At 63.8% G+C, this 55,237-nt stretch carries 57 protein-coding genes and 4 pseudogenes (2 of these 61 cut by a window edge); 31 read left to right on the top strand and 30 right to left on the bottom strand.

Annotation, left to right across the window (positions count from 1 at the left end; translation table 11 throughout):
- From AC3IF1_RS04850 to AC3IF1_RS04830, 5 genes and pseudogenes are all read left to right on the top strand, one after another.
- Positions 1 to 63, top strand: partial view of a hypothetical protein gene (locus AC3IF1_RS04850; protein WP_489216196.1) — the end only. Its footprint begins 870 nt before the window's first position; the window shows 63 of its 933 coding nt (coding positions 871–933); the start codon falls outside the window, past its left edge; its stop codon occupies positions 61 to 63.
- Between the two features lie 262 nt (positions 64 to 325).
- Positions 326 to 1,252 carry a hypothetical protein gene (locus AC3IF1_RS04845; protein ID WP_489216195.1) on the top strand — a complete coding sequence of 309 codons (927 nt, stop codon included), beginning with the start codon at positions 326 to 328 and terminating at the stop codon, positions 1,250 to 1,252.
- Between the two features lie 4 nt (positions 1,253 to 1,256).
- Positions 1,257 to 2,792, top strand: a complete 1,536-nt coding sequence (locus AC3IF1_RS04840) for an exodeoxyribonuclease VII large subunit (protein ID WP_243971887.1) — start codon at positions 1,257 to 1,259, stop codon at positions 2,790 to 2,792.
- Positions 2,793 to 2,812: 20 nt separating this feature from the next.
- Positions 2,813 to 3,001, top strand: coding sequence for a hypothetical protein (locus tag AC3IF1_RS04835; RefSeq protein WP_243971889.1), 189 nt, complete (start codon positions 2,813 to 2,815; stop codon positions 2,999 to 3,001).
- Positions 3,002 to 3,319: 318 nt separating this feature from the next.
- A pseudogene (locus AC3IF1_RS04830) lies at positions 3,320 to 3,433 on the top strand (IS481 family transposase); the annotation flags it as partial.
- Between the two features lie 95 nt (positions 3,434 to 3,528).
- On the opposite strand, the gene AC3IF1_RS04825 reads toward AC3IF1_RS04830, so the two are convergent.
- The gene (locus AC3IF1_RS04825) at positions 3,529 to 4,755 is read right to left on the bottom strand and encodes an IS110 family RNA-guided transposase (RefSeq protein WP_489216194.1); all 1,227 of its coding nucleotides are present in this window, start codon (positions 4,753 to 4,755) and stop codon (positions 3,529 to 3,531) included.
- 248 nt (positions 4,756 to 5,003) lie between these two features.
- Here AC3IF1_RS04825 and AC3IF1_RS04820 point away from each other — a divergent pair.
- A pseudogene (locus tag AC3IF1_RS04820) lies at positions 5,004 to 5,243 on the top strand (hypothetical protein); the annotation flags it as partial.
- 7 nt (positions 5,244 to 5,250) lie between these two features.
- Here the strand turns inward: AC3IF1_RS04820 and AC3IF1_RS04815 are convergent.
- Positions 5,251 to 6,783 (bottom strand): ISL3 family transposase, encoded by a 1,533-nt coding sequence (locus tag AC3IF1_RS04815; protein ID WP_243971897.1) that lies wholly within the window; start codon positions 6,781 to 6,783, stop codon positions 5,251 to 5,253.
- Between the two features lie 182 nt (positions 6,784 to 6,965).
- Positions 6,966 to 7,307, bottom strand: a pseudogene (locus AC3IF1_RS04810) (HU family DNA-binding protein).
- A gap of 483 nt (positions 7,308 to 7,790) precedes the next feature.
- On the opposite strand from AC3IF1_RS04810, the gene AC3IF1_RS04805 reads away from it, so the two are divergent.
- Entirely contained in the window at positions 7,791 to 8,309 is a 519-nt protein-coding gene (locus tag AC3IF1_RS04805; RefSeq protein WP_243971891.1) for a PAS domain-containing protein, read from the top strand.
- A gap of 379 nt (positions 8,310 to 8,688) precedes the next feature.
- Positions 8,689 to 8,913, top strand: a complete 225-nt coding sequence (locus AC3IF1_RS04800) for a hypothetical protein (RefSeq protein ID WP_243964582.1) — start codon at positions 8,689 to 8,691, stop codon at positions 8,911 to 8,913.
- A gap of 387 nt (positions 8,914 to 9,300) precedes the next feature.
- Here AC3IF1_RS04800 and AC3IF1_RS04795 read toward each other — a convergent pair whose 3' ends face one another.
- Entirely contained in the window at positions 9,301 to 9,726 is a 426-nt protein-coding gene (locus AC3IF1_RS04795; RefSeq protein ID WP_489216193.1) for a hypothetical protein, read from the bottom strand.
- Positions 9,727 to 10,022: 296 nt separating this feature from the next.
- Between AC3IF1_RS04795 and AC3IF1_RS04790 the strand changes: the two genes are divergently transcribed.
- The 3 genes from AC3IF1_RS04790 (at position 10,023) to AC3IF1_RS04780 (ending at position 12,691) form a co-directional block, all read left to right on the top strand.
- Positions 10,023 to 10,862 (top strand): outer membrane protein, encoded by an 840-nt coding sequence (locus AC3IF1_RS04790; RefSeq protein WP_489216192.1) that lies wholly within the window; start codon positions 10,023 to 10,025, stop codon positions 10,860 to 10,862.
- Positions 10,863 to 11,719: 857 nt separating this feature from the next.
- Positions 11,720 to 11,929 carry a hypothetical protein gene (locus tag AC3IF1_RS04785; RefSeq protein WP_489216191.1) on the top strand — a complete coding sequence of 70 codons (210 nt, stop codon included), beginning with the start codon at positions 11,720 to 11,722 and terminating at the stop codon, positions 11,927 to 11,929.
- A 585-nt stretch (positions 11,930 to 12,514) separates the two neighbouring features.
- Positions 12,515 to 12,691, top strand: coding sequence for a hypothetical protein (locus tag AC3IF1_RS04780; RefSeq protein WP_489216190.1), 177 nt, complete (start codon positions 12,515 to 12,517; stop codon positions 12,689 to 12,691).
- Positions 12,692 to 12,696: 5 nt separating this feature from the next.
- Here the strand turns inward: AC3IF1_RS04780 and AC3IF1_RS04775 are convergent, their stop codons facing one another.
- Both AC3IF1_RS04775 and AC3IF1_RS04770 read right to left on the bottom strand, forming a co-directional pair.
- Positions 12,697 to 12,924 carry a DUF6894 family protein gene (locus AC3IF1_RS04775; RefSeq protein WP_489216189.1) on the bottom strand — a complete coding sequence of 76 codons (228 nt, stop codon included), beginning with the start codon at positions 12,922 to 12,924 and terminating at the stop codon, positions 12,697 to 12,699.
- A 227-nt stretch (positions 12,925 to 13,151) separates the two neighbouring features.
- On the bottom strand, positions 13,152 to 13,550 hold the full coding sequence (locus tag AC3IF1_RS04770; RefSeq protein ID WP_489216188.1) for a hypothetical protein: 399 nt from the start codon (positions 13,548 to 13,550) through the stop codon (positions 13,152 to 13,154).
- A 1,111-nt stretch (positions 13,551 to 14,661) separates the two neighbouring features.
- Here AC3IF1_RS04770 and AC3IF1_RS04765 point away from each other — a divergent pair.
- Positions 14,662 to 15,078, top strand: coding sequence for a GlcG/HbpS family heme-binding protein (locus AC3IF1_RS04765; protein WP_489216187.1), 417 nt, complete (start codon positions 14,662 to 14,664; stop codon positions 15,076 to 15,078).
- Positions 15,079 to 15,178: 100 nt separating this feature from the next.
- A complete protein-coding gene (locus AC3IF1_RS04760) occupies positions 15,179 to 15,604 on the top strand; it encodes a BrnA antitoxin family protein (protein WP_489216186.1) in 426 nt (141 codons plus the stop codon).
- Here the strand turns inward: AC3IF1_RS04760 and AC3IF1_RS04755 are convergent.
- On the bottom strand, positions 15,583 to 15,819 hold the full coding sequence (locus tag AC3IF1_RS04755) for a hypothetical protein (RefSeq protein WP_489216185.1): 237 nt from the start codon (positions 15,817 to 15,819) through the stop codon (positions 15,583 to 15,585). The genes AC3IF1_RS04760 and AC3IF1_RS04755 overlap by 22 nt on opposite strands.
- A gap of 209 nt (positions 15,820 to 16,028) precedes the next feature.
- Here AC3IF1_RS04755 and AC3IF1_RS04750 point away from each other — a divergent pair, with 209 nt between their 5' ends.
- A complete protein-coding gene (locus AC3IF1_RS04750) occupies positions 16,029 to 16,484 on the top strand; it encodes a hypothetical protein (protein ID WP_489216184.1) in 456 nt (151 codons plus the stop codon).
- Positions 16,485 to 17,172: 688 nt separating this feature from the next.
- Here the strand turns inward: AC3IF1_RS04750 and AC3IF1_RS04745 are convergent.
- Positions 17,173 to 18,483, bottom strand: a complete 1,311-nt coding sequence (locus tag AC3IF1_RS04745) for an NHL repeat-containing protein (RefSeq protein ID WP_489216183.1) — start codon at positions 18,481 to 18,483, stop codon at positions 17,173 to 17,175.
- Between the two features lie 434 nt (positions 18,484 to 18,917).
- Between AC3IF1_RS04745 and AC3IF1_RS04740 the strand changes: the two genes are divergently transcribed.
- Both AC3IF1_RS04740 and AC3IF1_RS04735 read left to right on the top strand, forming a co-directional pair.
- Positions 18,918 to 19,271, top strand: coding sequence for a hypothetical protein (locus AC3IF1_RS04740; RefSeq protein ID WP_243966573.1), 354 nt, complete (start codon positions 18,918 to 18,920; stop codon positions 19,269 to 19,271).
- A 124-nt stretch (positions 19,272 to 19,395) separates the two neighbouring features.
- Entirely contained in the window at positions 19,396 to 20,196 is an 801-nt protein-coding gene (locus tag AC3IF1_RS04735; RefSeq protein ID WP_489216182.1) for a tyrosine-type recombinase/integrase, read from the top strand.
- Positions 20,197 to 20,211: 15 nt separating this feature from the next.
- On the opposite strand, the gene AC3IF1_RS04730 is transcribed toward AC3IF1_RS04735, so the two are convergent.
- Positions 20,212 to 20,385 (bottom strand): ribosome modulation factor, encoded by a 174-nt coding sequence (locus AC3IF1_RS04730; protein WP_489220318.1) that lies wholly within the window; start codon positions 20,383 to 20,385, stop codon positions 20,212 to 20,214.
- A gap of 279 nt (positions 20,386 to 20,664) precedes the next feature.
- On the opposite strand from AC3IF1_RS04730, the gene AC3IF1_RS04725 reads away from it, so the two are divergent.
- Genes AC3IF1_RS04725 through AC3IF1_RS04715 form a run of 3 tightly spaced genes read left to right on the top strand, consistent with a single transcriptional unit; the run spans position 20,665 to position 23,616 of the window.
- Positions 20,665 to 21,273 (top strand): TadE/TadG family type IV pilus assembly protein, encoded by a 609-nt coding sequence (locus tag AC3IF1_RS04725; protein WP_489216181.1) that lies wholly within the window; start codon positions 20,665 to 20,667, stop codon positions 21,271 to 21,273.
- Between the two features lie 56 nt (positions 21,274 to 21,329).
- On the top strand, positions 21,330 to 21,914 hold the full coding sequence (locus AC3IF1_RS04720; protein ID WP_489216180.1) for a TadE/TadG family type IV pilus assembly protein: 585 nt from the start codon (positions 21,330 to 21,332) through the stop codon (positions 21,912 to 21,914).
- Complete coding sequence (locus AC3IF1_RS04715; protein WP_243966566.1) at positions 21,898 to 23,616, top strand: TadE/TadG family type IV pilus assembly protein; 1,719 nt, start codon at positions 21,898 to 21,900, stop codon at positions 23,614 to 23,616. Before AC3IF1_RS04720 ends, AC3IF1_RS04715 begins: the two co-directional genes overlap by 17 nt.
- Before the next feature lie 7 nt (positions 23,617 to 23,623).
- Here AC3IF1_RS04715 and AC3IF1_RS04710 read toward each other — a convergent pair whose 3' ends face one another.
- Positions 23,624 to 24,118: a Ros/MucR family transcriptional regulator gene (locus AC3IF1_RS04710; RefSeq protein WP_489216179.1), complete on the bottom strand. Its 495-nt coding sequence runs from the start codon at positions 24,116 to 24,118 to the stop codon at positions 23,624 to 23,626.
- A gap of 101 nt (positions 24,119 to 24,219) precedes the next feature.
- Here AC3IF1_RS04710 and AC3IF1_RS04705 point away from each other — a divergent pair, with 101 nt between their 5' ends.
- From AC3IF1_RS04705 to AC3IF1_RS04690, 4 genes are all read left to right on the top strand, one after another.
- Positions 24,220 to 24,507, top strand: a complete 288-nt coding sequence (locus tag AC3IF1_RS04705) for a hypothetical protein (RefSeq protein ID WP_489216178.1) — start codon at positions 24,220 to 24,222, stop codon at positions 24,505 to 24,507.
- A gap of 269 nt (positions 24,508 to 24,776) precedes the next feature.
- Entirely contained in the window at positions 24,777 to 25,055 is a 279-nt protein-coding gene (locus AC3IF1_RS04700; protein WP_489216177.1) for a PilZ domain-containing protein, read from the top strand.
- A 16-nt stretch (positions 25,056 to 25,071) separates the two neighbouring features.
- A complete protein-coding gene (locus AC3IF1_RS04695) occupies positions 25,072 to 25,329 on the top strand; it encodes a hypothetical protein (protein ID WP_489216176.1) in 258 nt (85 codons plus the stop codon).
- A gap of 76 nt (positions 25,330 to 25,405) precedes the next feature.
- A complete protein-coding gene (locus AC3IF1_RS04690) occupies positions 25,406 to 25,759 on the top strand; it encodes a hypothetical protein (RefSeq protein ID WP_489216175.1) in 354 nt (117 codons plus the stop codon).
- On the opposite strand, the gene AC3IF1_RS04685 is transcribed toward AC3IF1_RS04690, so the two are convergent.
- From AC3IF1_RS04685 to AC3IF1_RS04605, 17 genes are all read right to left on the bottom strand, one after another.
- Positions 25,737 to 26,905, bottom strand: a protein-coding gene (locus AC3IF1_RS04685; RefSeq protein WP_489220288.1) for an IS3 family transposase whose coding sequence is annotated in 2 segments (ribosomal slippage) — positions 25,737 to 26,641 and positions 26,641 to 26,905 — 1,170 coding nt in all. Because the reading frame shifts where the segments join, the coding sequence is not laid out codon by codon here. The genes AC3IF1_RS04690 and AC3IF1_RS04685 overlap by 23 nt on opposite strands.
- 91 nt (positions 26,906 to 26,996) lie before the next feature.
- Positions 26,997 to 27,248 (bottom strand): hypothetical protein, encoded by a 252-nt coding sequence (locus AC3IF1_RS04680; protein ID WP_489216174.1) that lies wholly within the window; start codon positions 27,246 to 27,248, stop codon positions 26,997 to 26,999.
- 376 nt (positions 27,249 to 27,624) lie between these two features.
- The gene (locus tag AC3IF1_RS04675; RefSeq protein WP_489216173.1) at positions 27,625 to 28,797 is read right to left on the bottom strand and encodes a chromosome partitioning protein ParA; all 1,173 of its coding nucleotides are present in this window, start codon (positions 28,795 to 28,797) and stop codon (positions 27,625 to 27,627) included.
- A gap of 29 nt (positions 28,798 to 28,826) precedes the next feature.
- Positions 28,827 to 29,129, bottom strand: a complete 303-nt coding sequence (locus AC3IF1_RS04670) for a hypothetical protein (RefSeq protein WP_243967514.1) — start codon at positions 29,127 to 29,129, stop codon at positions 28,827 to 28,829.
- 81 nt (positions 29,130 to 29,210) lie between these two features.
- Complete coding sequence (locus AC3IF1_RS04665) at positions 29,211 to 29,573, bottom strand: CsbD family protein (protein ID WP_489216172.1); 363 nt, start codon at positions 29,571 to 29,573, stop codon at positions 29,211 to 29,213.
- Between the two features lie 74 nt (positions 29,574 to 29,647).
- Positions 29,648 to 29,845 (bottom strand): hypothetical protein, encoded by a 198-nt coding sequence (locus AC3IF1_RS04660; RefSeq protein WP_243967517.1) that lies wholly within the window; start codon positions 29,843 to 29,845, stop codon positions 29,648 to 29,650.
- 96 nt (positions 29,846 to 29,941) lie between these two features.
- Positions 29,942 to 30,442 carry a YidB family protein gene (locus AC3IF1_RS04655; RefSeq protein ID WP_489216171.1) on the bottom strand — a complete coding sequence of 167 codons (501 nt, stop codon included), beginning with the start codon at positions 30,440 to 30,442 and terminating at the stop codon, positions 29,942 to 29,944.
- A gap of 39 nt (positions 30,443 to 30,481) precedes the next feature.
- A complete protein-coding gene (locus AC3IF1_RS04650) occupies positions 30,482 to 30,781 on the bottom strand; it encodes a hypothetical protein (RefSeq protein WP_243967519.1) in 300 nt (99 codons plus the stop codon).
- 46 nt (positions 30,782 to 30,827) lie between these two features.
- Positions 30,828 to 31,100, bottom strand: coding sequence for a hypothetical protein (locus tag AC3IF1_RS04645; protein WP_243967520.1), 273 nt, complete (start codon positions 31,098 to 31,100; stop codon positions 30,828 to 30,830).
- An 81-nt stretch (positions 31,101 to 31,181) separates the two neighbouring features.
- Complete coding sequence (locus AC3IF1_RS04640) at positions 31,182 to 32,114, bottom strand: YsnF/AvaK domain-containing protein (protein WP_489216170.1); 933 nt, start codon at positions 32,112 to 32,114, stop codon at positions 31,182 to 31,184.
- Entirely contained in the window at positions 32,111 to 32,617 is a 507-nt protein-coding gene (locus AC3IF1_RS04635; protein WP_243967522.1) for a YsnF/AvaK domain-containing protein, read from the bottom strand. Before AC3IF1_RS04635 ends, AC3IF1_RS04640 begins: the two co-directional genes overlap by 4 nt.
- Complete coding sequence (locus AC3IF1_RS04630) at positions 32,614 to 33,600, bottom strand: PhnA-like protein (protein ID WP_489216169.1); 987 nt, start codon at positions 33,598 to 33,600, stop codon at positions 32,614 to 32,616. Before AC3IF1_RS04630 ends, AC3IF1_RS04635 begins: the two co-directional genes overlap by 4 nt.
- Before the next feature lie 49 nt (positions 33,601 to 33,649).
- Positions 33,650 to 33,910 carry a GlsB/YeaQ/YmgE family stress response membrane protein gene (locus tag AC3IF1_RS04625; RefSeq protein WP_243971503.1) on the bottom strand — a complete coding sequence of 87 codons (261 nt, stop codon included), beginning with the start codon at positions 33,908 to 33,910 and terminating at the stop codon, positions 33,650 to 33,652.
- A 90-nt stretch (positions 33,911 to 34,000) separates the two neighbouring features.
- Entirely contained in the window at positions 34,001 to 34,252 is a 252-nt protein-coding gene (locus AC3IF1_RS04620; RefSeq protein WP_243971501.1) for a hypothetical protein, read from the bottom strand.
- Between the two features lie 62 nt (positions 34,253 to 34,314).
- Positions 34,315 to 35,805: a PAS domain S-box protein gene (locus tag AC3IF1_RS04615; protein ID WP_489216168.1), complete on the bottom strand. Its 1,491-nt coding sequence runs from the start codon at positions 35,803 to 35,805 to the stop codon at positions 34,315 to 34,317.
- A 391-nt stretch (positions 35,806 to 36,196) separates the two neighbouring features.
- Positions 36,197 to 37,450 (bottom strand): flavin monoamine oxidase family protein, encoded by a 1,254-nt coding sequence (locus AC3IF1_RS04610; RefSeq protein ID WP_489216167.1) that lies wholly within the window; start codon positions 37,448 to 37,450, stop codon positions 36,197 to 36,199.
- A 93-nt stretch (positions 37,451 to 37,543) separates the two neighbouring features.
- A complete protein-coding gene (locus AC3IF1_RS04605; RefSeq protein WP_489216166.1) occupies positions 37,544 to 39,373 on the bottom strand; it encodes a cation:proton antiporter in 1,830 nt (609 codons plus the stop codon).
- A gap of 418 nt (positions 39,374 to 39,791) precedes the next feature.
- Between AC3IF1_RS04605 and AC3IF1_RS04600 the strand changes: the two genes are divergently transcribed.
- The 3 genes and pseudogenes from AC3IF1_RS04600 to AC3IF1_RS04590 all read left to right on the top strand — a co-directional run bounded on the left by AC3IF1_RS04600 (position 39,792) and on the right by AC3IF1_RS04590 (position 42,550).
- On the top strand, positions 39,792 to 40,220 hold the full coding sequence (locus AC3IF1_RS04600) for a LexA family protein (protein ID WP_243971495.1): 429 nt from the start codon (positions 39,792 to 39,794) through the stop codon (positions 40,218 to 40,220).
- 4 nt (positions 40,221 to 40,224) lie between these two features.
- Positions 40,225 to 41,547: pseudogene (locus AC3IF1_RS04595) on the top strand (Y-family DNA polymerase); the annotation flags it as partial.
- A gap of 592 nt (positions 41,548 to 42,139) precedes the next feature.
- Positions 42,140 to 42,550 (top strand): helix-turn-helix domain-containing protein, encoded by a 411-nt coding sequence (locus AC3IF1_RS04590; protein WP_243971491.1) that lies wholly within the window; start codon positions 42,140 to 42,142, stop codon positions 42,548 to 42,550.
- A 748-nt stretch (positions 42,551 to 43,298) separates the two neighbouring features.
- On the opposite strand, the gene AC3IF1_RS04585 is transcribed toward AC3IF1_RS04590, so the two are convergent.
- Positions 43,299 to 45,356: a putative bifunctional diguanylate cyclase/phosphodiesterase gene (locus AC3IF1_RS04585; RefSeq protein WP_489216165.1), complete on the bottom strand. Its 2,058-nt coding sequence runs from the start codon at positions 45,354 to 45,356 to the stop codon at positions 43,299 to 43,301.
- 1,038 nt (positions 45,357 to 46,394) lie between these two features.
- On the opposite strand from AC3IF1_RS04585, the gene AC3IF1_RS04580 reads away from it, so the two are divergent.
- From AC3IF1_RS04580 to AC3IF1_RS04560, 5 genes are all read left to right on the top strand, one after another.
- The gene (locus tag AC3IF1_RS04580) at positions 46,395 to 47,333 is read left to right on the top strand and encodes a hypothetical protein (RefSeq protein WP_489216164.1); all 939 of its coding nucleotides are present in this window, start codon (positions 46,395 to 46,397) and stop codon (positions 47,331 to 47,333) included.
- Positions 47,330 to 49,612: a glycosyltransferase gene (locus AC3IF1_RS04575; RefSeq protein WP_489216163.1), complete on the top strand. Its 2,283-nt coding sequence runs from the start codon at positions 47,330 to 47,332 to the stop codon at positions 49,610 to 49,612. The genes AC3IF1_RS04580 and AC3IF1_RS04575 overlap by 4 nt, the downstream gene beginning before the upstream one ends.
- A gap of 41 nt (positions 49,613 to 49,653) precedes the next feature.
- Positions 49,654 to 50,727 (top strand): WcbI family polysaccharide biosynthesis putative acetyltransferase, encoded by a 1,074-nt coding sequence (locus tag AC3IF1_RS04570; RefSeq protein ID WP_489216162.1) that lies wholly within the window; start codon positions 49,654 to 49,656, stop codon positions 50,725 to 50,727.
- Between the two features lie 473 nt (positions 50,728 to 51,200).
- The gene (locus AC3IF1_RS04565; RefSeq protein WP_489216161.1) at positions 51,201 to 52,082 is read left to right on the top strand and encodes a class I SAM-dependent methyltransferase; all 882 of its coding nucleotides are present in this window, start codon (positions 51,201 to 51,203) and stop codon (positions 52,080 to 52,082) included.
- Between the two features lie 482 nt (positions 52,083 to 52,564).
- A complete protein-coding gene (locus AC3IF1_RS04560) occupies positions 52,565 to 53,113 on the top strand; it encodes a PAS domain-containing protein (RefSeq protein ID WP_489216160.1) in 549 nt (182 codons plus the stop codon).
- A 182-nt stretch (positions 53,114 to 53,295) separates the two neighbouring features.
- Here the strand turns inward: AC3IF1_RS04560 and AC3IF1_RS04555 are convergent, their stop codons facing one another.
- Together AC3IF1_RS04555 and AC3IF1_RS04550 are read right to left on the bottom strand one after the other, a co-directional pair.
- Entirely contained in the window at positions 53,296 to 53,742 is a 447-nt protein-coding gene (locus tag AC3IF1_RS04555; protein WP_243969426.1) for a MarR family winged helix-turn-helix transcriptional regulator, read from the bottom strand.
- Positions 53,743 to 54,067: 325 nt separating this feature from the next.
- A protein-coding gene (locus AC3IF1_RS04550; RefSeq protein ID WP_489216159.1) for a mechanosensitive ion channel family protein crosses the window boundary here: on the bottom strand, positions 54,068 to 55,237 show its 3' portion. The gene runs 687 nt beyond the window's last position; only the last 1,170 of its 1,857 coding nucleotides appear in the window; the start codon falls outside the window, past its right edge; it ends in the stop codon at positions 54,068 to 54,070.

Below are 55,237 nucleotides of genomic sequence, written 5' to 3'. Positions count from 1 at the left end.
CGGCCAACAACCGTTCGCCGTCCCGTCGGACGACGTTCCGAACGCGGGATAGGAGATGACTGACCGAACCACGTGGGTTGCATCGGCGCGATGCGCGCGGGGTACGACGACCCGAACGACGGGATTGGCACAGACAGACGATGATCCTTCGCCGCGCGGCCGGATCATCAGCGAGACAGACGAGAGACCGGGACCAAAGACGCGAAGGCGTTCCACGAAAAATCCCACGAGGACGGGACGAGAGGCGACGCGAGGCGGGCGACCGCAGCCTGCGCATGGCCGGTGAGGCGTCTTCACACCTCCCTCACATCCCAAGGATATCGACATGACACACGAGACCGACCTCCCCGCCAGCGGGGGGCCGAGCGCCTCCGCGCGCCAGTGCACGCCGCTGCGCATCTCCGCGATGGTCGAGGAGCCACGCCCCCATGACGCCGGCTGGCGATGCGAACTCCGCGCCACGCACCCGGCACGGCGGGGCCGGCTCACGGCCGTGCTCCCGCCGAAACTCGTCGCGCGCATCGAGGCCCAGACCGGCCATCCTCTCCGTCCCGACGACCTCATCGGCGAGCACGTCGTGGAACTCAACGTCACGGTCGCCCCGGACGGTGACCTGCTCGGATGGATCGAAGATCTCCATCTCGACCTCGAGCACGACGAGGTGGTGGGGGCCCGGACTGAGAGGGATGACGCCATCAGGGCGAGGCTGTCCGCCGACGGCCTCATGGCCACGCAGGGCACGCGGCCGCAGATCGACCGTCTGCGCCGGGTCGCGATGATCGAGCCGCAGGATGGTCGCCCACGCGAGGCGAGCGTGCGGCTGGCAGACTGGGAGGCGCGGGGCCTGCTGACGCTGCTGCGCTTCCCGGTCGCGTTCGACGGGCCGCAAGCCGTTGTCGATCTGCACCATACCCTCGACGGTGCCTATGACCAGTACGAGTGGGGCACCCTCGACGCGCTGATCGTCGTCCTCAACGGGGTTCGCGACCTCGATGCCCTCGCCGACGAGGAGCTGCTGCGACGGCTCTGCGTCTTCCCGGTGCCGATCCTGGTGGTGCGGCCGCACCGTCCGACCGTGCTGTGCGATCTCGCCCACCTCACCGTCGATGGCGCGGTGGAACTGATCGCGCACCTCGAGGCCATCCTGCAGCGCGAACTGCGGCTCGCCGGCTACCCCCGCCTCGCGGCGATCGCCCAGGCGCTCCCCCCGGTCGCTCCCATCCTACGCCGGGTGCCGCTGTCCGAGGGCTGAGCCGATGTCAGGCGCCCGCTGCCCCAATCCCGGGCGGCCGGCGCACCCGATCAAGCCGACAAGCCGTGTCCTGTCGGAACACATTACGCCATCGCACGAGATCCGCCTCCCCATGCGTCACCATCTGTTCCCCGGCACGATCGCTTATGCGTCGCCCGGACATCGCCGGCTGTCTGCCCCCATAACCGCCGACCCGCCTCCCGGGCCCCCTCAGCCGGATAAGCCGGTCGATCGCCTGCCGATCCTCGAGCTACGCGACCTCGTGGGCTGGTTGCGGCAGCGTCTCGCGGGCGAGCACACCGTCCGTGCCTGTGTCATCGCCGTCGAGCCCGCCGGCAACGGCAGCTGTCTCCTGATGCTCGGCGAGGCCGATGCAGTCCTCACTGCGGAGCCTCCGCGCCTCACGGCTCGGCTGAACCCCTCCGAACTCGCCGTCATCCGGGAGCAACGCGGGGCGGCGTTCGATCCGGCATCCCTCGCCGACAGCATCGTGGTCCTGACGCTGCGGACCGGCATCCGCCATCGCTTCGGCAAGGGCTTGGGCGTCCAGGCCAAGGTCGTCGCTCTCGAGGGGGTCGAGGAGACCGCGCGTTCGGCAGCGCTCTCCCGCGACCGGGCGCTTGCGTTCCTGCGATCGAGCGGATTGCGATTTGGACCGCAGACCTGGGACGCTTCCGAGGATCCATGCGAGATCGCGGTGATCGCCTCGGAGCACGGCGAGGCCCGCAGGGACGTCGCCCACCAGCTTCAAGCCCTCGAACAGATGGGATTATTGCGCGTCCACTGGCTCTGGGCGACGTTCGAAGGGACCGGCGCGCAAGCCTCGCTGGTCGCCGCGCTCGAGCGAGCCGCGCAGCTGCACGCTGCGCGGGGCCTGTCGGCGACGGTGCTGGTCCGGGGCGGGGGCTGCTCGTTCGCCTTCCACATCCTGAACACCCTCGACGTGGCCAGGGCGGCCACGGCCGAGCGGATCCCCAACCTGATCGTCGGGCTCGGGCATGCCGGGACGGTGCGCACCGCTCTCGACGAGGTCGCCGCCCGCTCCGAGCCGACCCCGACAGCGGCGGCGAGGCTGGTCCGGGATCTGGTCGAGCAGACTGGCGCGCGTGCCGAGCGGGCGCTCGCTTCTCTCGACGATGCGATCGCGCACGATCTGCTGGAGGCGGGCCGCATCGCTCTGGCTCGAGCCACGAAAGCGTTCGAGGCGGCGTTACAGGATCTCGCCGCCGAGGCGCATGCGCGGCTGCGGCACCTCGATCGGGAGGTCGAGCACGCCCTGCTTGGCGCACTCGCGGCAGCGACGACGATCACCGCCGCTCACGGCATCGCGCCGCTCCAGGCGGTGGCCGAGCCGACCATCCTGGCTGCCGACCAGGACCCCGATCTTGAAGCGTCCCTCGCGCTGGTGATCGACGCCGAGACCGGAACGGTCATCACCGGGGCCGGCAGGGCGCCTGCTGGCTCACGCCTGCTGCTGCAATTCACGGACGGCCTCATGCCAGTCCGGGTCGAACCCCACTCCCATCCTACCGCTCATTGAGCCAGTTTTTGGAGACCCCCATGATACCGACACACGATCAGGCCCCGACATTCCTCGCTGCCGTCAGGCGCATCGAGCAGTTGACCGAGGAGATCCGTCGCGACGGGCTCGCGGGCTTCGAGCGGGCGCAGTCCGCCTACACCGAGATCCGGGAGTTGCGCCTCGTTCTCGATGCCCGGATCAGGGAGCTGAACGGGCAGCGCCAATAGTCGAGGTCACTAAGTACGTCGGCGGTGAAATCTTACCGCCGACGGGAAGAATGGATCCATCGGCCCGGGCTCGATTTGCTTCGAGTTCGGCCGTTTACGTCTGATTGGGCGCCCAAATACCGACGAGGCCTATCATACTAAACTACGACGCAGAGTCAAAATTTTGAGGATACCATCCAGAATAGTTTGAGATTGAAGATAAATATTGGCCGTTTGTCGTAAATGATCGGCTCCCACCGGATGGTCCGGACTCAAAGTTAGTGCAGGGTCGGCTTTTGCTCCACGGGTAGCTTGGCCGGCGGGGCCGGTCGGGTGAGCGCAGCCGGCCAGACGTTCCGAGCCCACAGCGTCGAGTCTGCCTGCGCTCGCAACGACATCGACCATCGGCTAACAAGGCCGCGTCACCCCTGGACCACGGATGAGGTTGAACAGCCCCTTTCCTCGCGGATCGTGCTATTTTTCTGCCGCCCACGGGTGACCACGTGACGAAGAGTCGGGTTTGAGGTGCAAGGCCGGCCGCGCCGTCTTCATAGTCGCTCCTCCTTTGCGGGACCCGTGGGCACCCGCCGCCCACGTCGGCTACAACCCTCGATCAGCCGCCGATAGGCAATCTCCGCCTGCTCGACGCGTCGCCGTTCGTCCTGGCGCATGCGGGTTAGGTTGTAGGCGTAGGCTGACCCACGCTGGCCGCGACGAGCCGGCTCACCCGAACGCAGTTCCAACTCGCGCAGCTTCTTGGCGTGCAGCTCTGGACGCACCCACGCGTAATCCTCACCCCGCTTGAGCAGATGCCAGATGATCGCCGCGAGCTTGCGCGCGACCGCCACCGCCGCAACGTGTGGCCCGCGGCGAGCCGAGACGCGCTGGAAGAAGGCGCGCAACGGTCCAGGTCCCCGAACCGCCTGCCACGCCGCCTCGACCAGCATGGTGCGTGCATGGCTTCGGCCCTGTTTGGTGATGCGCCCGTGCCGTGGCTTGCCAGAGCCGGACTGATGCACGCTCGGGTTCAGCCCGAGATAGGCGACCAGACGATCCGGGGCGGCAAACCGTGCGATGGGTCCGATCGCGGCAATCAGCCCGACCGCCACTACCATGTCGATGCCCGGGATCGTCATCAGCCGGGTGACGTTGGTATCGGCCTGGGCCTCGCGCGCTAGCTCGCGCTGGACGACCTTCAGATCCTCACTCAGCCGGTCGTACTTGCGCAGGTGCCGGGTGACCGCATCACTCTCGTCGGAAGGGAGCGTTTGGGCCAGTAACCAAGCCCGCCCCCGTGGCCCGAACAGATCAGCATGCGGACAAGGCGGGACGAGATGGGCATGCAGGATCGACTGTACGATCGTCTTCAGTCGCGTCCGCTGCCGCACGATTTGGGTCCGGCGTGTAACTTGGCGTCGGAGCCCAAGGGTGGCCTCGTTCGGCATCCAGACCTCCGGAAGGAAGCCGCTGGCGTAGAGGCGTGCCAGCACTGTCGCATCGATCACGTCGGTCTTGATCCGCGCCTCCGCGATGAGGCGCACCTGGCGGGGATTTGCGATCACGACCCGACCGACATGGGGCCGGATCACTTCGGCGACCGCGCTCGCATTGCCGGTCGCCTCGACTACGACATGGCCGTCGTGCGTCGGTCTTTTGGCAAACGCCGTCAGGTGATCACGCCTCATCCCGACCCGCCCCAAACGCCGGATCGTCCCGTTCTCCAGCAGCACCGCCTCAGCAAAGACGCGGTGGATGTCCAATCCCACAACTCGCATGAGCCTGCCTCCTCGTGTCTTGATCACGGGAGCTGGCGGGCAACACGGCAACTACGGATCCGCGCTCGCAGCGCATCCGGGCGAACCGCAGGGGCGGCCAGATAACGGCTCGGACTCTAAGCCCATAGCTTAAGGGTCGGCCTGCCCGCACTCACGTGCTCCCGGTGCCCCACATCCCGGATGGGCTCACCATAGCGCCGATCACATGGTCAGCGGAATGTAGGGGCACCGAGGCCATCATGCCGGATAACGGTCAGGTCGAGCGAATGAACCGGACGATCAAGGACGCAACAGTCAAGCGCGACCACTACGATAGCCATGAGCAACTCCGCGCTCACCTTGCTGACTTCGTGAGCTCCCACAACTTTGGACGTCGCGTAAAGACTTTGCTTGGACTCACGTCTTATGAAGCCTGTGTTTCAGCGTGCGACTTTGGTTCTTCCGCACTTTCGGTGCTGAAGGTTTGGCATCCGATCAAGCTTTGCTGATCCCGGCTCATGCAGCATGCAGGACGCGTTGGCGCAGGAGATCGAAACCGGCGCGACCGTACATGCTCCGCTTGATCAGCTTGAGGCGGTTGACCTGCCCCTCGACGTGGCAGTTGCTCCAGGGCTCGACGATAGCGGCGCGCACGGCTGGCTCGTCCTGCTGGAGCCCGGTGACGAAGCCGCCGAGATCGGTCGCGGCTGCAGCTTCCAGCCAGGGCGTCAGTCCGGTGGGATCGTTCTGGCGCAGGAGGTCGGCGAAGGCGCGTATATCCTTGGCGGCTTGCTTCAGCTTCGGCGCGGCGCTGCAGAGCGCTTCGGTGAAGGCGCGATCCTCCCGCGACAGTGCGGCCGGGTCGGCGGTGAGCCAACGGGTGATGCGGCGCGTCGAGGGGACCCGGGCGGACGGTGATCGCGCGGGCGCATCCTGCCTCCGTCGTGAGGCCCAGCGCCGGACGATGTCGTAGCTGCCGATGAAGCCCTGCGCGTGCAACTCGCGGTGGAGGACGGTGGCGCTGTGCTGGCCCTCCCGCCAGCGTGCCTCGACGAAGGGGAGATGGCGATCGAGCAGGCTCGAACCCGGTGCGCGGCGGTAGGGCATCAACCGGCCCGCCCGCACCCAGCGGCGCACGGCGTTGCGGGATGCGCCGAGACGGCGAGCGATCTCCTTGGTCGGCAGACCTTCGCCGTGGAGGCACAGGGCCGCCTCGCAGCGGTCGCGTCGCCGGCTGCTCACGTTCGTTGGCACTGTCTTCGCCAGATCAGGGGAGCCCGCGGAATCGTGCACGGCGCGGTGCGCCACGTCTCGGATCTCGGACTGGTGCCGCTCGACGATGCCGCGCAGGACCTCGGAAGCGTTGACGAGCAGGTGCCAGCGATCCGCGACCTGCGTCGCCGTCGGTGCTCCCGTGCGCGTGGCCTCGGCGTAGGGTCCCGAACGGTCACGGCTGACGACGGTCACGCTCGGATGGGCGGTGAGCCACTCCCGCACCGGTGCCGACGAGCGGCCGGGCAACAGATCGATGACGCGCCGCCGCTCCAAGTCGCACACGATGGTGCCGTAGGACCGGCCGCGCCGCCACGCCCAATCGTCGATGCCGATCACCCGCGGCGGCGGAGACGGTACGGTCCCGCGACGACGGATCAGGCGCAGGACGGTGTCGCCGCTGACCGGCATGGCCAGCCGCCGCGACAGCCTTGCGCCGGCTTCACCACCCAGCACCATGCCGATGTCGGTCTGCGCCTCGGCCAACCGGTCGCTGCGGCGCGCCTTGCGCGCACTCAGCCCCGGCACGCGTTCGGCGAAGATCCGCCCCGGGCAATGGCCGCAGCGGAAGCGGCGCACCTGCACCCGCCACGTCACCGGCCGGTCCTGCCAGGGCAGGTCGTCGAACGTCCGCCAATACCTGCTGTGCACCCGCACTGACGCACGCCAGCAGACCCGACAGCAGGCTTGGGCTGCCATGGTTCGGGCGGTGATCAGCAACCCGGCCGTGTCCAGCGTCAGATCATCGACGTGCAGGCCGTCCGGGACCGACGGCAACGACGGGTTCGAGATCGGCATCGCACTGCCCTCGGGCCAACATGCGAATCAACGTCCAAACCACCGCTCAGCACCGAAAGTACGGAAGAACCAATGTTTAAAGCTGTTTGACAGCCATCGCCGACCTGCTGCCGGACGTGCCCGAGCCCGGGCCTATTAGGAAGGTGAGGGCGATCCTCCAATCACTGTACGTGATCAGGTGGCGCGTAGCAGCCGTTCCGGCCTCCCCCTTCCTGCTCAACCTTCACGTGGTTAAGCCGATCCAGCATAAGTTTGCTCGGGCTGAAGTGGATGTTCGCCTTGACCGCCACCTTCACACGAGCGCCGAATCGTGGGTTGCGGACGATGCGATCTTTGACCGTCCGCGTCGTGAACGCCCCGAAGCCGCGCAGCTCGACGCGGGTACCGTCCGCTAGTGCGTCGGCGATCCGGTCAAGGATGGCATCGACCGCCCGCTCGACGTCCCGGGCCTAGAGGTGCTGGTTCTGCTCCGCGACGCGGAGGACGAGCTCTGATCGGATCATGTCGGAAAGGTGTCGGGATCTCAGCGAAGGTGCAAGCGGGGTCCGGCAGCAACCTTTATCTTCGCTCCCCTTCGTTCACTCTGCTTCCGGCGGCATCGCAGTCAGGGCCTGGCTTGAAGAAATCCTCGACGGGCCTGCCAAGGACGTCGGCGAGGCGCTTTAATGTCCGCAGCTTGCCCTCGCGCTCTCGTGTCGCAGCGGCCTGCTCCCCCGAAGGGAGAGGCATGTCGCGGCCGTCACCTTTGTCGCGCTCGCCCATCCTGGACCTGTCATCATCGTGATCCCCAGGTTGAGTACGCCGATTGCGGTACTACGAAAAGTTGCGATGATGCGGTCTCCTCGAATTGTGAAGGGCATAGGTTACTCATGCCGCGTCGGTCCCCAGGGTACGCTCTTGCAGCAGCTGCGCTGCCGCTGACAGATCTCAGCATCGGGGTATGGGAAGAGGACGTAGGCGCTGACCGGATCCGCGGCGATGCGGTCATGGGTCGAATGTACGGGCTATCGGATGCGGAGACCGCCGAGGGCATCTCGCGATCGGATCTCTTCTCGATCTTCCACCCGGACGAAGTCGCCCAAGATCCAGAGCTTCGTCGCAGCGTGCGCGAGGAGGGCGGACTGTTCGTATGGGAGCACCGCATCATGCCCGCGCCCGGCATCGTGCGCTGGATCTTAGTGCGCGGGCATTACAAGCGGGGCGCGGACGGACAGATGCGTGGGCGCGGGATCGTCATCGACGTGACCGACAGTCGGATCGATGGACAGATTGATGGACCGGCACGCTTCCTCACAGCCTACGAGGCGCCAGGTGCTATTCTGGAGCGCATTGCTGATCGAGCGATCGAAGCCTGTGAGCTGATCCGCACCCTGGAGGCGGACAAGTCGGTTCACCTCCGTCTGCTGATCGATGCCCTCCTGCATGAGCTCGGTTGCCAGCTCGCGACTTCGCTGCAGGACGATCCGCCAGCTCCGAAACGGCCGCGGAGCGCCAGGATCCACTGAGCGTGTTCCGTAATATCGACGCTCCCCCGCCCCGTGAGCAGATCGGGGTGGGGCCGAGCGGCCGATACGAAGGTGAGTGCCCATACCGGGCCAGGCCCTGCATCGCAGCCACGTTCGGGAAGGCCCGCAAGTGGTGAGCGGCTATGCACACATAAGTTGCAAGTGGGGGTGGCCCTCAGACATTGAGGAAGCATAGCCATTCAGCCCCCAAATCCTCCCATGTTGCTCATCTCATCCCTCGTCGTAGGCACGTTCGTACTCGCTACATCGTTCTCGCTCGTCGCCGTGCTGTCGGACTAAGGCTCCCGCCGAAAAGTCCTCCCGGGAACTTCGATCAGACCCCGCGCCTTGGCCTCCCACAATTTCAACGGAGGCCAACATGGGCTCGGATGTAGACGCGGCACGCGAAGCCTTCGGGACCGTGCCCCCAGGCCGGCCGATCGGTGAACTGAAGAAGCTCGATCCGGCGGTAGGCAGCAGTGGCCCGAATTCGCCAGGCAGCCCCGAGCCTGATGCCGGTGAGGGTCCCGAGAGCGGCGGCTACGACAACCGGCCGGTTACGCCCCAACCCGACAACGCCAAGGGCGGTCATGGCGCTGGCTGACGTGTGAGGGCCGGTGCGGCGGCGGGACTGGAGACCGCAGGCGCCGGCTCACGGCCCTCGACAATCGCCGGCGCGCAGGTTTGGTCCCAAGCGCCCGCCGGACGCATCGTGGGCGTGCAAGGGTTCGCTAACCGACGACCGTCACCGTCGTCGATATGTCCAAGCGAACGACCCGAACCCTGAGAGGCGTTCTCTGGATTGCCGCCCTGGCGCTCTGCTGCTTCTCGGCCGTGATGCTGATGGAGGCCAACAGGCCTACTGAACGAGCGATAGCGCACCGGCCGTCCGCTGATCCCACGACAACAGGCGCCATCGATAAGGGTCCCATCCGGTGGTGTGGTGCCGCCTCGTGGTGCCGATGATGCACACGATCACGTCGCTGTCGTCTCAAGCATAGGGGCCCCCGAACAGGTCACCGAGCGCTTTCCGCCGGAACAGCGTGCGCCAGCGTCGCCTCTGATGTTCCGGCCGATCGTGGATCATGTGGCATCGCTGGCAGAAGGCCGCGAGGTTGGCGTCCGCATTGTTCGAGGTATCGTGATCCCTGTGCGCGGCAGCTAGAACGACCCAAGTCCGGCGAGCGCGGCCGAGGATGTCGGCACCCAGCCCGAGACGGATCCGCCTGCCCCAGCCGTCACGCCACCGCCTGACGTCCGTGTCCCACCAGCGCCCATCGCCGAGGTGGTAGACCATCCGCCCATGCGGCCGTCCGCAGCCCTCACAGCAGCCCTTTGCCCGACCAAAGCGGATCGCCAGCGACAGCTCGCGCCAGTCGATCGGATAGAAAAAGCGGTGCTCGGGCCGGATCGGCATGAGGGGGCTGAATACCCGATGGCGGGCCAATCCTGTGGCAGGGCGGCGGATCGCTTCTGTAGCATCTCGGCAACAGCCCCGGGCCAAAGTCACGGGGTGCTGCAACCAAACCACCGCCGAGATGTTAAGCCGCCTGGTCGTGTACATCGCAATGTATTTCGACCGTGCAACGCATGTTCATGGATGGTTTACTATACCGTCCCACGTCATCAGCCGGCAGTGTGTCCGTAAAACTACAGCCATTTCATCGACGGACCGGTAGCCTTCTCGTCAGATCGAAATTTGGACCTTACGTTATGACCAAGCTCCTGACCTCGCTGGCCGCGTTCACCGCCCTGACGGCCGCCGCCTCGGCCGCCGACCTTCCGCGCCGCGCCGCCCCGCCGCCGGTGTTCACCCCCGTGCCGGTGTTCACCTGGACGGGCGCCTACTTCGGTATCAACGCCGGCTACGCGTTCGACGCCTCCAGCCGCAGCAACAACAACTCCACCTTCGGCGTCCCGGCCCCCTACGCCGCCGCCGGCACCACCGCCACCTTCGGCAACCGCAGCCAGGACGGCTTCTCCGGCGGCGCCCAGATCGGCTACAACTACCAGTTCACCCCGGGCTCGGGCGTGGTCGTCGGCATCGAGGCCGACGCCCAGTACCTCGACTTCGGCCGCAGCCGGAACAACGCCTTCATCAACGGCGCCCTCGCCCCCGGCTACTACGTCACCGACCCGCGCGGCCTGTCGAGCCTCGACTACTTCGGCACCGTGCGCGGCCGCCTCGGCTACGCCTTCGACCGCACCCTCGTGTACGGCACCGGCGGCTTCGCCTACGGCTCGGGCAGCGCTGACCGCTCCTTCGGCGGCTATGCCGGCAACGACAGCTTCCGCACCGGCTACGCGGTCGGCGGCGGTGTCGAGTACGCGCTCCCCACCGACTCGTTCCTGAACTTCTTCCGCTCCTCGGCCGTGACGCTCAAGGTCGAAGGCCTGTACGTCAACCTCGACCGCAACACCCGCAACCAGGGCGCGTTCGTCATCAACGCCGCCAGCAACTTCCCCGCCGTCTACAGCAGCGGCATCGGCCGCCGCTCCGACGAGTTCGCCGTCGTCCGCGCCGGCCTGAACTACAAGTTCGGCTCGTACTGAGATCCGGTCGCGCTGCTCCCGGCATCCGTGCCGGAAGATGCGATGGCGGGCGAGGGGTAGTTGGTCCTCCTCACCGCCCCTCATCGCCGAAGAGCAGCCGTCCGGCTGACCTCCGCACCCCCAGCTCGATCACCCTGGCCGCGAGGTCGGCGACACCCTGGGAGCACCCGCTCCTGGGGTGTTTCTTCGTTCTGAGATTAGGCGCTGAGACGTTCAGCCGATCGCCCAGAACAGCGGCAGGGCGCCAGCCAAGAACAGGGCCGAGGACAAGAGCACGGCCAAGCGCTCGCGATGATAGTGGATGAAGGCGTGGGAGCTGGCGAACATGGCGATGCCGGATCGGAGAAGGCATCTCACGCTCGCCTCTGAACCTTGACCAATCAGAGGCATCCGACATCGTCCACAGATGGTCGTCGATGCGTGTCACCACCGAGCCACATGCGACTGGATGTGCTCAGGCGCACCCCGCGAAGGCGGGGCTGGGCGTATCCGTTTCGTCGTGGCCGTCATTGCCCCCTCAGGCGGCCCGACCAGCGGCGCAGTGACCTCAAGGTTGCTGCGCCGTTGTCGTATAAATGCTTAGCTTACGGCTCAGGCTATGCCGCTACCGCCTCGGCGCCTCTGGCCGCTGGTTTGGCGTGTGCGCATGCCGAGCTTGATAGAGGATCCGTTAACCATACCGCCCCACCATGCTCTCAGCGATCGGCTCCGGCCGCGCGCCGGAAGAGCAGCACCGGGATCGTCTTGAGACGGCGGGCCTTGGTGCGGCCTCGCCGGCCCAGTCGCGCTGATCGGCATGATTGCGGCCAAGCTTGAGCCCAGCTATGCGCGCCACCTCGGGGTGTGCGGGAGCAGGAATGAGCGATGTCGTGGCCGCCCTGCTTCTAGCGCTGGCGGCCGAGAACGCCGAGATGCGCGAGCAACTGGCCTCCGCTCAAGACATGCTCGTCGAGACCGCGATCGACGCCGGCAACATGCACGCCCTCGTCGAAGCCATGAGAACAGAGCGGGACACGTGGCGGGAGGAGGCCAAGCTGGTCCGTGCAGCCTTGCAGTTGGCTGAATAGGGGCAAGGCGCCCCCCCCGTCGAAGCTCTGCACCCGCAAGCAGGCCACAATCGTATCCAGACGCTCCAGCGGGTCGCTGAGGCTGGGACCGAGCAACACAGCCGTCCCAAAGGAAAGGCGATTATATCGTTGACACATGGCGTAGCGCTGACGCGGAGGTTGCCCGAAGGCGGGCGTGATGCGGTCAACGGGTGACGTAATAAGTCTATTGGTAGACTCTGGCCGTCGGGGTGATATCTCCGGCGGCTTTTTGCTGCCGACGCTGTGAAGGCTTACATTGAGGCTGATCCAAGGGCCGCACCGATGCCGACAGACACGCCCCTCAAATCAAAGCCCCCCAGCTCGGCGCCGAGAGGCTGACGCCCGGGAGACTCGAGGACAGGCAGTAACAGACATGCACGCTAGAACCGACCTCGTGTGGCCAGATGTACGGCGCTTGTCACTGATCTTTGACTCGGCACTACTTTCGGCCGCAAAAAGAATTGCACGAACGCTCGAACTTTTAGCCGAAGATGTCGCCTTGGTGAAGACAACCGCGGCGGCCGTAGCCGCTTCATAGCCGTTCTTGAACCCACAGAATGGCGGATGGCCGTTACATCTGAGAAGTCCAAGCCACCCGGCAAGCTCGGGGCTCAGAAGCTGACGCCCGCGGAACAGCGTCGCCGGTTCATCGAAGCCGCTCGCGAGGCTGGTGCCAGTGAGGACGAAGCCGATTTCGATGCAGCGCTGAAGCGGGTCACAAAGCCGAAGGCCGCGAAGTAGCGGACCTACTGGTCTGTGATGGAGAAACTGGCCCGTGCGCTCATCACCAGCCGGCCAACATCGTCGTAGGCCTGAGCGGTGAACTCGTCCACGCCGGTTTGGCACTCTTCGTCCCGCATGATCTCGGTCAAGGCTCTGCGGGGTAAGTCACGAAGGGCGCTTGGGCTCGGTAACTCGACGCCCTCCTCATCTATCGCCGTAACGTGGTTCGCCGTGTTGATGAAGTAGCGCACATTCACGCATCCATGACCTGGTAGGCCCTACGGTGCTAACTCGCGATATCTTGCATCGTTCGTTGAAAGCGAAGGCTTACGGCATCGTTTGTGCGAACGGTATAATCGTCAAAGGAAATGCCGGATTAGGTGGTGCTATCAGAGGACACCCTAGCCCCCAGCTCTGACCCGAGCGGGTCCCTCGCTGGTCAGCCGCCGGATCGCCCACCCATTAGGTCATTCCTGGCTCAACCCTCGCGGTGACGACCCAGGTTCCCACCCTCGTATAGGATGCGCGGCTGCCGGCCTGCGTAGCTGACGCCCAGATCGAACCGCGCAGAGCCCGCTCTGCGCGTACCCCGAGTTGGGTTGGCCACCACAAAATCGATGACCGAGCGCGCGGCGCATTTGGACTGGGGCATGTTGCAGGTCACGCGAAGGGTCCCAGGCCGGATGGCGTAGCGGCGTAACGGCCACTGCCTGATGGCGGCCCGCTTCTCGTTGATGAGCTGCCCCTGCGTATAGGGACGCCCGTAGAACTGCACTGTCGGCCCGTACATGTACGGCACGCCCGCGACCGCGTCGCCGTCATTCGATGACCAGATCGCGAGGTAGCGCTCTGCGATGGTGGCCGTGCGCCGCTGCATCTCCGCCGCCGACTGCGCCAGGGCCTGAGTTGAGCCTAGGGCGAGGCAAGCACAGAGCAGCAGAAGGAATGGCCTTGGCATGGATGGGACTCCTCTGCGGGTGCGAGGAACGCTCAGAACTGGCCGCCGGGTCCGGAGAGCCAGCGCATCAGACCGTCCGAAGCGACGACACTTCGGCGTGGCGAGGGGGCGTCCACATTGAGGTCGTCGCGACCTGCCAGCCGCACCGTCTTGTAGGGGCTCGGGACAGGCAAGCGCGCGCGGCGGGGCTCAGGCCGCCGAGCAGCCAACCGGGCCTCGTCGACGGCATGGAGCGATGGCAGATTTCGGGATGGGGCGGGCTGAGGCTTCGGCTTAGGACCGGCTGCCTCGGCGACACGAAACCGAGCATGTCTACCATCCTCGTCGAGGGCGCGCCGAGGCGCCTCCAAGGACGCGAGCCGAGGTCCGTCCACATCCAGCACTGGGCGGGCGTGCTGGCCCCTGTCAGCAAGCCTAATCCGGTGACGTTCCATGCCCTCGTCGGTCGGACGGGCAGGCACGGGCATGGCTTGCAGGACGGGACTCCTCTTCCCATCCGCGACGGACTTGGCGCCCTCTCCGGGCACCTCGGCGGGACCAGGGGTAAACTGAAGCTTCGGGGGTGCGGGCGCCACGGCGGTAAGCTTGACTGGATCCGACCAGGGCAGCGGCTGCCCGTGGGCTTCAGCCCGCAGGCGCTCGGAGAGGGTGGGCACGGCCACGTGTGGTGCCTCCGCGACATCCCTGTGAGCGTCGCCGCGGGACATGTACGCGCTCGTGCTGGCCACCCCGGTTACGAAGGCGACGGCGACGGCGAACAGGAACCTCGTTGACGCTGTCATGGACTACCTCGCAGAGGCCGCAGGTGGTATCACGGGATACGCATGGCAACCGCGTAGATAGGACGGAGACCGCCACCGGATCGATGCGAACGAACCCCCATCTACGCAGCCGCTGCCGTAACGCCCCGCCGCTCGCCATTCGGCGCCTATGCCCGCGCAGCAGGGCCAGACCTACGATCCGCAGGAGGAGCCGGCGCCCCGGGGGGCTTGGTTCGACGCTTCACACGACCATAATCCGACGGTGGCTAATGCATCAGCGTACCTGCCTCGACGCATCCGACGTGCGCATCCTCATGGCTGCGGGACGCGCTGAGGCCGAACGGCGCGGCCTTCCGGTAGCGTTTGCGATCGTCGACGAGGCAGGCGTGCTGCTCGCTCTCGAACGCCTCGACGGCGCGCGACTGCACACGCCGGAGGCGGCTTGGTTGAAGGCTCGGACCGCCGCAATCACGCGCACATCGACCGAGGACCTTCAGGCGGCGATCCAGACGAACGCAGCGCTTCTCGCCTTCCCAAGACGCCTGCCTCTGACGGGTGGGTTGCCGTTGCTGGTCGGCGAGGAGATCGTGGGCGGCGTCGGCTCGTCGGGTGGCGAACCTAAGGACGATCTAGCCGTGTGTCACGCCGTGTGCGCAGCGCTCCGACGGCTGCCCGTCGCTGGCTGAGCGATGGTGTGTTCGGCCGGTCAAGTGACGTGTCGTCGATGACCCGGCCGCGTCCGGCTACGCGCCGAACCCCGACTACAGCCAGGAGGATTGGGACGAGGTGTCCGACAATCCCGAGCTGACGGATGCGGAGATCGCCGATCTACGTCCGAACGGCGAGGGCCTGCCCGCCGAGATGGCCGCGGCGTTCAAGAGTCTCGGCGGTCGCCCGAAGTCCAAGGTCAAGGCCGTCCCGGTCTCGCTGCGGGTGCCGCCGGATGTGCTGGCAGCCTTCTTAGGCACAGCGATAGCCCTTTCCATCATCACGAGGATGCTCATGAGGCGGGACTTCCTGATCGCCCTCAGGTGCGCCCATGTCGCCCGGTTCGGTGCCTCCCGACGAGCGTGGACCCTCTACCGTCCCTCTCACCGGAAGGTCCTGATAGGCGCGCTCTCCCGGTGGTGTCTCGGCGGGATCGGTCTCGGGGTGCTTCGGATCGATCATGCTTGTGCTCCTTCCGACGCTCAGGGACGAGTGGGCTTGTAGGGCTGCACCACCTTCGGCTGTAGCTGGCTCCGGATGGCATCGACTTGATCCGGCGGCAGCTCCTCGACGCTCATCTGCAGGCTTGGCCCGACGACCTTCCCGAAGGCCTCACGAGCATCGGTCTCATCGTCCGCCAGCACGATCATGAGGTGCGTATCAGATACCGTGTCGTCCGGCGGGGGCAACGTCTTCTGCTGGGCTATAAAGACGGGCATGGTGCGATCCGTGCTGCCTCGACTAACCCAAGTGTTGATTGAGAGCTTCTTCTCCAGCCGCGCGTGCCTCGTCCTCACTCGCGTAGGTGCCATCCGACATGATGACCGGGTTCAGCGGCATGTCGTCGGTGTCGAAGAGATGCCATTTGAAGCGTCCGGGCTTCGAAGGATCGGGCAGGACCCGGACGACGGCAGGAGGTGCTCTATCCATGACCTATCATGCCACGCTCACTAGCCCAGACCAAGGTGCGGTTCAGGAAGAGGCGTCGAACATTATCGTAGCGGGACCGCCCTCGACAGCCACGCTCACCAAGATCGTCTCGCCGGGACGCGCTACGTCATTGCCGCCCTCGCCTTCGTCGTCGCTGCCGGTGGGGCGTAGGGTTGAACTGCTTCAGAAGTTCAAGCCCAATACCCTCTACGTCGATGCTCGCGCGACGCTTTTGGAGATCGGTTGGCGGCCGGTTCCCGAAGCGGCATCAAGCAGGGTGTGTGACGGCCGCGAGAATACCTGCGAGGCCTACTCAGAGGCTGAGACCTGCGCGCCGTTCGGATCCGCGGCCTGCTCGATGCTCTGCAAGCGCGGCGAGCAGATCATCAGCGTGACGACGATTGGCGACAGAGACATCCTGGTCCGATCCGCGTCCTGTCGGTCCGGCTGCTAGTGGTACCGACCAAGAAAAGCCCGCGCCGGTGAACCGGGCGGGCTGAAAAAACGATCTGCGAGACTAAGACTACTTCCCGCTGGGCGCGGCGTAGCTGCCAGTCGTCCCGTTGCCGCCGCCGCTGCCGGCGGGCGCACCGCGAGTGGTGTTCCGGACGAAGCTGGCACCGGGGTACTTCCGCTGTGTCCGCATCATCGAGCGTCGGCGCATGCGGTGACGTCTCATCCGAACATTGGTGAGCATATCGGAAGGCGAAGAGACGCCGGCTACGGGGCCAGCCGGCACGGCTGAGGCGGGAAGGGCCAGACCGCCGAGGCCAAAACCAGCAAGCGCGGCGAGAACAAACATTCGCATGGAGTTTCTCCTTGCCTCAGCGCAGGAGTATCGCGTCGGCCTGTTGGAAAGTCCTGAAACGAGGCGGCAGTTCACTGCTTCCAGGGGCCCGCGACTCAGCACCGCGTGTTTTGACGGATCACCAGCGACCAGCCCCCTTCCGTCTTCACCGCCTCCCGCCCATGGTTCTGCACCACGATGCGGAAGGGGGCGCCAGTGGCAGAAGGATCTATTGGAGTGGATCCGCGGCTGGAACGCTCCTCACGCGTAAAGGATGCTCCAAACGCTGGTGAGATCGACGACCTCCCCTGCCAGCCTGTGATCAGATCGGGCGGCGGGGCCGAGCCGATTGCGTCTATCTCACTACGCGCGCGCTATGGACCAATGCCGCCTCAAGGCGCGCGGGATCAATGCGGGTGACGACAACCCCGTGCTCAGGACTTCCGTCGAAGCTTGTGAAGTAGAATCGGCCGGCCGCGTCCCAAGCATTGAAACCGGTGTGGACGTGCAAATGCTCTAAAGCCGGGTCGAGCTCGGCCATCGTACATAGGCGCCGCGTCCGACCGCTCGCGAACTCGAATTGGTACAGCGTCGTATCTTCACTCGGCCGTGGGGATGTGCTGGTGCCGACATAGGCACTCTTTCCGTCAGAGCTCGGCGCAAAAAGCCAGAACTCGACACCGCCCCAGCCCGCCGTCTTACCTGTTTCTACTTGGCCCAGGTATGCCCACGTATGCGCGTCCTGATCGAACCGGTAGACGTGACCGCGGTCGTCTCCGAACACGCACCGCTTACCGCCGTCCATGCACTGCCCTGTCTCCAGGGCTAGGCCGTCCTTCAGCAGCCAGTCCTTCTCCTCACCGAAGCCGGTCTCTGGGTCGTAGTAGTGCACGTGGTCGTGCGCTGTTGGTTCATCCCAGTTGCTGGCGGTGAAATAGAGGCGGCCGTGGGTGTCGACCCACATCACCCGCCCTGTGTAGACGTAGGGCTGCTTGTATGAGGCCGGGCGACCGAGGTCCTGGGTGCGTCCGCTGGCGACGTCGTAACGATAGATCGCACCGGTCGGCACGCCCGCGCCGTAGATGACGTTGCGGGCTAAGTCAGAGGCGAGGGTGATGAGATTGCCATGGGGCACGGCACTCCCGCTAGGCTCGGACGCGCTTAGGTCCATGAAGCTGTCGTGGGCGGGATCGTAGGCGTACCAGTGAAAGCCGCGTCGATCGAGGTAGCCCGCGTCGAGGTCCGAGCGATCCATGGTCGCGACGTAGATCTTGCCGTTATGCCAGAGTGGCCGGGTGTGGAATTTCTGGGCCGTCTCCCCGGGCAGCCAGTTTTGCGCGATCTCTGACGCGGAGCGCGCATCACCGACGTACCGCAGCGTGCCCGCCTGTGCGTCGATGCGATACAGGGCTGCGTTCGTCTTGTGATCCATGCCGCCGACGTAGATGCTACCGTCAGGCGCGGAGCCGGTTGCGTGCCAGCTCTGGGTAGGGCGCAGACCGTTTGGCGTGTCCGGCAGCCGCCAGTGCCACGTGCCGTCGAGGGTTCCTGCCCAGCCCACCTCGATCTTTTTAGGCTGTGAGGTCTGTCGCTCGGAGGCTTGGCCCGTGGTGGGCAGCGCGAAGCAGGCGAGCATCGCGCCGAGGCAAGTGATCTGCCGCAGCATGGTATCTGTTCCCGGGGGGCGAAGCAGCCTGCGCCGGCCGCGCTTCCGTTCTGTGTCAGCAGGCCAACACCCGCTTGCATGTACCGTTCCTATCGGATCGTTCGACGTCGGAATGCCCCGGTCCGTCAGCAAGCTGACCCACGACGCATGTGGCCACGGACGTAGCCCCCATCCACGGGACATCGCCCCCGCCTAAAGGCGTCCGCCGCACCGGCCGGGCGGCCATAGCATCACGGCTTGCCCGGCCTCGCCCACCCTCCGATCGCACCGCGGCTGGTAGTGCAATAGACGGCGAGGCTGCGTCTGGCGGCCAGCCGATCTGAGGTCATGACCAACCACGGACCGACGTAGCTACAAGCTTTCGAAATTCCCTACGATCCGGCATCCCCACGAACGCTAGGTAAGTATCTTTATCTTGCGTTGAGGCGAACCTTGTGCCGAACTTGCTCAACCCGGTCCTGTTCACGGTGCTCGGCGACCCGATCACGCTGGCCAAGGCGCTGTCGGTTGCGGGACTTTCACTCGACGTGCTCGGCGTCGTGGTCCTGCTCGTCCAGGGTCTGCGCGGGAGGCTGGAGGATGTCGCCGATACAAGCGGCGATGCTCAGATCTGGCGCGATATGCACCGCCGAATGTACGACATGTCGATCGTCTCGAATTCGACGCACATGCTGGAGGAGACACGACTCGAACGGAAGGCGCTGGCCCTCCTACGCGGTACACGAGCCGGTTTTGGACTGATCCTGATTGGCTTCGTCCTGCAGCTCCTCGGAACACTTGCCTCATGAGCACCGCCCTCGTCCCGCTTGTCGAGCCCGTCGAGGCCCGGCCACCCAGCAGGCGGACGACGACGCGCAGATGATCCGGCTGTGGCTCGTCCGGTCCGCCAGTCCACACACCCGCCGGAATTATGTGCGGGAGGCGGCCCGGTTCCTGGCGCACGTCGGCAAGCCGCTCGGCTCGGTGCGGATGGGCGACCTACAGGAATACATCGCGGGCCGGCCGGGCTCATTGGCGAAGGTGGCGCTGACGGCCGCGGCCCTGAAGTCGCTGTTCACGTTCGCGCAGGAGGTCGGGTTCCTGCGCTTCAACATCGGCGCGCCCGTGAAGGTGCCGCCGATCAAGAACACCCTGGCCGAGCGCATCATGGCCGAGGCTGACGCCCTGCTGATGATCCGGCAGGAGGCTGCCCTACAAAACCGCGTCCTGCTGACCGTGCTCTACGGCGGCGGGCTGCGCATCTCCGAGGTTTGCGGCCTGCGCTGGCGCGATCTCACGGCCCGCGATGAGGCCGGACAAGCGACGGTGTTCGGCAAGGGCGGCAAGACCCGGGTCGTGCTGTTGTCGGCAGCGACGTGGAAAATGCGTACGGCGCTACGGGAGAAGGCAAGTCGCAGAGTTGGCGACTTGCAGGTTGCAGATGACGAGTTGGCATCTGTATCGGCCGACGCGCCGGTGTTCCTGTCGCGGAAGGGTGGGGCGCTCGATCCGAGCGCGGTCCACCGGGTGATGAAGGCCGCGGCTGCTAGGGCAGGGCTCCCTGGCGAGGTCTCGGCTCACTGGCTGCGGCACGCCCATGCCTCGCACAGCCTGGATCGTGGGGCACCGATCCACCTTGTGCAAGCCACGCTCGGCCACGCCTCGGTGGCAACGACGGGCCGGTATCTGCACGCGCGGCCATCTGAGAGCTCGGCGCGGTTCCTGGGGGTTTAGGGACCGTCGTTGACCTCAGCCCTTAAGGTTCGCTTCCCCAGCCTCAGCGTCGGGCATCTTGTAGCCGCGCTCCCAAATCCGGTGCTCCTCAGAGCCATCAGGGTAGGGATTGGCGGTGATCGGCTCGCCGCGGTCGCGCGCGTGACGCCCCTCGTCGCTGATCGTAGCGGGTGAACGGGACGAGAGCATCACGGTGCAAACCTCCTGGATTTTGGCTCGGCCACAAGCACGCTACATCCGGCGGACGAACGCATTCAAGGGGCGCTCAGGGAGCGGGATCCTGTAAGATCCTCATATGAATGGAACACAATTACCCGCTCTCCCAGCAACCGTTTAGAAACTTGAACGTTAAATTTCGTCAGGATGTGGTGTTAGATAGGTTTTTTAACCAAATGTAAACTATTGCTGCCGTTATGATTTGCGTGACAGCGCAGAATATTACTTCGCTGGTACACAGCTGGTTTCTCGATGCCACTCAAGCATCTCCGTCGTCTTGAGCGCCTGCCTTTTCTCCGTGACAAGCGCGGAGCAGCGGCGGTTGAGTTCGCTTTCGTGGCGATGCCGTTTCTGGCGCTGTGCGGTTCAGTTTTCCAGGTCGCGTTTCAAATCTGGGCGACACAGAATTTTGATCGTGCACTGCAAAATGCGGTCCGCACAATCTTCACCGGACAATTCCAGATCGCCAATGCTGGCCAGACCGATGCCGCAACCCTGCTGGCGGCCCTGAAGACGACGATGTGCGGGCCGGCGACCGCTTCCATCGTCAACGTTTTCAATTGCCAAGCGGTCAAGATCGACGTCGCGACGTCGAGCACTTTCGCGGGCGCCACCGCGTCGACGCCGATCAACGCCACGACGGGGACGTGGAACACGAGTTTCGGGACCAACTATGCCTGCGCCAAACCGGGCACGATCGTCATCGTCACCGCCGCCGTGCAGTTCCCGACCTTCTTCAACCTGATGGGGTTGAACACGCGAAAGTTCAGCAGCGGCACGGGTGCCGGATCGAGCCTTCTCACCTCGACGGCGGTGTTCCGCACCGAGCCGTACCAAATTGTCGGGACGAGCCCGTGCTGAGGTGCTTCGCTCGCCGGGCTGGGCGCATGTGGCGCGACCGCCGTGCGACCGCCGCCGTGGAATTTGCCGTGATATTGCCGGTCCTGCTCGCCATCTGGGCGGGCATGACGGAACTAGCGCATGCAATCGACGAATGGCGCAAGCTGACCCTGCTCGCTCGCACGGTCGCTGATCTGACCGGACAAGGCGACACGCAAAACCCGATCAGCGCGACGCTGATGAACGACATCGTCGCCTCTGCCACCACAGTAATGCGCCCGTTCAATTCCTCGACTATAAAAATCGTAGTCAGCGCCATGGGCGTTGGGCTAAATGGTGCGAACCTGATCCCGACCGTTTGTTCTAGCGTCGCCAACGCCAATGCCAGCCCCCGCAGCACAGGGACAGCCACTGGCCTGACTGTGCCACCGGGCTACCAGACCGCGGGCATGCGTTATGTCTTCGCTGAGGTCAGCATCGCTTACACCCCGATGATTGGGGGAGCGCTGATCCAACTCGCAAAGGGCGTCAGCAGCACGATTACCTTCTCGACCAGCGTCCCGTGGCCGGCGCGGGGCGGCAAGACCTATGGAACGAACACCTACACCGAGGTCGTAGTGCCGGCCTCCAACGCGATGGCGTGCAATGGCTCGACACCCTGATGAACTGCGGCAAGGGGCTTGGAACGGGATCGCCCGGGATCGCGGCGGCAATGTCGCTATCTTGTTCGCGTTCCTCAGCGTGCCGATGCTTATGTTCGGTGGGGCGGCGATCGATTACGGCTTCGCAACCCGGGTCGAGACGAAGCTACAAGCCGCGACGGACGGCACTGCACTCCTCCTTTGCCAGACGCCGCTCACGACCTCGACGTCGGATCTAAACGCCTTAGCCCAGACGGCGATGATCGGAGCAATGGGGGCGCCGAACCTCGTGGTCGATCCTCTGGTGATCACCAGCAACCCGCGCCAGATCACTCTGACGGCGCACAAGCAATCGTCGGTCTTTTTCGGAAAGCTCACGAAGACGACGGTCATCAATCCGGGCGCCAAATCACAATGCGCCACGCCACTACCCAAAACATTCGAGATTGCCCTCGTGCTCGACAATACGGGATCAATGGCCGAGTCGAGCGGTGGGCAGACGAAGCTGCAGGCGGTTCAAACTGCTGCGACGAACTTCGTCAGCTATGTCTACACCAACAGCGCCTTCTCGAGCGCAACTAGGATCTCGATCGTGCCGTTCGCTGCTGCGGTGGCCGTTGATCCATCAACGTACAGATATGCTTCCTGGATCGATCAAAACGGACAATCCAGTTTGCACTGGACCAACATACTCTCTCCGAGCAGCTCGAGCTTCACGAGCCGGTTCGATATCTTCACAAAGCTGAAAGCAGCTTACTCCGGCTGGGGTTGGGCGGGGTGCCTGGAAACGCTGCCATATCCTTTGAACGTACAAGATGGAGCACCGGCCAGCGGCAACAAAGACTCCTACTACATACCGTTGCTGGCTCCTGACGAACCTGGCGACTCCAGCAATACATATGCGGGTTTCAACGTCAATGGCAATACATACTATAGCTTCAATAGCTACATTGATGACGACAACAGCAGCAAGTCTGGCAGTTGCCCGATAATGCCGTCTGGAACATCTTTTAACGCCGCCGAAGGCCGAGCGTGTAAGTATGTTAGCCCCGCCAACCCAGCTCCAACAAGCTCGAACACCTCCACTGGCGTCCCGAATGGCCCTAATTTCGGGTGCACCACGCAGCCGTTGCAGCGACTGACGAATAATACGATTACGCTGAAGACCCTGATCAACAACATGGCGCCGTTGGGCTCGACCAACATCCACGAGGGCTTTATGTGGGGCTGGCGAACGCTCTCGCCAATTAGCGTTTTTGCTGATGGAAGCGCTTACTCTTCGAGTTCCAATAGCTCGAGCGCAACAACTATCAATAAGATCATAATATTAATGACAGATGGAACAAATAGCTGGGCAACAAACCCATACTCCCCAAACGTTTCGATGTATTTTGCTGCTGGCTACTTTCAGAACGCTAATGGTACAACACCGAACCCGCGTCTGCCCTCGACGAACCAAAACATTAACGACACGACGAGTTCTAGGAACGCGCTTGACGCACTGACCGCACAAGCGTGCACCAATGCGAAAGCGACTAATATCTCAATTTACACGATCGGATTTAGCATTCCTTCTGATCCAATCGATACAGCAGGACAAAATTTATTAAAAAATTGCGCATCATCAGCAAATCAATTTTTTATTGCTAATACGTCCGATGATCTTATTTCAGCCTTCCAGCAGATACAAGCAAGCATCGGCGCCCTGCGGCTCACGCAGTAGCGCGGCATCAGCTGTTTGCCGGGTCCTTGGCCTTGCGCGGCCGGCCGGCACGCTTCGCCTTGTTAGACACGGTCTCGGTGGGCTCGGCCACCTTCTTACGCTGCTGACCGAGACCGAGGCTTTTGGCAAGCGCCGAGTAGCTTGCTGCTGTGGAGGGGTAGTCCCTAGGCAGGCCATAGTGCTCACGGTATTCCTCGATCCTCAGACCGTTGCCGGTGAGGTGGCGCTTCAACATCTTGTACGGCCTGCCGTCGATGAACCTGATCAGCGCGTCCGGCGTGATCGACTTGCGGGTCTGGCCGGCTGTGAGCTTCTCAGTGGCCAGAGCAGCAAGTGCGCCAGTATTGCCAAGCCCCGTGAGCGCAGCGTGCGTACTGGCGATCAGCTCCGCCATATCGGCCGGTCGTACCGAATTTCTGGACACATAGGCCGAGACCAGGTCAGCCGTGAGTTCCAAATAATCGTTGGCAGCAGCTACGATGGTTCTTAGGTTCTTGTCCACGATGCACTTGCCTTTGTTGAAGGCGCATATTCTGTGGACGTGCGTCAAAATGCAATCATATTCAGGAGCGAATTTGTATTTTTGCTGCTATCGATACCGCGATGATGCAGGTTTTAGGCCTTGAAAGCGCTGCGCATATCATCGCCGAGAACGTAGCCTCGGCGTTCGTGTACGCGTGCGATGGCGCGGACTTTGACGATTTGTCCCGAGAGACCGTCGTAGCTCGCTTGTTGCGCGAAATCCTGTCCGTAATGCCAACTCTGTGCAGCAACACTCTGACTGCCGCGTGCAACCACGCCCTCGACAACACTGTCGGCGTGATGGGCCTCACTTGCCCTCGCGTCGAGGCAATCGACGCCAACGACGGCTCGGTGACGATGCGTTCATAATGAGGTGACGGGCCGGATCCCGTGACGACGTGGTTCGGCACTGCGCCGTTCGGCATCCGAGCCGGAGCGACGGATGCGATGTAGCACGTGAGCGAGTCGACGTGGGATCAATGAGTGCTGAGGGGGCGCTCTATAGAAGGCGGCCACGGTAGCGCGCCTTGCACCATTGGTCCAAGTTCAATTGGCTAACCCTGCGATTATTATCATCAGCTATAAATATTTAAGGATCACGTGCCATCGTGATGACCTCATTTCAGTAGTACATCGTGATGTTAGAGCGCCGCGCCAAGCTTCGTGTAACGTCAACGTTGGAGGGACGCGCGTCGTTCGCGGGCACCCCCGTTCAATCCCCCTGCCTGGTGCTCAACCACAGCTCTAACGGCGCATGCATCCTGTTCGCCGCAGGCATGAAAGTGCCGCACACGTTCGATCTCTCGATCGGCAGGGCCAGCACCGCACTGCCAGTCAAGGTCGTGTGGCGTCGCAATACGACTATGGGCGTTACCTTCCTGATCCCGCGGATCGTGCCGGACGTGATCCCGGGCTGAACTGGGGCGATTCGACATGCTGATCGCCGACAAGCTCGTCACTGCCTTCGAGCCCGACCGGGATGGAGCGCCTTTCCATCCAACCATGAGCGTAACCGTCGTGTCCGTCTTGGTGCGCAGCCTTCTGCTCGTTATGCCTACTGTCTCGGACGACGCCCTCGCAGCAGCGTGCAATCGCGAACTCAAGACTGTGGTCGGCGCAATCGGGATCGGCGGCCCGCACGTCGAGGCGGTCGATCCCGATGATGGGTCGGTGATGATGCGGGGCGGTTGAGCGGACCTTCCGTACAGAAAGATTTCATTAACCATAAGACCAGCACCCTGCTCACGGTCAGCCTGCAGTTGCCGCCGTGAACAGTGCCTATCCCGTCAGCGCCGAGGATCTGGCCGGTGACTGCCCGGTGCCGATCGATACGCTCAGCCAGCTCTACCGCGCAGGGCCCGAGGCATTGTCCGATCAACTCTGCGGCATCCCCGAGGCGACACGAGCCCGGCTCGCGATCTATCTCTACGGGCGCAGTCACACCCGCAAACTCGGGGTGCAGATCGCCGCGACCTGCGAAGGAGCCAGCCTACGCCGTGTGGCCGGGTTAGTCGGCAATGCGCTCTACGATCTCTCCCGACAGAACCGTGCGGCGAGGTCGGAATGGCCTGCCCCCATCCGGTGGCCCAGGTTTGAAGTTAGTGCATCGTCGGTCGCGTGACGATGGCGGGGCGAGCGGACGGTACTGAGCCGCCCGGTTCCGGTGGCCGGATGACGACCTCCGGCGCAGGCGGGCAGTAGCCGAGTGACGAGTGGGGTCGGATGCTGTTGTAGTACCTCCGCCATCGCTCGATCACGACGCTGGCTTCCTTGAGGGTGTAGAACACCTCGCCGTTGAGGAGTTCATCCCGTAGCTTCGCGTTGAAGCTCTCGCAGTACCCGTTTTCCCAAGGACTGCCCGGCTCGATGTAAGCCGTCTTCGAGCCGACCGCTGTGATCCAGTCTTGGACGGCTTTGGCGATGAACTCCGGGCCATTGTCCGAACGGATATGCTCGGGCACGCCGCGCAGGCTGAACAGATCCGAGAGGACATCGATCACGTCGTACGCCTTCAGCTTACGGGACACACGGATGGCCAGGCACTCACGGGTGAACTCATCGACCACGTTCAGCATCCGATACTTGCGCCCATTGTGCGTGCGGTGCTCGACGAAGTCGTAAGACCAGACGTGGCCGGGCCGCTCCGGCCGCAAACGGAGGCAGGAGCCATCGTTGAGCCAGAGGCGGGCTCGCTTCGGCTGTCGCGCTGGAACCTTGAGCCCCTCCAGCCGCCAGATCCGTTCGACCCGCTTCACGTTCACCGTCCAGCCATCGCGGCGGAGCATCGCCGTGATCCGACGGTAGCCGTAGCGCCCGTACTGGAGAGCCAGTGCGACGATGGCGGCGGTCAATGCCGCCTCGTCCTCGACCACCACGGCGCGCTTGCGCTGTGTCGAGCGGTGCTGACCAAGAACGCGGCAAGCGAACCGTTCCGACACGCCATGCTCGGCCACGACGTAGTCGACGCAAGCCCGGCGGCGAGCCGGGCTCAGAAGTTTCCCGAAGCTGCCTCCTTCAGGATGAGCTTCTCCAGCGTCAGGTCCGAGATCGCCCGACGCAGGCGCAGGTTCTCCGTCTCCAAGGACTTCAGCCGCTTGACCTGATCACCCTTCAGGCCGCCGTACTCGGATCGCCAACGATAGTACGTGACCTCCGTCACCTCGATGGATCGGATTGCTTCGGAGACCTTGCGGCCCTGCGAGACCAAAACATCGACCTGACGCAGCTTCGCGACGATCTCTTCAGCCGTATGCTTCTTCCGACGCATCATAACATCCTCCACATGGCGCGAAGCCATACCTCAGGGAGGACCACTTTTCAGGGGGCAGGCCACCCGCGGGTGACCGTCGGGTGCCGGTTCAGCCGCGGATGTCACCGTGGAAGGTCGCGAAGGAGGACAGCACCTTCTCGGCGATAGCGTCGTCGACCGCGACGGAGACCCTGACCTTGCCGGCGAGGGCGGGTTCGCCCTCGGTCCCGGCCTTCAGGTGCCCGTCTTCGACATCAGCCCGCGCCGCCTCGGTCCCGGCCGTGTTCTCGTCCAAGGCAGGACCGACCTGCACCGCATTCCGATCAAGGCCGTGATCCTGCACGATGTGCTCGACGGCCATCTCCGCATCCCGGCGGGATTTGAAATCAGCTGAGATCGTCCTGGACATGTCGTCTCCGGTTTATTGCCGATGGGTCCGGAAGGATCGCGAAATATCATTCGGGATCGACTTCCATTGTCTTGGGCAAAGGGCCGGCGCGCGGGACCGTTCCGGTGGCGAACCATGAATACGGACGCGAGGGTGGAATTCACGATGCCGTCCGAAGCTGCATCGACCACCGTGCTTCAGGTCGCGGCAAGCTCCCACCCTGGACGTCCGTGACGCCTCGTCCGGAAATCCGACGGTCAGAGCGCTTCCTCCCTGTCCCGCCGATCTGGAGCCCCCTGTCTGTTCCCCGCCCTGGTTCAGCGCCCCTTCGGCCCAAGTCCCGAGGGATTCATTCAGCCTTGGGGGCGACGGCAGGCGCTAGCGACTGGGATGGGCCGGGATGCACCGTCATGGACGGAGGCTGGTTTGAAAGCTGCTGACGCGCCTCTGCGAGCTTGGCCTGGGCCGCGGCAAGCTCCTGCCGGGTCGTCCCGATCCGGTCCTCAAGGGCGGCCATCTCCTTGTTCCGAGTGGCCAGCGTCTCGGTCAGGGTCGCCAACTGCGCCTGGGCGTCGGCCTGCCTCTTCTGCAGCGCCTCCAGCGCCGAGGTCGCATCGTCGCGATCGGAAGCCAGCTTCTGGACGGCCTGCTCAGCCTGGTTCCGTTCGGAGATCACACGGTCCCGCTCGGACTGCGCCGTGGCCAGTTCCTTCTGCGTCGCTGCCAACCCATCCTTGGCTTGCTGCACCTGCTGGCCAACCTGCGAGACGCCGCTCGCCAGCTTCTCACGATTGGCGGTCAGACCGTCGACGGCCCGCTCCAAGTCAGCCTTCTGCCTCGTCGCCTGCTCGGTCGCGGCGCGGGCATCGGCGAGATCCTTCTGAGCGGCGGCCGAGCCCTCGCGCGCCTTCTGCTGGCTCTCCTCGGCCTTGGCGAGGTCGGCGGTCTTGGCGGTCGCCTCCTGGGACATGGAGGCGATGTCGGATCGCAGCTTCGCCTCTTGCTGGCGCGTCTCCTCCAGCCGACGGCCGACGTCAGCCAATTCCTTGGTCCTGGCAGTCGCGGCCTGCTCGGCGGCCGTGGTGGCCTCCTTCATCGGCGCGAGCTTCTGCTCCGCCTGGGTAAGCTGGGCCTGAAGCCCGGTGAGCTTGGTCGTCTCGGCCTCCGCGGTGGCCTTCGCCTCGCCGGCCTTGCGCTCGGCCGCCTGTTGTTCGGTCGCCAAGCTCGCGGCCTTCGCCTTTGCCTCTTCCCCGGCCTGGGTCGCGTCCCGCTCCTGCTGCTGGGCGGATGCGATCTTCGACTTCAGTGCATCGAGGGTCCCCGCGGCCGCCCGCTGCTGATCGAGGTCCGATCGAAGCGCGACTTGCCGTGTCTCCAGGTCCTGGATGTGGTGATCCCGCACAGTCCTCTGCCTCGCACCGACGATGGAGGCGACGACGAGCCAAACCAGGAGGACCGCCGCCACGACGGCGAGGCTAAACGGCAGGGGCCTGCGGAGTTCGGAACGGTAGTCGATGGCCATGGCGGTCTCGCGGGCGTTGGAGGAACGGATCAGATCGACGTGGCAGCCTCGCCAGGGGTCGGTTCGGCACCGGCGGCCCCCGGCTCGGGGGTGGGACTGCTCGATGCGAGTTCGGCACGATCAGTCCTGACGAGGGAACCGATCATACCGAGGAGGGCGCGGTGCTCGGGGGAGCCGTCCGCCGCAGCAAGGAAAGCTGCGAGCTCGATGCGGGACGGCCTCCCGCCGGATGGCCCGTTCGGTTCATGCAAGACGTACACGTCGGCAGGGTCACCGCCGCGGCATAGGTACCAGCGGTCGTCGTTGGACCCGTCGTGGATCAGCGTGCGCATGGGTGGCATCGAGGGTCCCCATCGTCTCGTCCCCGATCGGGGACCACGCCTATCGTAAGCCTAACCCCGGACGGCAACCGTTCAGCGACGGCCGTGGATCACCATCGCAAGCAGGTATCCAATGGCTCCGGCCATGGCCGCCAGCATCAGCGGGGACTCCTTCGCATACTGTGCGACGACATCTCCACCCTGGCGGTAGGCACGCTCGGCCTCGGGAAGGGCGTCCCGGCCCCTATTGATCGCCTTGTCGGCGCGGTCGCTTGCCTGTCCGGCAGCGTCGCGCACGGCGTCCTTGGCCTGTCCGTACAAGTTCTCGACGGTCCCTTTTGCCTCGTTGGCCGTGCCCTTGGCCTGGGTCTCGCGGTCGCCCGTGACGTCACCGACGGCGCCCTGGACCTTGCCGCCGAGTTCCTTGGCGGCGCCGGTGATGCGGTTCTCGTCCATTGGTCAATTTCCATTCGGTTCAAGGTTGAGCTGGCCCGCTGCGAAACGCGCTTCGAGCCGATGCGAGGCACTGACTAATCCTTCGACACAGCCTTCCCGGGTCGCGCCTTCATCGAGCTTTGGTTGGCTTTCTTCGCCCGGTCGTCGGCCTTCGACGCGTGCTCGGCGGCCTTCTCCTCGTTGCCGGCGTCGATGTGTCGAGCGGCCTTCCGGTGTGACTTCGCCGCAGCCTCATGGTGTTCGGCGGCCTTGGCGTGCGCGTTTCCGGACATCTGTCCCTCCCGTGACGGGGATTTACGTGCCCCGGTGCGAACGTGGTGGCCGGTCGGTTCCGATCCTCGACACTGGCGGGATCGACCGGGGGTTCATCACGCCGGCATGCCGGCGACCGTAGACGGTAGCCTGCCGTCGGGGGTGTAGCGGTCCACCGCGGACGGCAGCTCGCGCGAGAGCCTGGACAAAAGGTCGTCGTGCGAAAGGCCGGTCTGCCGCGACAGCGTATCGAGGACGTCGGAACCGATGGCCGACCTCAGGTGGTCGGGCTTCATCTCGGCGTTCGGACCATGGTGCACCCAGGAGTCGGCGGCCTCGCCGTGGCCGTTCTCGCGAAAGCGGTCGACGAGCTGGCCGAGGCCGCCACTGAGCAGGCCACCGGCACCAGCACCCCCGAGAGCGCCTCCGAGATTACCCAGCAGGCCGCCGAGACCACCCTGTCCCGCGATCCCGCCCTGTCCGGCGGGCGCACCTGGGGTTGTGGGACCACCGTGGCCGGCTCCGCCGAGCATCTCCTGGATCTTATCCCGGTTCTGGAAGCCCGCCACGGCCAACAGGCCGAGCAGCGCCGTCATAGAGGGGAAGCCGTCACTCATTGGGTGTCTCCGTTCCGGTGAGAGGGGTCGTCGTGCCGATCAGCAATCGTTGTCGCCGGGCTTCACCACCTTGCCCTCGGGCGGCTTCGCCTCGTTGGCAGAGGGCGTCGCATTCGAGCCGACGTTGTTCATCGCCCCGACCGTCCCGGGGGATTCGGCCTTGGCACCGGGCGAGACCTTCGCGGTCGCGTCCCCGTCGACCTTCGAGGAAGCGTCCGCCGAGCCCTTCTGGCTGGCGCTGTTCGTGGTCGTTCCGACCGCACATGGCTTCGCCGAGGCGAGGCCAACGCCAAGAAGCGTCATCGCCGTCGCGACGGTCAGGGTGGTGAGGATCTTCATGGTGTTTCCTTCGGGATGGGGGGTGGACCGGGCAGGCGAGCGGCCACTACCGCGAGGGAACGGACTGTTCGGAAGCCGTCTCGACGTAGTCCGCGATGGCCGCGCGGCAGCCTGGCGAGACCTCCCGGGCGTTCCTGCGGAAGCAGGCGACGACCTCGGGTCCGTTCAGGTCGAGGCCGTTGCAGAGACGGGCATAGTCGGCGGAGCAGAAGGGTTTCAGCGACGCCCTGGAACCGGTCTTCTCAAGAGCCTGCGCGCCGAGCGGGAGGCATGACGATGCGACGGCCGCGAACACGACGAGGTGGCGGAGCTTGGTCACGGCAACGGGGCTTTCGCGAAAGGTGGACGTGGGATCGTACGGAGCCGGGACCGGCTCGAACCGGTCCCGGACTTGAGCGTTTCAGAGCGGCTTGCGCGCGGTGGTTTCCGTCGTGGTCCCGGTGGTGCCGGTACGGCTGACCGTTCCGCGACCGTCCTCGACCTCGACCTCGGTGTGACGGACCTTGTCGGTCACGATCTCCATCCGCTGGGCCGCATCCTTGCGGATGCCGACCTCACCGACGACGCGGGCGTCCTTCGACACGACCGCCTGCTCGCGCATCTCGGTCGCCTCAATGACCTTGTCCTCGAACAGCGCCATGTCGCCCGGGGTGACGGCGCGGTCGACGACGCGACGGTCGACGCTCACGGTCTCGTCGTGGAGGGTGACGTTCTCGCTGACGTCCTTCTCGACGGCGTAGGACCGAACCCGGACCCGGCCAGCGTCGACCATGCGCTTGCCGACGTTGAGGCGCTCCTCGACCACGGGGATGTAATCGGTGCCGGTTGCGGTCCCGCGGGCGGCGAGGTCCTCGGACGATCCGGCTGCGTGCAGGCTGGTGTCGCGGGTCCTGGCGGCGTGGTCGGACGACATCGCACCCTCACCGAGCGCTCCGGCGGCAACCGGTGCGGTTCCGGTGGTGGAACCGGTCGCACGACCGTCCCAGCCTTCCTTGCGCCAGGCGGCCTCGCGCTCGTCGAGATCGACCGAACCGTGCTCCTCCAGGATATCGGAGGCGGCGTGGACATGCGCGTCGTCGACCTCTGCGCTCAGCATCGTGCCGCCGCGGTGCAGTCCCTCGCCGTATGCGTGACGGTCCTCCTCCGGCATGAAGAAGTCCTTGATCGAGCCCCACATGCCTTCGTCGGCCTTGGTCGCGGTTCCGGCCGAGCCGGCCTGGGTGCCGGAAATCAGCTTGATCGCGCCGGCGGGAATGCCGAGGCCGACGAGCTTGCCCTGGGCGGCGACCGCCTCGGGATGGGTGTCGTACATGGCGGTGATGGTCTGGGTCATGATGTCGGCTCCTGTGACGGGTGCGTGGTGGCCTGTTCCGTGACGTGCCCCTCGGGGGACACGCGTTCGATCACGGCGTGCTGCCTGCGCAGCGTCACCGGCATCTCGACGTCCTCGCCCGCCGTGGTCCGGCGGATGTGCACCTCCTCCTTCAGGACGAGGCGTTTCTCGACGACGAGGATCTCTTCCAGCACCGGGATGATGGTCACCCCGGCCTCCGTCCTGACCACCGGGGGTGCCTCGCCCTCGGCGAGGGTCCGGTTGATGGGCACCCGGGTCACCCCGACCATGTCGCTGCGCAGGGTCTCGCGCAGGACCTGGTCGAGGGTGTCGGTTCGCGTGCTGACACGGACCCGTCCGGTCTCGACCGCACGCTTCTCTATGCGCGCAGTCTCCTCGATCAGCGGGAGGACCGCCTCCTCACCGATGGCGACCTCCGCCGCGGTGCCGAAGCGCGTCCCGAGCCCGTGGGGCTCGGTCGCGGCGGGATCGCCGACACTCATGCCCGGCGCGGGGTCAGGGTATTCGGGGCGGTGCGGGTGACGGTCGGATCGACGGCCGAACCGCGGCCGGCGAAGAAGGAGGCGAGCGCCCCGAAGATCAGCGCGAGGGCCCCGAACAGCGCACCCTGGGACACGCGGCGCGCCGTGGCGTCGGCGATCTGCTTGGACTGCTCCTTGGCCGAGGCGACGGTTTCCCTGAACTGCTGGGTGTACTGCGCGACCTGGGTCCGGGCCTGCTCGACCGGGATGTTCTGCGCCTTGGAAAGAGCCACGGCAGCCTTCTCCTGAGCGGCGGCCTGCTGTGCGCCGTCACCCGAGACGGCGGCGCGCATCGCGGTCACAGCGGCGTCCTTCAGCGCGGCCGGATCGGATCCGGTGCCGTTGCGGACATTGGACTCGATGTTCGAGAAAGGGTCGGTGACCTTGGTCAGCGACGGGGCGGCGGCCTGCGCCAGGGTCGAGACGGAGCCGCCCATCGCGTTGCCGACCCCGCCGATGGCCGAGGAGGCCGTGCCGAGGGCGCCGCTGACGATGCCGCTGGCGGCCGACGACAGCATGTACAGCACCACGAGGGTCGAGACCGCCCAGGCGAGGAGACCGTGATAACCCGCCGTCGAGGTCGAGGGCTTACCGGACAGGCGTCCGGCGAAGTAGCCGCCGGCGACGGCCGCCAGCACGCCGGAGACGACGAACCACAGGCCGGCACCGATGCCGAGCGAACTCGCCGCCGGGGTGCCATCACCCATCGGATCGACCGTCGAGAGGCCGATGCCGAGCCCCAGCATGTTCAGGATGACCTGCGAGATCAGGGCCACCGTGGCACCGGCAAGCACGGCACCCCAGGAGACGGAATGCAGCATCATCGCGCGCATGTCCTCAGCGGGGGTGACCATGGTGGCCTGCGGCAGCTCGCGGTCGACGACGGCGCGGTCGGGTATTGGGCGTCCGGGGGATACGGGCGCGGGCTCGGTAACGGTGGCCATGGTGGATCTCCTAAGTATTGAGCTCGGAAAGCTGGAAGGGCGCGGTGGGTCAGACGACCCGGCGGCGGCCCATGACGATGTGGTAGAGCCACAGCACGATCACGGCGCCGACGATGGCGACGAGCAGGCTGTAGAGATTGACCCCCGACACGCCAGGCTCGCCGAACTGGTTGAACAGGAAGCCGCCGACGACCGCGCCGACGACGCCGAGCAGGATGTCGACGACGAGGCCCTGTCCGGTGTTGTTGACGATCTTGCTGCCGATGAAGCCGGCGATCAGGCCGAGGACGATCCAGGCGAGGAGGGACATGACGGGCTCCATTAACTTGGCGTGCGGAAGGGTCCCGGCGCAGGGCCTGCGCGGGCTGGGATGAGTCTCGAAGGTGTGTTGGTTCGGCCGCTACGACCTCGATGGCCTGCGGGGTTGGTCGGGTTTGGTCTTTGTCGTGGCGTGCCGCGCCTTGGTCGCGACGATCTCGGTCGTGGCCTCCGCCTCGACCTTGGTGTCACCAAAGATCACGCCGATGGCCTGCTTGATCAGGGCTCGGGCATGATCGCTCGATAGAACCTTCCGGTCCTTGCCCATCCACCACACCTCTCTGTCCGGCTTAGCCGTCTTTGAGATGCCCGGATCGAGCAGAGCTACACCCACCGAATACTTCTATCGAAGCGATGTTCCGGCGATTTACATAAAAGTAATTAAGCCTAGGCCGCTTAGTGTTTTTGACCTGGTTTTCGCGTTGTATTTTTGCCGTAATGCTCAATCGACGTCTTCTCGCCGATCCCACGCTCCCTGGCCCAGACCACCACGGCGCTGCGGCGGTTGACACCGATCTTGCGGTACAGGCTCGCGACGTGGTTGCGCACCGTGCTTAGCGAGACCCCGAGCGCCTTGGAGATCTCCTCGTCCGTGTCGCCGCGGCAGATGCCCTCCAGCATATCGCCCTCGCGGGTCGTGAGCCTCTCGACCATCGCCAGCGGCTTGCCCGGCCTGGGAGGATTGCGTAGCTGGGCGAGTTTCTCGATCACGCCGTGGCTGAACCACGACGCCTCCGCCATGACGGATTCGATGGCCGCGATGAGTTCGACCTCCGTCCGTTTCCTCGACGAGATGTCCTGGACGGCGCAGAGAAGCCCGTCACCGCCGTTGACGGTGACCTTCTCGGCGGAGACGAGGCAGTCGAACTCGTCGCCGTCTTGGGTTCGCAGCCGTCCCTCGAATGCCCGGACCCTTCCGTAGCGCTGGAGCTCACGCTTGAATCGGGTCCGTTCCGCTTCCTCGGCCCAGGGCACGGACGTGGCGTGCGCGGCGTTCCCAAAGGTTGCGGCGTAGGCCTCGTTGACGCTGGTCGGGACCTTCGCGTCCGAACTCAGGAGAGCCGTCGGGATCGGGCTGAGCTCGAACGCCTTGGCGAAGCGCTCCTCGCTGAGACGGAGCTCCGCCTCGGCCTTCCGTCGGTCCTCCAGGTCGGCGAAGGTGAACAGCATGCAGCGCTCGCCGCCGGGCATCTCGATGGGATGGCCGGCGACGATGACGTACTTCTCGGCGTCGGACGGCACCGAAAGGCACGCCTCGCGTTGGCGGATGGTGGTGCCGGCATGGAGGTGCTCGACCGCGGAGGCGCGGCGCTCGCCTTGGCCAATGAGGTCGATTTCGGTGAAGGTCCGGCCGAGGACTTGGTCGCGGGCGTAACCGGTCAGCTCGACGAAGCCCTGGTTGACCTTGACGTAACGCAGGTCGGAGAGCCGGCACACCACGGCCGGGGCGGGGTTCGCCCGGAACATGCATTCGAACCGCTCCTCGGCCTCGTAGCGGTCGCTGGCGTCCTGCATCAGCAGGGCGAGGCCGTTTGGCGTTCCGGCATCGTCCGTCGTCACAAGTCCCCGCATCCGGTGCGTCCACGTCCTTGCGGGATCCCGGAAATGGTGGACCTCGACGACCGCATCGCGAAACGCCTCGCCGGCCAGGATGCGCTCGACCGGATGCTGCAGCGGCCCGACCTCGCGATGGTTGCGGTAGTGCAGGATGAAGTTGGTACGGTACTCGGCGACGGTGGCTCCGAGGTCACCGAGTTCGGTGACCCCATGCATCGCGAGGGCGGCGTCATTGGCGTAGGCGATGGTGTGGTCCGGCTCGATCAGGATGACGCCTTCCGCGAGACCGTCGACGACCTGCGCCAGTTGCCGTTGCTCGAACTGGGTCATGATGGCTCGCCTCGTTCGAAGGGCATCAGTGGCCGCCTCGCATCCACGCATGGGTGCCAACGTCCCAAACGATGCGTCGGGCAATACCCCGGACATCGCCGGCCGGCATCCTTGCCTTAGTCGGGAAGGCCGTCGCCTCGGACCGACGCGCGTTTCCGGACTAGGTAGCCCCTGCAATCCGATCCTCGGCCCTCGACCGCTTCGGACTGGGGCATGACGAACGGCCCAACCGCATCCGCCAGGTTTTATAAGAAGGGTTGGCTCTTCCGAATGACCCGGTCGGCCTGCCTGGTCAGGCATCGGCGGTCGTCGGCAGTGGTGTCCGAGAGCATCGGAAGTCCGCCCCGGATGTTCCGGCATCTGCGGCCATACGGATGCTTTCGGGCTTCCGTCAGGCCGCTTTCTCCTGTCTGTGCCGAAGCGCTGCCATGGCCTCGTCCGCAGCCCTTCGCCCGCTGTCGTGAGCTCCGTGGGCAGTGGTGAAATCGAAGGGGTGGGTCGCCTCGCCCGCGAAGAACAGCCTATCCTCGAAGGGCCGGGCCAGCCGTGCACGCGCCTTGGATTTGCTTGGCAGGGCGCAACTGTAGGCACCGCCGATGGACGCTATCTGGCTCCAGGACGTCGCTGCGAGCGGCCGGATCGCCGATGCGACGGCGCTGCCGAACAGGCTGGCCAATTCGGCCGACACGAAGTCGAAGCCCGCGGCCGGACCGTCCTTCTCCAGGATCCGGGCGCCCTCGCCCCCGAGGAACGCCTCGATCACCGGCCATCCGTTGGGGCGGATCGAGTAGGCGGCAGACCGCGGGTCGTGCAGGTTGCCGTAGGCGTGCGTGTCCGGCTCGAACGCGGCCCCGCGCCCGATCTCCAGGAAAATTTTCTCGTTTCGGCCAAGCGGCAGGTCGGCGGCCGCGTCGCGCCAGGGTTCGGTACCGGCGGGAAGGCGGATCGCGTCCCCGGCCAGGACCGCGGTCGAGACCGTAAGGATGGCGGCCCCAGCGCGGACGGCGCCGGCGCGGGTGGTGACGGCGACGCCGTCGGCCGTCAGGTCGATCCGCTCGGCGGGCGTGGCGAGCCGCAGCGTCGTCGAGGGCGGCAGGCTGGCGGCGACCAGCGTGCCGTAGCCGAGCGGCAGGTGCCAGTTCCGGCCCGTCGAGGCATCGTCGTAGGCAAGGTAATCCGTGGCTGAGATCGCCTCGGGTGCGACGCCGCTCATGAAGCCGGCGATGGCCCGCACGTAGGCGTTCCAGGGGCCGCTGGGCTCCAGGGCGTCGCTGGCCCTGTCGCTGCCCGCTGCGACCGTGCGGAGCCGCTCCTCCCAGTCGCCGTACGCCCTCTGCGCCGCCTCCTGGGTCTCCTCGTCCTCGGCGATGCCCGGGTGCGCCTTCGCCCATGGCGGCTCGCCCCGGTCGACCGGGAAGCCCGATGCCTCGGCGATACCGACCCAGGTGTTGCGGTCGCCGGAGTGGAGCCACTCGCAACCGAGGTCGAGCGGGTAGCCTCCGAGATCCTGCGTGTGGGCACGGCCTCCGAGACGCGACGACGCCTCCAGCAACAAGGCCGATGAGCCTTGTGACGCGAGCCGCCGCGCGGCGCCGATGCCGGCGGCGCCTCCCCCTACGATGATGACGTCGAACGCGTTACCCATGGGCCAAAGCTGAGGAGGGCTGACACGACTTCCAAGATTCGTGCGGCTGCGGCGCCGCGGCCGTGACTGTTCGATCCCGCCGGACGCCTCCGCTCAGGCCGGCACCTGAACGAGCCGGTCATCATCAGCGTCGACCATTGCCATGCCCGGCGCCTGCAGGACCAGCAATCGGTCGTCCTCGGCAGCGTCGTTCGCCTCGTGATCGGCGGAGGCGAATTCGAGGCTCCCGTCGATCTTGATGGCCAGCAGGGGAATGTCGTCCGGCTGCCCGAGGGTATCCGGGCGGGTCACGACGAACCGCCAACCGGCCTCGTGCCGCCCAGCGAGCGCGTCGAAGCTGGCGTCCGCGGCACCGAACACCTTCCCGCGGGCATCCCGGCTGACGCCGGTGTCGGCGTGCAGCATGTGGTTCTCCGAAGGCGCCAGTTGGTAAACACGCTCGCGACCGATCTCCGGAGCCAGCCTCGTGCAGACGAGGGCGTTGTAGAGCTCGTCCCTGGTCGCGGCGAGCAAGTGGTCTGGGGGATGGTCGGCCATCCCTTCCTCGGCGGATCGGGACAGGAGTTCGGCCTGAAGCGTCGGCACGCCCGCCTCCCGCGCGGCAAGCATGGCGCCGGGGTAGATGTCGATGATCACGACCGGCACGCCCGCCCGGTGAAGCGCGATCACCATGTCGCTCGCCCATGGGGATGCACCGACTACGGCGAGCCGCTGGGTATCGGCGGCGGTCGATAGGCCAAGCCGGCGGGCAAGCGGCGCCAGGGAGAAGCCGTGGGCGAGCACGGTCGCGACGATGACCGCGAACACGGTGGGCTGGATCAGGTCGCCGCCGGCATACCCCGCCGCGCTGAGGCGGGGGCCGGCCAGGCCGGCGACGGCGGCCGCGACGATGCCGCGAGGTCCGATCCAGCCGACGAACAGGCGCTCCCGCCGGGTTAGGTCGCTGCGCAGCGTGGCCAACCAGATTGCCGCCGGGCGAACCACGAACAGGATCGCGGCCGTCAACCCAAGGATGGGCGCCGACAGCTTGCCGAGGACCGCGAGGTCTAGGTCGGCGGTCAGCACGACGAAGAGGCAGGACACCAGGAGGACGACGAGGCTTTCCTTGAACCGACGAAGCTCCGCGAGACCCGGCACGTGCCGGTTCGCTAGCGCGATGCCGAACACGGTCGAACCGATAAGCCCGGCCTCGTTCATCAGAAGGTTCGGCACGACGTAGGCGATAAGCGCGAGCGCAAGCAGCGCCGGCGTCCTCAGCATCTCGGGGATGAGGTCGCGCCGGAACGCCCAGGCGATGAGGAACGCCGAGCCGACGCCGAGGGCGCCCGCCACCAGCACGCCCTCCGCGAGGTGAAGCATGAGCGCGGTGGCCGCATCCTCCCCGGACCTGTGGGGCACGCCCACCAGGATCTCGATGACGACCGCGGTCAGGATGGCCCCGACGGGGTCGTTGACGATGGCCTCCCACTTCAGGAAGGCGGCCGAGCGTCGCTCCAGCCGGGCGTGGCGCAGGAGCGGCAGGATCACGGTCGGTCCCGTGACGACCAGGATGGCACCGAACACCGACGCCGGTCCCCACAGCATGCCCCCGATCAGGTGGGCTGCGAGCGTGCCCAGGACGAAGTTGATGGGCAGGGCGAAGGCGGTGAGCCGTAGCACCCCCTCGCCGGAAGCCCGCAACTCGCGGAAGTCGAGCGCGAGGCCGCCCTCGAACACCACGATGGCGACCGCCAAGCCGATCAAGGGCCGGAGGTTCGGTCCGAAATCGTGCGTCGGATGCATCAGGCCCAGTACGGGCCCGACCATGAAGCCGAGTGCGAGCAGGAGGACGATGGCAGGAATGCGCAGCCGGGATGCGAGAACCTGTGCTGCGATGCCACCACCGACGACGCAAAGGACCGCCGTCGCCACACCGTTTTCCATGCAGGACGCTCCGGACCAGCGACCGGACCTACCCCCTGGCAGTCGAATCGGGACCAAATGATGGGTGGGGATGGTCGCGCCGCTCCGCCTCTGACAGGCGGAGCCTCACCTTACGCTCCGAGGCCAATCGCGCGGCCCCGCGACAGTTCCCGCTCACGCAGTGCGGCCGTGGACGCATCCCCCCTGGTACGCGTCGACGGTGTCTGCACGGGTCGCCAGTGACAGGAAGCCGACCCTTGACCAGCACTGGGTTTGAGCAGCGAGGCCCGATGGTCGCTCGACTTGTGGCGCCAACGTCAATGTCTTTTGCGCGTTATCCACACGTGTCCACAGCCTCGCTACGCCGTGAGCTCAACCGCTTGGCGGAACCGCCCCAACGCGTTCCACTTTTGTTCTGTTGAATTCGTGGAGCGAGCGCATGCTGGTGCTGGACATCGTCGTCGGGTTGCCGACCCCCATTCCTATGCTTGCCCGCGCCGTCCGGGCGGGCTTCCCCAGCCCGGCCGACGACTTCGTCGAGGAGGAGATCGACCTGCAGCAGCTGCTGATTGCGAACCGGCCCGCGACCTTCCTGGTGCGGGTGGCCGGCGACAGCATGCTGCTGGCCCGCCTGCACGACGGCGACCTCGCGGTGGTTGACCGCTCGCTGACCCCGCGCAACGGCGACGTGGTGGTGGTCGACGTCGACGGCGAGCGCTCGTTCAAGGTCTGGCGCCGGAAGGGTCCGCGCGTGACCCTGCACTTCGCCAACCCGCGCTTTCCCGAGTTCCGCCTGTCATCCGACGCGGTGGTCGAGGTCTGGGGCGTGGTGTCGGGGTCGATCAACCCGAGGCGCCGAGCGGAATGAGCCCCGGGCCTACGCCCTCTCGGATGGGAACTCGTTCTACTGCTCGTGCGAGCGGGTGTTCGACGCCCGCCTGGTCCGGGTGCCTGTGATCGTGCTGTCCAACAACGACGGTTGCGCCATCGCCCGGACGCCCGAGGCCAAGGCGCTCGGCATCCGGATGGGCGAGCCGTTCTTCAAGATCCGCGACATGTGCCGGTCGCAGGGGGTGAGGGTCTACTCCTCGAACTACGCCCTCTACGGCGACATGTCGGCCCGGGTGAACACGGTCTACCGGAGCTTCTCTCCCCGCATCGAGATCTACTCCATCGACGAGAGCTTTTTGGACCTCTCGGACGTGCGCGAGGCCGACCGCGTGACCCTGTGCCGGGACATGCGCGAGACGGTGCGGGCCTGGACGGGCATCCCCACTTGCGTCGGCATCGGTGCCACCAAGACGCTGGCCAAGCTCGCCAACCACGTCGCCAAGAAGGTGCCCGAACTCGGCGGGGTTTGCGACCTCACCGACCCGGTCCAGTACGACCATTGGATGGCCCGCATCCCGCCCGAGGACATCTGGGGCGTCGGGCCTGCCAACGCCCGCAAGCTGGAGGCCCTGGGCTGCGAAAGCGTCGCCGACGTGCGCGACCTCGACACCCGGGCGGCGCGCAAAGCCATGACGGTGGTGGGCGAGCGGCTGGTGCAGGAACTGCGAGGCATGGCCTGCCTCGACCTGGAGGAAGTCGCCCCGACCCGGAAGGGATGCGCGGTGACCCGGAGTTTCTCCGACCGCGTTGAGGACCTCGGCACCATGGAGCAGGTGGTCGCCGCACACGCCGCCAGACTGGGCGAAAAGCTGCGGGCGGGGGGACTTGGTACCAACCACGTGACGGTGTTCTTCCATACCTCGGAGCACGACCGAGACCGACCGCAGCGGTCGGTCTCGTCGGTGGTGACCCTGCCGGAGGCGTCGAACGACACCCTCGTCCTGGTGAAAGCGTGCCTCCACGGCGTCCGGAAGACTTGGAGGAATGGGTACCGCTATTCCAAGGCCGGAGTCGTCACCACCGACCTCGTGCCCCTTGCTGCCTCGCAACGGGCCTTCCCGGGGTTGGGGCAACTTGACCGGGAACACGGGGCGGCGCTGATGAGCGCCCTCGATGCCTGCAATCGCCGCTTCGGGCGGGGCGCGGTCGTCCCGGGCAGCGCCGGGTTCGCCTCCAAACGAGAATGGTCAACCAAGTTTGACATGCGCTCGCCCCGGTACACGACCCGGGTTAAGGAGTTGCCGGTCATCGCGGCGGCAAAGGCTGTGAATCGGCTTAGAGGCATGACCCCGGCAAAAACTTAGCTAATTATTTCTCCAAAATGCAAAAATAGAGATAGAGATGGGGTCACTATCGGCGCCGACCGTGACCCCACCTCGAAGTAAAATTCAGCACCTATCTCAACGCATTGAACTCAATTCCGGGAGGGGCGAGGCTTCGACGCCTATTGACATTTAAAAACTGACTTCGAATCTTCACTGTCTGCCGGAAGGCCTTGTGTAGAAGGCTCCGCATTGCAAGTCGCAAATTAAGGTTCTGTCGCGTTGGTTGGGTGCAGTCTTGTGTCCGGCCTGTCGATGCAGTCGTGCATGTTGACTGCTGGCCCTGATGGTATCCGCGTGATGGGTCCCACTCTGCCTTGCGGGCTATGACGCCCTGGACATTCGGCGGGGTGTCCTGGCTCCCGGTATGATCGGTTCACCATGTCGTCTCTGGCCGGCGCGGGCCGATGATGCAGACTGCGTGGCTGTCGAATTTTCAGTCCCTGCGACCCAGCCAGACGATTGACGCACGCCTGAATTGCATGTCTTTCCGAAACTCAATCGTGCGTTATGGAGTTGGGGCGATCGACGCCGCGGCCAACCCTGGTCGTACTTTTCCGAAAGTCGCCTTCGAATGACCGCCCTCGTGATTTTTAACAAATGTCCGAAAATGGCAACCGATGCTGATCGCACGATCGGCAGCCGCATCGCAGCGCTCCGGGCGGCACAGGGCTTAAGCCAAACGGCACTTGGGAACGCCCTCGGCGTCAGCTTCCAGCAAGTGCAGAAGTACGAAAAGGGTCGCAACCGCGTCGGTGTCGGGCGGCTTCAGGCGATCGCCGATGTTTTGAAGGTTCCGGTCGAGACCTTCTTCGCCGGTCGGCCAGGATCGGCCGGGGCTGAAGCCGCGACGTTCTTAGACGATGCGAAGGTCATGGAACTTGTGATGGCGTTCACGGGAATCCCGGACGACGCAACCCGCGACAGCGTCCTGTCGATCGTGAAGGCAGCTGTGCGCCTGCGACCGGAATCCGACGCGGCCTGACCACTTTTCGCGACGTAACGCTCAGACCGCCCCCTGAGACCTGGCCGGGCTCGGCAGGAGAGTCCAAGGGATCGAACACGATCGGATCCCCTCGGCCTGGAGGCGGGCCACCGGCCGGTCAATGCCCATTTGGGCGCCGGCATAGTCCCACGCAGGGCGGCACACACCTGATGAACGCCGAACGGCCGCGGTGTTGGCTGGCCGAGACGATGCACGTCGCGCGTGGCCAAGACTTGAAGGATGCCGGCGCACGGGCGCCAGGCTGGTTCGGGCTACGTCTCTCAGGCGTTCGTCCTTGAGCGCCGGATCAAGTGTCAAGGCCCGGCAGGTCGCCTCGGTGGCGGCGATCGGGCCAGAGCGTGGCGCGGGCCATCGGCGCGATCGCCACCCGCGCGTCTATCATGTGCCGTGTTACCGTGTCCGGGAGGCGGAGACGCGCGACGACGGCCTAGAGCCCGACGCGGTCGCCCAACCCTGCGCCGGCCGGTAGAGGGCCGAGGCCTTCCCGCGCCGATGAGGCAAGGTCCCGGCGGCCGAAGCGTCCCGGGCCGTAGCCGCAACGCTGCTCACGAACCATGGCGACCCGGAATGTCGGTAATCCGCCGCGGGTGGCAGCACCAGCTGGTTCAGCGATTTCTCAGCCTCGGCAGGGCGTCTCCGATCGTGCGCTTAATCGGTGCCCCGGTTGGAGGGGCGTCGCAGACGAGATCCACGCGCCGCCGACGCTAGGGACAGAAATCGACTCCAATCACCCCGGGCCATCACACAGAATTGGAGACGCAGCCAAATAAAGAGCGGCCTCATGAGCGGGCAGAGGCTGGCTGATCAGAAATCCCTGGATCTGCGCGCAGCCTTCCCGCCGAACCAGGCTGAGCTGCTCAGCAGTCTCGACGCCCTCGGCAACGATGCCCATACCCAACCGCTCGCCTATGCCGACCACAGCCCGCACGATCGCGGCCGAGTCCGCGCGGGCGATGTCGTTAACGAACGTGCGGTCGAGCTTAATTTCGTCAAATGGGAAGATCCGCAGGTAGCCTAGCGACGAATAGCCGGTGCCAAAATCGTCGAGCGCGATCCTCACACCACGTGCGCGTAACGCGTGCAGGCTAGCGAGCACCGAGTCCGCGTCATGCACAAGGACACTTTCCGTCACCTCCAGTTTGAGCCGGGTAGGCGACAGCCCACTGGTCGCGAGTGCCAAGAGCACAGCCGCCTCAAGTCCGCCACGCCGTAACTGGACCACCGAGACGTTTACCGCCACGCGGATCGGATCCGGCCAATCGACGGCCACACGGCAGGCCTCCTGCAGTGCCCAAGACCCCAATAGAACAATTAATCCGGTTTCCTCGGCCAGTGGGATGAAGATGCCGGGCGAGATCTCGCCGTGCACTGGATGCCTCCAACGCATCAAGGCCTCGAAACTGAGAACGACACCCGTCGTTGCATCAACCACAGGCTGGTAGAACAATCGGAACTCGCCGCGGCGGATCGCTTCGCCCATGTCAAGGGCAAGTTGGCTGCGCAGCGCGATGCGGACGCCGACATTGGCCTCGAATTCTCTGCACATGTTTCCGCCGGCGGCCTTGGCCTCGTAAAGGGCGATGTCGGCGCGCTTAAAGATTTCGTCGGTACTGACGTCCCTCTTGAGCGCAAGTGTGAGCCCGATACTGATGCCCACCTCAACCGTCCGCCCTTCAAGGGTCACCGGCTGGCTGACCGCCGCGATCAGTTGCTCCGCCAGGTGCGTGGCGTTGCTTGGCAGGTCGAGATGCGTGAGCAGGACCGCAAATTCGTCACCGCCGAGACGCGCCAAGGTGTCGTAGGGGCGCAACACCGCCGTCATCCGATCGGCCACAAGGCGCAGAAGGGCGTCTCCGGCCGGATGTCCGAGGCTGTCATTGACCGCTTTGAACCGATCAAGATCGCAGGCTAGCATCGCAACGAAGCCGTGCGTGCGGTGTCCCTGCGCTACGGCTTGGTCGAGGCGATCCCAGAATAGGGCCCTGTTCGGTAAGCCCGTGAGCGCGTCGTGCAGCGCCAGATACCGGATCTGCTCTTCTGCCCGGCGCCGCTCAGAGATGTCGCGCAGCGCCGCCACGTAGCCGATAGCGCGATCGTCAGACGGCTCACGCACCACCCGGACTGAGGCTTCGAGCCAGACGTGATGCCCTGCTTTATGCTGATAGCGCATACTCGCGACAAATCGGCCCTCGCGCTCGCCCTGCGCCTTGGCCCAAAGCTCGGTGAACATATTCTGTTCATCGGGATGGACGTGCTCGAGTTGCACGCTTCCGACGAGTTCCTCCGGCTCGTAACCCAGCACGGTACGTACGGCCGGCGAAACGTAAAGGCGGCGCAAGTCGAGGTCGCCGAGGATGAAGATATCGTTGGAATTTTCGGCCAAGAGCCGAAAACGGCGCTCGCTGTCGCGCAATGCGGCTTCCGCGGCGTTCCGCTGCGTGACGTCGGTGAAGGTTCGAACCAATCCGCCTTCCGGGATCGGCACGGTGCGGACATGGAGCACCGTGCCGTCCGGCCGCGAGCGCTCATAGTCTTCAATCATACTATCTGAATCTCCCTCTTCCAGCCATCGCCTTAACGGCTGCGGCAAGTGGGCAAACTCCCCCCGGGCCGCCTGACAGTTTCGAACATTGGCGAAAGCTGCCCCCCCGCGCAGAAGATTCTCTGGAACATTAAGCATCTGCAAGACGCGTTGGTTATAGACACGCACGCAATCGTTAGCGTCAGTCATTATAAGACCCTGATCGATATGCTCCAGGATCGTGCGAAAACGCATCTTCGACATCTGCAGCTATCTCCCGAACCGGATCAGGTCGGTGACATCCACGACCACACCCGAGATCGCTGCCCGTCCACCCGACCCCTCGCGCCCCGTCCATCCGTGACCCACAACTTCCAGCACAGAGCCGTAGGTACGCAGCATACGACTGAGTCCAACAAAGGCGCCATCAGCGTAGTTTAACGTGCCGCGCGTTCCCCGGTGAAACGCACGGAGTAGACGCGAACGCTCCCGCGGGTGATGGCTGACGATGTGCCGTCGAAGACTGATAAAGCCGTCCGCCCACACCTCCCGCTTGAGAGGGCGCCCCAACGCCTTGCACAAAACCACGCGACCGGTCTTCTGATCGATCTTCCAACGACCGATGCCGGGGATCTGACGACCCCGACGCTTTGCGCCTGGAGCGTTCTGCACATGCATCTGCCAAACAGCGATGACCGCTTCCTCGCGAGAGTTCGTGTGCAGGCGCTGACGTCGCCGCCCAGCATACAAGCCAGCTCACGGATTGCAATCTATGAGTGCATTATGGAATCATTTTCAACCAGAGCGGTTAGGGGCCTCGATCGAGGTGAGGAAGACGGTCGGCCAGACGATCCGAAGTTAGAGGCTTAGTCGAAAGACGGGGATGGACGCCCGGTTTGGACTCGAAACCCGTACGGAGATGACGATATCGGTCTGGAGCGTTTCCACGTCGCCCGCGGCTTCTGATCTCAGTTGCTCGATATCATTCATCGCCAAATGGCAATTTCAACTTCGATATGTGCCTTGGTTGTCTAACTATATCTTCGTTTTCAGCGAATAATCTGACAAACCGCGGAATACTTACTGAGAAAGATTGCCCTGGCCAGAAATCATGCTGGGGCCGTCTGTGCCTCCAAGAGACCTCCCACCCAGGCCCGCGCGACCATAATTCGTTTTTTTTTCGCTAATGGGTTGCATTGATCGGAGGAGAACTCCATTCTGGGTTGCAACGAGGGATCTCGGCCACGTCCCCCATTTCGGGCTGAACAGCCGGCTGAATGGGTATCGAGTGGGAGCAAACCAATGCCCAAAGCTATATTATACCGCAATGATGAGTGTGACGGGCAATCGAAGTCGGCTATTGTCTATAGGAATTTTGAATTTGCACTACGCCGTTTCGCTCAGGCCGAAGGCCGCGAAGTTCATTCGAACTTCAGACCGGAAGTTCTAGGCAAAAAACGCCCATGTACGATGTATAGGAGTATCCATAGCGTCATAGCTATCGGGTTGGCATCCCACGAGCGTCTGTCGAATGTCATCAGAACCAGTTTGATCTACCTAGATCCCAAACCTTCGAAGCTTTCCACCGGCGACGACATCGCAAATTTGTTGAACGGCATTGGAAGCACCAGGAAACAGTCGCGCGTCCGTCTGCTCGGCGACCGAGCACGGAAGGCATCGGTCTTAATCCAGCACGACCAAACCGCGGCACACGATCTTCCCCCTCTCAATCTCAACCTGAAGTCTCCGCGGACGGCCTCGGCGCCGAGGCTGGCAGTGATCAATCATCTCGATCGCGACTGTTTGGCGCGGACGATAGTCGGGCGGCTCATTGCCGAAACATCTTATTTCATCGACGGGTATGGCATGTCTGGTGAGTCGCACAATCGGACCCGTTATCTTGGCGACGATCAGATCAGTGATACCGCTTCGTGGGTGCATATTCACATCGGTTCGCAGCAAACCGACTCGGAACGCCTCCGGATATGCGACAGCTGGCAAAGCCGAGTTCCAGTCCTTCATTTCGACCTGAACACGACGATCCAGAGGCGCAGCGAGGGCCACGAGCTGAAGGACGGTGGGGATGTCCTCCGGTGCAACACCTACAATGAAGCCAGTGATCTCCTGACCCTGCTACTCGAGACGCCAAGCCTCTACAACCAACTGATCGAAGGCGGCCGGGCTTCTGTCGCGAGCGCAGCACAATCATGGCAGACATTGGTACAGGAGCTTGCGGCGTGATCCTGCGGATTGGCTGGCTAACACCGTTTACAAATCGATCCGGTGTGGGGACTTTCAGTAAAGCCGTAACAGATGCGATGCCTGAGACATATGGCGACCATCGCATCGAACTGAGTATCGTGACACAGATATCCGATGGATTGTACGAAACCAAACACAGGATCATTGACATCGAGAAAACAGCATCGGACAGCAATTTTTACAGTCTTTTTGATTTTATAATATACAACATTGGTAATAACGAAGAACATCATAAGCATATCTTTGACGTACTTCGAAACTATCCCGGAATTGTTATCTGCCACGATTATGTTTACCAGCACGTGCTTGCAAAAATTGTCCATGATCGCGGGAGTATGTTCGCGGATTATGTCGCAATTGCCGCCCGTTACGGGTCTCTAACCGATCTGCGCCGCGTGCGTCAGTCGAACATTACCCAGCCGTATGGATTGCGATACGCCGTGTGGGACTCTGAGATGAGTGGAGATATGCCGCTCGGAACTCCACTGTTTCAGCTGGGCTCAGGCCTGGTGGTGCACTCACGATACGCTGAGCGATATAACTCACAGCGATTCTCTGGTCCGGTTCTATGCCTCGGCATGCCGCATGATCAGCGGCCACATGCGATCTCTACGGACTCAGCAGCTCGAACTAGGCGACGTCGCACGATTATCTCCTTCGGGCATATTCAAAGCACGAAATGTATTCACGACGTTCTCGCGGCTATCGCCGATTCACCTAAGCTACGGAGCAAGATCGTCTACGTAATAGCGGGCTTCGCTAGCGATGCGCATTATCTCCAAAAGTTGTGGGACTTCGTCGCGGAAAACAATCTTGGTGAATGTGTGCGCTTTGCGCTAAACCTGAGTGACGCCGCACTGGAAGAGCAATGCATTGAGGCCGATGGCTTCGTGAACCTTAGGTTCCCGAACACGGAAGGCGCCTCGGTGTCGCTGATTGAGCAACTCCTAACTGGCAAACCGGTCGTGGTTTTTGATACTGGTTGCTACTCGGAAGTCCCAGACGATGCAGTTATAAAGGTTGCTGCGTCTCGGAGCGTGGAGGCTATTGCCAGTGCGCTGTATCGGTTGCTGGAAGAACCGGACACGCTCGCCCGGATCGGCGCGCGTGGACGCGACTACGCGCGACTGATCGACTGTCGAAGCTACGCTTGTCAAGTACTGGGGTTTATTAAACAGCACGAGGCTTTGCTTCGCAGGCGAGCCCTCGTCCACGCGGAGTCCTTCCTCGAGGGAACGCGCCTCTATGTTGAAGGTGTCGCAGAGGACGCATCGTGGGAGCGGGACTTGGCGTTGGCAAGAGAATCCCTCGATCTCCTAGAGCAGGGGCGTCTCGCAGACGATCCTGTTTTGATAGAAAGCCTGGATACCGAAGCTCTCGTCGAATTCGTGCAGGCGGCAATTCTGCGTTCCAGCACTAGCCGCCGCTTGACCGTTGCGCTGCATCGATACCTTGCTGGAAAGTTAGATGTCGTTCGTAGGACACGGACCATCAAGGCGGTTAAAACAGCCATTGAGACGTTTGACCCCTCTCTGATCGCCCTGTTCCCGGACATAGTCCCCTACGACGACATCACATTCTGGGAAGTCGTGGATGCCGTTACAGACCAAGCGCTCATCACTGTTGCCCATGCTGCCACCTATGGATCGCTCCCCAACTGCTCGCCGGTTCCGAGATCTCCAGACGCGTTCAGTCCATTATCGCGCGTGTATCTCGCTGATGCCCTGGAGCGTCGGCCCTCCGGCGAGAGAAAAGTATCTTCAAAAGCATTTGAGACATTGACAAAGTGGCTCCGGGCCGCCGCAGGGCCGGAATGTGACATCTATCTCGACCCATGTCCCGTTGGGCAACTCATCCGAATAGGTTCTGACGAGCAGGTACGGTATCTAAAGATGGTTGGGTTCTACGAAATCCACGGGGACCATGTCTGGACTATGCCCCCAAGCGCCTGTCTCTTCGTTTTCCCTGCACCGCGGGCGAAAAGTATCATGCTGTATGGGAACACGATGGACAACGTCGAGGATATTCAGATTGCGATCACAGCCCAGACGCGCGCGGGTCCAATAGAAGCGCGGCAAGTCCCGTCAAACGCGGGGAGGGTGTTCGAGATTGCTCTGCCGGATGAGCTGGAATACTCGCAAGGCAACCTATTGCAGCTATTTATCAATAGTGACGGATGCCGTTCGCCACGCGAGATGGGGCAGTCTGAAGATTTTCGAGCTCTCGGATTTCAGCTTAAACAGGTTCAAGTACTGTAATAGTTAATCTCAGCGATTTTGGTTATCACGCGGATACGCTCATGAAATTACTCCTCTACGGCGGTTGCCATGCTGTCATCATCAAGCGTTTGATAGATGAGCTGGGACCCGCTCACCGGCACCAAGTCGAGTGCCTCGTGAATTTTCAGCTGATCAATTCAGGCAAGTCTTTTCCTTATGAAAGTCTGCCTGCGTACGACGCGGTTATATATTCGCCCATTAGCAATAAGGGTGAGTATAACACCAGCTTCCTCGACGAGGCATGCTTGGCGGCCAACGTGCAGGCTATCCGCTTTCCGTGGCTGGAATGGCATGGTTACGCGCCTAGCGCGCAGAAAAAGCTTTTCTGGGGCCATCACGGCTGGTACTTTCCTGAACTCGTCTCAAGTTCCTGTAATTTCACGAACTTCGATGATTTTGTTTACTTCGCGCTTAACGAATTTCCGTCGTCCGAAACTATTAAATTGAGCTATGAGTATTCTACCAATCGAATCATTGACCAGGAAATTGGCTCCAAATGTGAAATCAGGGTGAGCGACTTTATATTAAACAATTACCACGATCGTCGATTGTTTCTGATTCCTGATCACCCGACGACGTATCTGTATCAATATATTTTAAATGAAATCGAGGCGCTTGTCGGTACACCGCTGGTGTCGGCCTGGCCATCGAACCTTCCGGAACTGCAGCCCGAGGAGCGAACGCCGATCTTGCCCCGGATCGCTTCTGAAATGGGGCTAACTTTCAACGATACATCGTGGTGTTCGGAGACGCAGCCGTTAAGCGCGATGGATGTCAATGCTTTCCTCGCCCTACATTTCGAGGCTGGCCGGGAAAGGCGCCAAGAGAGGATGGAAGGGAGCGACGTCGTTCTGGCCACGGCATGCCGCCCGACCTGGGCGAGCTCGGTCGCGAGGGGCCCCGACGTATCCACGCCCGTCGACCTTCCGATTTTTACTCAGGTCCTCATGCGCCGCTGGGCGATCGATGAGGGGAGTGACCATTTCACAGGCGACGTCTTGGCGGCACTGAGTGGTCACGGCGGTGGGATCCTTGCTCGTCGCCTCGGAGGCTTGAGCCGCTTCCGCACAGGGGATTGGATTTTTAGGTCGTAGGGGTGGGGGATAACGGTTCAGCCCGCGATTGACATTGTGCATTCGCGTCCATGGGCGAACGATCACTGCGAGATCCGGATATCTCCAGACTCAGTATATGGTGGATGAATTCATTCGTTATATCAAAGCGCTCGTCGCTCACCGCGGCGGTTCGAGCCCGATAACCCTGTATTCAAGCGGGAATTACCACCGGTCCGTATCCGTCATGTCTTTGTGGCATGAATCTTAAAAATGTGAAATTGGGATATACATAATCGTTCGTTGTTGCCATTCCCATTGCTGGTTTCATCCAATGGCATCGTAAATCGATCGACCCCCTTCGTAAGTCGTCAGATTTATAAAACAATTCATACAAATCAATGCATATTTTCCTGTGTCTGTCGAGTAATATAGTTTTTGACTAACAATACAACTTTCATATGTATTTATTCCAACAAAAGTGATTTGCTTCAGTCTTCGCCGATACGTATTGATTGTTAGCAAATCAATCCCCGAGCCTGAGCACCTATGCCCTGTCCGACCTGACTCGAGGTTTTATGATGACAGTACGAGCCCGAATACAATCAAGTGAGCTTGCTCCTTACGAACCTCGACAATCACAGGCAGACTTAAAAGACTGTTTTTTCTACCATACCATGACTTTTAGAGACGGCAGTGTAGCACAGGGCGCGTGGGATCTTCGTGGCCGGTTTTCCGATTACATTGGGCATGTCAGCCTCAATGGTTGCCGCGTCCTCGACGTCGGAACGGCGAGTGGATTTCTATCGTTTTCCGCAGAACAGGCTGGTGCGTGCGAAGTAGTCAGTTTCGACCAGGATACGGCGAAGCGCCAACATTTGCTGCCGTTTGCGGGCAGCCTCTACATGGTCGATCATGCATCTTGGGTGCGGAATCATGATCACGCTATGCAGGCTTGGAAGAACGCTTACTGGTACACTCATGCCGATCAGGGCTCTAACACAAAAGTTGTATATGGAGACGTGTATGATCTTCCAGCAGGGATCGGAGTATTTGATGTTGTGATTCTTGGAGCTATTCTTGAGCACCTCGGCGATCCCGTCCGCGCAATTGGCTCCGTATCAAAAATCTGCACCACGCGTCTCGTCATCAACACCGACTACATTTGTGGCGAAGAGCCAATGGCGCGCTTCAATGGATCGCCAAATTTCCCTGACCATAACTATATCTTTTGGACATACACGATCGGTACCTACCGACGGATCTTACAAATTTGCGGTTTTGAGATCGAGAGAATTTATGAAGACGTCTTCTTAGGGACGCCCGACGAGTTTGGCGGCCTCCGTCCTCTAATGCCGCGTGCAGCAATCGTTGCTCGACGGGTCGCTTCGCCTTAGCCACCCCAGCAATTCTGGGGGCGAAAAAATACATGCCTGCGATCCGTAATTTGCGGACAAAGAAAGCTTCTGGGCGGATGGAGGCCACATACGGTTGGCGGAAAACTCCATCTTCAAGAGGTTGAGCCGCCCATACGAGCAATTGTTGGTCCTAAGAAGTTTCAAGCCACGGCTTTTTGCCTCTTTTCCAAAAATGCCAACTTCGCTGTCTCGACACCGAGCGTCCTTGCCGGTGATCCACGTGGTTTTCTGCCCAGCCAGCATCTATCCTGGCTATTGCGGTGCGCCGATCTTGTAGCCTTAAATCCATCCGGGCGTTTCCACGAGGCCCTTTGCTACTAAGTCGTCGGGATTATTCAACTGGAAGTAGCGTCAATCGGCCTCATGCAATCTGAGCTTTCCAGTCGGATAAACATGTGTTGAGAAATGTGCTGCATGGAGCCGATTGGCGGTCGGGTGCTCTGTACGGTTGGGGGAAGTTGATGGTGTCGTTCAGTATGGCTAAGTACGCCCTTCAGGCGGCAGGGCTGATCGGCACTTGGAGCACGAATGTTGCTGCAGGTCGCTCTGTGCTCGATGTAGGCGCCGCAGCCCTGCTGGCCGGTAGCGCCAGTCTCGCTGGCAAGCCGCTTTCCCTCGAAGCTGCTCTGTACCGCACGCATCCGGATGACCGAACTTGGTTGTTTGACCGCATCAGCTATGTGCGACAGACCGGCGGTCCGTTCTCAGCCGAATTCCGTGTCTTGGATGAGCGCGGCGAGGTCCATTGGGTGCTCAATCGGGGCGCCCTAGTGCGCAACGGGTTTGGCCTCATGCAGGGCCTCGGCATTTATATCGATACCACTGATAGTCATCAGGGCCCCTTCACTCCACCGGCCTCAATGAATCAAGATATCGAGGACTCACTGGTTGCTGCCGCGGATCGCTGCATCGAGATACATCTAGCTCTCAAGCAGAGTGGCTATACGGACCTGCACAAGCTTTCAGGGTTCCTTCTGTTCGAAATCGGCCGCGCGCTCGCACGATTTTGACCGCATAGGCCGCGGCACGGGCGTGGACGGCGTGAGCGAGCCGACAGCATGGAAGGCACCTGCAGTTGCGCATGGCCCTCGATTGGTCCGCGTGGGTCGTCGGCCAGGCCGGCGTCGAACCCTCGCGGTTTCAGTTCGCCCACTCGGGGCGCATCATCCGCCCACCTGCGCGCGGTGCATTCTCAGCCCGTTGCGGCGACGCGGTCAGCGAGATCCTTCAACTCCTGGCGCAGGTCGGCGAGCTCGCGGTCGCCGAGGCCGGTACGGCAGACCACGGCCTGCTGTGCCGTCGCGACTTGGTCCTCCAGCAAGCGGCCCGCCTCCGTCAGGGCGACGAGGACGATGCGCCGGTCCGCGGCGCGGGTCCGGATCACGAAGCCAGCCGCCTCCAGCCGGTCGACCAAGGGCGTAATCGCGCTGGACGTGAGTTGCAGGCGGGCGGCGAGGTCGTGCACTGCCGTCACGCCATCCTGCCAGAGCGCCAGCATGACGAGGTACTGCGGGTAGGTCAGCCCGAACTCGCCCAGTAGCGGCCTGTAGGCGCGCACGACCGAGTTCGTAGCGGCGTAGAGGGCGAAGCAGAGCTGGTCGTCCAGCCGCAGGCCGCGTTGCTTCGTCGACGTTGCCACTGGCCGCTGCTCCATTCAGACTTTAATCATTCACGCGTGAAAGACATTGTCAACGGGCTGTATCTTGTGCGGCGGGAAACGCGCCTAACAGGCCTGCCTTTCCCGCTCTCTGAGCGTCCGCATCCGCGAAAAGTCGCCCGAAAGCGGACCGGCGCCTATCCACCGGACCCAGTCGTTCAGAGGCGCTCGCCCAAGCGGCTGGGTTTGGCCGAAAGCCGAATGACTGCTTCTGATTGATCCCGCGCTGAAACGGACACGGTCGCCCTGGCCATCGGTTTGAGGCACCAGTCCGTTATCGCGCACGCCATTCGCGGTGTTCGACCGGTCAGCTATTCAGCTGGATGCCTGCTCCGGCCATGCCGGACAGGACGTGGCGCAGCAGATCCGATCTCACCCGCCCCTGGCTGCCGGGCACCGTCCGGACCAGCACGGCCATCCTGACGGACGCCTCGGACAGGGCCGTCGCACCCAGAAACGCGGGCGGCGCGGTGAGCAGGGTAGCGAGCGTCTCGTCGGCCTCCACCGCCGCGATGGCCGCCGTGATCACGCCAGCTGCGGCTTCGTAGGGCACGCCGTGTGGCACGTAGATCGGGACCTCAAGCCCCGCCCAGTCGCGCGAGAAGTTCGTCACCGCCTTCAGCTCGCCGAAGGCCACCGTATGCATGTGCCCGCTGTCGTCGCGCAGTCGGACCGAGCGCAGCGAGAACGCCTCGACCCGACCCTGCAGGCCGCCGCTCTCGATCGTCTCGCCGACTCGGAACGCGTCGTCGAGCAGCAGGAAGAAGCCCGCGATGACGTCACGGACCAAGGCCTGCGCCCCGAAGCCGATCGTCAGGCCAACCACGCCAGCCCCGGCGAGCAGCGGGCCGATCTGCAGGCCGAAGGTCGAGGCGATGCTCAGGGTCGCCGTGACCGCGAGCGCGACAAGCACCACCGTCCGCAGGGCGGGCAGGACGGTGGCGAGGCGATCCGTGCGCGAGTCGCCGTCCGCCCGGGCGAGACCACGGTCGATCAAGCTGCGGACAATCTGCCAGGCAAGGTCGGCGCCGAGTAGGATCAGCAGGGTGAACACGATCTGGGTCGTAGCGGCTGCGCCTAAGCCTTCCTCGGACCCGGGCGCGCCCCTAACCACCAGCAGCAGTCCCGCGATCAACGCGACGTTGCGGGCGGCGTGGGCGACGATGCGTTCCTCGCGTGTCAGCGCTCCCAAGCGGTTCGGACCGAACGCGATCGTGCGCGCGGCGTCGCCGAGCGCCAACGCCAGCGCCGGCGCGAGGCCCAGCACCAGCGCAGCCCAAGCCACGGCGGAGAGGCCGGCCTGGGCCAGCAGCCACGCGGTGATGGGGACGAGGGCCAGCGCCACAATCGCCGGGCGCGGCGGACGTCTGTCCGCTCCGCGCCGCACCAGGACGACGGCGCAGACGACCGCCGGAATCAGGATGGCAGCGAGCAGCAGACTCAGGCTCGTGGCCGCGTCGGCGACGGCCGCGCCGGC

Source organism: Methylobacterium sp. E-012 (genome assembly GCF_057836545.1).
The sequence above is the reverse complement of the archived record's forward strand: the minus strand, read 5'-3'. Positions and strand labels throughout refer to the sequence as shown.

Excerpts from the sequence above, each read along its gene's own strand:
- AC3IF1_RS04570 (WP_489216162.1), top strand. The coding sequence starts at position 49,654 with ATGAAATTACTCCTCTACGGCGGTTGCCATGCTGTCATCATCAAGCGT.
- AC3IF1_RS04750 (WP_489216184.1), top strand. The coding sequence starts at position 16,029 with ATGACCTATCATGCCACGCTCACTAGCCCAGACCAAGGTGCGGTTCAG.
- AC3IF1_RS04635 (WP_243967522.1), bottom strand. The coding sequence starts at position 32,617 with ATGAGTGTCGGCGATCCCGCCGCGACCGAGCCCCACGGGCTCGGGACG.
- AC3IF1_RS04670 (WP_243967514.1), bottom strand. The coding sequence starts at position 29,129 with ATGCGCACGCTGATCCACGACGGGTCCAACGACGACCGCTGGTACCTA.
- AC3IF1_RS04840 (WP_243971887.1), top strand. The coding sequence starts at position 1,257 with ATGTCAGGCGCCCGCTGCCCCAATCCCGGGCGGCCGGCGCACCCGATC.
- AC3IF1_RS04610 (WP_489216167.1), bottom strand. The coding sequence starts at position 37,450 with ATGGGTAACGCGTTCGACGTCATCATCGTAGGGGGAGGCGCCGCCGGC.
- AC3IF1_RS04585 (WP_489216165.1), bottom strand. The coding sequence starts at position 45,356 with ATGTCGAAGATGCGTTTTCGCACGATCCTGGAGCATATCGATCAGGGT.
- AC3IF1_RS04680 (WP_489216174.1), bottom strand. The coding sequence starts at position 27,248 with ATGGCCGTCGAGCACATCGTGCAGGATCACGGCCTTGATCGGAATGCG.
- AC3IF1_RS04745 (WP_489216183.1), bottom strand. The coding sequence starts at position 18,483 with ATGCTGCGGCAGATCACTTGCCTCGGCGCGATGCTCGCCTGCTTCGCG.
- AC3IF1_RS04835 (WP_243971889.1), top strand. The coding sequence starts at position 2,813 with ATGATACCGACACACGATCAGGCCCCGACATTCCTCGCTGCCGTCAGG.
- AC3IF1_RS04630 (WP_489216169.1), bottom strand. The coding sequence starts at position 33,600 with ATGGCCACCGTTACCGAGCCCGCGCCCGTATCCCCCGGACGCCCAATA.
- AC3IF1_RS04800 (WP_243964582.1), top strand. The coding sequence starts at position 8,689 with ATGGGCTCGGATGTAGACGCGGCACGCGAAGCCTTCGGGACCGTGCCC.
- AC3IF1_RS04845 (WP_489216195.1), top strand. The coding sequence starts at position 326 with ATGACACACGAGACCGACCTCCCCGCCAGCGGGGGGCCGAGCGCCTCC.
- AC3IF1_RS04695 (WP_489216176.1), top strand. The coding sequence starts at position 25,072 with ATGCTGATCGCCGACAAGCTCGTCACTGCCTTCGAGCCCGACCGGGAT.
- AC3IF1_RS04780 (WP_489216190.1), top strand. The coding sequence starts at position 12,515 with ATGGCCGTTACATCTGAGAAGTCCAAGCCACCCGGCAAGCTCGGGGCT.
- AC3IF1_RS04660 (WP_243967517.1), bottom strand. The coding sequence starts at position 29,845 with ATGTCCGGAAACGCGCACGCCAAGGCCGCCGAACACCATGAGGCTGCG.
- AC3IF1_RS04765 (WP_489216187.1), top strand. The coding sequence starts at position 14,662 with ATGCATCAGCGTACCTGCCTCGACGCATCCGACGTGCGCATCCTCATG.
- AC3IF1_RS04605 (WP_489216166.1), bottom strand. The coding sequence starts at position 39,373 with ATGGAAAACGGTGTGGCGACGGCGGTCCTTTGCGTCGTCGGTGGTGGC.
- AC3IF1_RS04825 (WP_489216194.1), bottom strand. The coding sequence starts at position 4,755 with ATGCGAGTTGTGGGATTGGACATCCACCGCGTCTTTGCTGAGGCGGTG.
- AC3IF1_RS04715 (WP_243966566.1), top strand. The coding sequence starts at position 21,898 with ATGGCTCGACACCCTGATGAACTGCGGCAAGGGGCTTGGAACGGGATC.
- AC3IF1_RS04730 (WP_489220318.1), bottom strand. The coding sequence starts at position 20,385 with ATGCTCTCGTCCCGTTCACCCGCTACGATCAGCGACGAGGGGCGTCAC.
- AC3IF1_RS04770 (WP_489216188.1), bottom strand. The coding sequence starts at position 13,550 with ATGCAGCGGCGCACGGCCACCATCGCAGAGCGCTACCTCGCGATCTGG.
- AC3IF1_RS04590 (WP_243971491.1), top strand. The coding sequence starts at position 42,140 with ATGACCGCCCTCGTGATTTTTAACAAATGTCCGAAAATGGCAACCGAT.
- AC3IF1_RS04705 (WP_489216178.1), top strand. The coding sequence starts at position 24,220 with ATGATGCAGGTTTTAGGCCTTGAAAGCGCTGCGCATATCATCGCCGAG.
- AC3IF1_RS04665 (WP_489216172.1), bottom strand. The coding sequence starts at position 29,573 with ATGGACGAGAACCGCATCACCGGCGCCGCCAAGGAACTCGGCGGCAAG.
- AC3IF1_RS04600 (WP_243971495.1), top strand. The coding sequence starts at position 39,792 with ATGCTGGTGCTGGACATCGTCGTCGGGTTGCCGACCCCCATTCCTATG.
- AC3IF1_RS04650 (WP_243967519.1), bottom strand. The coding sequence starts at position 30,781 with ATGAAGATCCTCACCACCCTGACCGTCGCGACGGCGATGACGCTTCTT.
- AC3IF1_RS04795 (WP_489216193.1), bottom strand. The coding sequence starts at position 9,726 with ATGCCGATCCGGCCCGAGCACCGCTTTTTCTATCCGATCGACTGGCGC.
- AC3IF1_RS04675 (WP_489216173.1), bottom strand. The coding sequence starts at position 28,797 with ATGGCCATCGACTACCGTTCCGAACTCCGCAGGCCCCTGCCGTTTAGC.
- AC3IF1_RS04640 (WP_489216170.1), bottom strand. The coding sequence starts at position 32,114 with ATGACCCAGACCATCACCGCCATGTACGACACCCATCCCGAGGCGGTC.
- AC3IF1_RS04700 (WP_489216177.1), top strand. The coding sequence starts at position 24,777 with ATGTTAGAGCGCCGCGCCAAGCTTCGTGTAACGTCAACGTTGGAGGGA.
- AC3IF1_RS04625 (WP_243971503.1), bottom strand. The coding sequence starts at position 33,910 with ATGTCCCTCCTCGCCTGGATCGTCCTCGGCCTGATCGCCGGCTTCATC.
- AC3IF1_RS04755 (WP_489216185.1), bottom strand. The coding sequence starts at position 15,819 with ATGCCCGTCTTTATAGCCCAGCAGAAGACGTTGCCCCCGCCGGACGAC.
- AC3IF1_RS04785 (WP_489216191.1), top strand. The coding sequence starts at position 11,720 with ATGAGCGATGTCGTGGCCGCCCTGCTTCTAGCGCTGGCGGCCGAGAAC.
- AC3IF1_RS04615 (WP_489216168.1), bottom strand. The coding sequence starts at position 35,805 with ATGACCCAGTTCGAGCAACGGCAACTGGCGCAGGTCGTCGACGGTCTC.
- AC3IF1_RS04560 (WP_489216160.1), top strand. The coding sequence starts at position 52,565 with ATGGTGTCGTTCAGTATGGCTAAGTACGCCCTTCAGGCGGCAGGGCTG.
- AC3IF1_RS04580 (WP_489216164.1), top strand. The coding sequence starts at position 46,395 with ATGCCCAAAGCTATATTATACCGCAATGATGAGTGTGACGGGCAATCG.
- AC3IF1_RS04805 (WP_243971891.1), top strand. The coding sequence starts at position 7,791 with ATGGGTCGAATGTACGGGCTATCGGATGCGGAGACCGCCGAGGGCATC.
- AC3IF1_RS04725 (WP_489216181.1), top strand. The coding sequence starts at position 20,665 with ATGCCACTCAAGCATCTCCGTCGTCTTGAGCGCCTGCCTTTTCTCCGT.
- AC3IF1_RS04655 (WP_489216171.1), bottom strand. The coding sequence starts at position 30,442 with ATGAGTGACGGCTTCCCCTCTATGACGGCGCTGCTCGGCCTGTTGGCC.
- AC3IF1_RS04790 (WP_489216192.1), top strand. The coding sequence starts at position 10,023 with ATGACCAAGCTCCTGACCTCGCTGGCCGCGTTCACCGCCCTGACGGCC.